Origin of the sequence: Amycolatopsis sp. NBC_01480, from assembly GCF_036227205.1 — a bacterium.
Classification (GTDB): Bacteria; Actinomycetota; Actinomycetes; order Mycobacteriales; family Pseudonocardiaceae; genus Amycolatopsis.
Window position 1 is genome coordinate 1927653 of sequence record NZ_CP109442.1, and the last position, 55690, is coordinate 1983342.

The 55690-nt window shown below is 71.6% G+C and carries 54 protein-coding genes, 1 tRNA gene and 1 riboswitch (2 of these 56 only partly in view); of the genes, 21 read left to right on the top strand and 34 right to left on the bottom strand.

The genetic code is table 11. The features are described from left to right. The 3 genes in view from OG371_RS08970 to OG371_RS08980 are tightly spaced (at most 20 nt apart) and all read right to left on the bottom strand, a layout consistent with a single transcriptional unit that may run on beyond the window. Window positions 1–119, bottom strand: partial view of an ABC transporter ATP-binding protein gene (locus OG371_RS08970; protein WP_329067456.1) — the 5' portion only. 685 nt of this gene lie to the left of the window's left edge; only the first 119 of its 804 coding nucleotides appear in the window; the start codon lies at window positions 117–119; its stop codon lies off the left edge, out of view. A 20-nt stretch (window positions 120–139) separates the two neighbouring features. Then, window positions 140–931 (bottom strand): zf-HC2 domain-containing protein, encoded by a 792-nt coding sequence (locus OG371_RS08975; RefSeq protein ID WP_329067457.1) that lies wholly within the window; start codon window positions 929–931, stop codon window positions 140–142. Next, window positions 928–1506, bottom strand: a complete 579-nt coding sequence (locus OG371_RS08980) for an RNA polymerase sigma factor (RefSeq protein WP_329067459.1) — start codon at window positions 1504–1506, stop codon at window positions 928–930. Before OG371_RS08980 ends, OG371_RS08975 begins: the two co-directional genes overlap by 4 nt. A gap of 356 nt (window positions 1507–1862) precedes the next feature. Here OG371_RS08980 and OG371_RS08985 point away from each other — a divergent pair, with 356 nt between their 5' ends. Beyond that, window positions 1863–2531 carry a response regulator transcription factor gene (locus OG371_RS08985; protein ID WP_329067461.1) on the top strand — a complete coding sequence of 223 codons (669 nt, stop codon included), beginning with the start codon at window positions 1863–1865 and terminating at the stop codon, window positions 2529–2531. 149 nt (window positions 2532–2680) lie between these two features. On the opposite strand, the gene OG371_RS08990 is transcribed toward OG371_RS08985, so the two are convergent. The 16 genes from OG371_RS08990 to OG371_RS09065 all read right to left on the bottom strand — a co-directional run bounded on the left by OG371_RS08990 (window position 2681) and on the right by OG371_RS09065 (window position 21008). Continuing rightward, complete coding sequence (locus OG371_RS08990) at window positions 2681–2827, bottom strand: hypothetical protein (RefSeq protein WP_177231161.1); 147 nt, start codon at window positions 2825–2827, stop codon at window positions 2681–2683. A gap of 41 nt (window positions 2828–2868) precedes the next feature. Beyond that, the gene (locus OG371_RS08995) at window positions 2869–3477 is read right to left on the bottom strand and encodes a response regulator transcription factor (protein WP_329067465.1); all 609 of its coding nucleotides are present in this window, start codon (window positions 3475–3477) and stop codon (window positions 2869–2871) included. Next, complete coding sequence (locus OG371_RS09000) at window positions 3474–4667, bottom strand: sensor histidine kinase (protein ID WP_329067467.1); 1194 nt, start codon at window positions 4665–4667, stop codon at window positions 3474–3476. The genes OG371_RS08995 and OG371_RS09000 overlap by 4 nt, the downstream gene beginning before the upstream one ends. A gap of 28 nt (window positions 4668–4695) precedes the next feature. Further along, window positions 4696–5523: an ABC transporter permease gene (locus tag OG371_RS09005; RefSeq protein ID WP_329067469.1), complete on the bottom strand. Its 828-nt coding sequence runs from the start codon at window positions 5521–5523 to the stop codon at window positions 4696–4698. Beyond that, complete coding sequence (locus OG371_RS09010) at window positions 5520–6437, bottom strand: ABC transporter ATP-binding protein (protein WP_329067471.1); 918 nt, start codon at window positions 6435–6437, stop codon at window positions 5520–5522. Before OG371_RS09010 ends, OG371_RS09005 begins: the two co-directional genes overlap by 4 nt. Before the next feature lie 79 nt (window positions 6438–6516). Next, window positions 6517–7302 carry a thiopeptide-type bacteriocin biosynthesis protein gene (locus OG371_RS09015; RefSeq protein WP_329067472.1) on the bottom strand — a complete coding sequence of 262 codons (786 nt, stop codon included), beginning with the start codon at window positions 7300–7302 and terminating at the stop codon, window positions 6517–6519. Then, window positions 7295–9673, bottom strand: a complete 2379-nt coding sequence (locus OG371_RS09020; protein WP_329067474.1) for a hypothetical protein — start codon at window positions 9671–9673, stop codon at window positions 7295–7297. Before OG371_RS09020 ends, OG371_RS09015 begins: the two co-directional genes overlap by 8 nt. Next, complete coding sequence (locus OG371_RS09025) at window positions 9670–11178, bottom strand: SagB/ThcOx family dehydrogenase (RefSeq protein WP_329067476.1); 1509 nt, start codon at window positions 11176–11178, stop codon at window positions 9670–9672. The genes OG371_RS09020 and OG371_RS09025 overlap by 4 nt, the downstream gene beginning before the upstream one ends. 11 nt (window positions 11179–11189) lie before the next feature. Beyond that, window positions 11190–13448, bottom strand: coding sequence for a TOMM precursor leader peptide-binding protein (locus OG371_RS09030; protein ID WP_329067478.1), 2259 nt, complete (start codon window positions 13446–13448; stop codon window positions 11190–11192). Next, window positions 13445–15127, bottom strand: coding sequence for an ATP-binding cassette domain-containing protein (locus OG371_RS09035; protein WP_329067480.1), 1683 nt, complete (start codon window positions 15125–15127; stop codon window positions 13445–13447). The genes OG371_RS09030 and OG371_RS09035 overlap by 4 nt, the downstream gene beginning before the upstream one ends. Further along, complete coding sequence (locus OG371_RS09040; RefSeq protein ID WP_329067483.1) at window positions 15124–17118, bottom strand: ATP-binding cassette domain-containing protein; 1995 nt, start codon at window positions 17116–17118, stop codon at window positions 15124–15126. The genes OG371_RS09035 and OG371_RS09040 overlap by 4 nt, the downstream gene beginning before the upstream one ends. Next, window positions 17115–18413: a cytochrome P450 gene (locus OG371_RS09045; RefSeq protein ID WP_329067485.1), complete on the bottom strand. Its 1299-nt coding sequence runs from the start codon at window positions 18411–18413 to the stop codon at window positions 17115–17117. Before OG371_RS09045 ends, OG371_RS09040 begins: the two co-directional genes overlap by 4 nt. Before the next feature lie 97 nt (window positions 18414–18510). After that, window positions 18511–18663 carry a thiocillin family RiPP gene (locus OG371_RS09050; protein ID WP_329067487.1) on the bottom strand — a complete coding sequence of 51 codons (153 nt, stop codon included), beginning with the start codon at window positions 18661–18663 and terminating at the stop codon, window positions 18511–18513. A gap of 64 nt (window positions 18664–18727) precedes the next feature. Continuing rightward, window positions 18728–18868: a thiocillin family RiPP gene (locus OG371_RS09055; protein WP_329067489.1), complete on the bottom strand. Its 141-nt coding sequence runs from the start codon at window positions 18866–18868 to the stop codon at window positions 18728–18730. A 209-nt stretch (window positions 18869–19077) separates the two neighbouring features. Continuing rightward, entirely contained in the window at window positions 19078–20004 is a 927-nt protein-coding gene (locus tag OG371_RS09060) for a MazG family protein (protein ID WP_329067491.1), read from the bottom strand. Then, on the bottom strand, window positions 20001–21008 hold the full coding sequence (locus tag OG371_RS09065; RefSeq protein WP_329067494.1) for a hypothetical protein: 1008 nt from the start codon (window positions 21006–21008) through the stop codon (window positions 20001–20003). The genes OG371_RS09060 and OG371_RS09065 overlap by 4 nt, the downstream gene beginning before the upstream one ends. 85 nt (window positions 21009–21093) lie before the next feature. Here OG371_RS09065 and OG371_RS09070 point away from each other — a divergent pair, with 85 nt between their 5' ends. Then, window positions 21094–21498: a hypothetical protein gene (locus tag OG371_RS09070; RefSeq protein ID WP_329067496.1), complete on the top strand. Its 405-nt coding sequence runs from the start codon at window positions 21094–21096 to the stop codon at window positions 21496–21498. A gap of 35 nt (window positions 21499–21533) precedes the next feature. Here OG371_RS09070 and mfd read toward each other — a convergent pair whose 3' ends face one another. Continuing rightward, window positions 21534–25097 carry a transcription-repair coupling factor gene (gene mfd / locus OG371_RS09075; RefSeq protein WP_329072970.1) on the bottom strand — a complete coding sequence of 1188 codons (3564 nt, stop codon included), beginning with the start codon at window positions 25095–25097 and terminating at the stop codon, window positions 21534–21536. A gap of 194 nt (window positions 25098–25291) precedes the next feature. Here mfd and OG371_RS09080 point away from each other — a divergent pair, with 194 nt between their 5' ends. Beyond that, window positions 25292–26284 (top strand): cyclase family protein, encoded by a 993-nt coding sequence (locus OG371_RS09080; RefSeq protein WP_329067498.1) that lies wholly within the window; start codon window positions 25292–25294, stop codon window positions 26282–26284. A gap of 60 nt (window positions 26285–26344) precedes the next feature. Here the strand turns inward: OG371_RS09080 and OG371_RS09085 are convergent, their stop codons facing one another. Together OG371_RS09085 and OG371_RS09090 are read right to left on the bottom strand one after the other, a co-directional pair. After that, complete coding sequence (locus OG371_RS09085) at window positions 26345–26851, bottom strand: DedA family protein (protein WP_329067499.1); 507 nt, start codon at window positions 26849–26851, stop codon at window positions 26345–26347. Then, entirely contained in the window at window positions 26823–27428 is a 606-nt protein-coding gene (locus OG371_RS09090) for a class I SAM-dependent methyltransferase (RefSeq protein ID WP_329067501.1), read from the bottom strand. Before OG371_RS09090 ends, OG371_RS09085 begins: the two co-directional genes overlap by 29 nt. A 129-nt stretch (window positions 27429–27557) precedes the next feature. Between OG371_RS09090 and OG371_RS09095 the strand changes: the two genes are divergently transcribed. Genes OG371_RS09095 through OG371_RS09110 form a run of 4 tightly spaced genes read left to right on the top strand, consistent with a single transcriptional unit; the run spans window position 27558 to window position 30970 of the window. After that, window positions 27558–28703, top strand: a complete 1146-nt coding sequence (locus tag OG371_RS09095; protein WP_329067504.1) for a sensor histidine kinase — start codon at window positions 27558–27560, stop codon at window positions 28701–28703. Then, a complete protein-coding gene (locus OG371_RS09100) occupies window positions 28700–29353 on the top strand; it encodes a response regulator transcription factor (protein ID WP_329067506.1) in 654 nt (217 codons plus the stop codon). Before OG371_RS09095 ends, OG371_RS09100 begins: the two co-directional genes overlap by 4 nt. 38 nt (window positions 29354–29391) lie before the next feature. Continuing rightward, entirely contained in the window at window positions 29392–30570 is a 1179-nt protein-coding gene (locus OG371_RS09105) for a PQQ-dependent sugar dehydrogenase (protein WP_329067508.1), read from the top strand. 49 nt (window positions 30571–30619) lie between these two features. After that, complete coding sequence (locus tag OG371_RS09110) at window positions 30620–30970, top strand: MmcQ/YjbR family DNA-binding protein (RefSeq protein ID WP_329067510.1); 351 nt, start codon at window positions 30620–30622, stop codon at window positions 30968–30970. Here the strand turns inward: OG371_RS09110 and OG371_RS09115 are convergent. Then, window positions 30959–31678 carry an SDR family NAD(P)-dependent oxidoreductase gene (locus OG371_RS09115; RefSeq protein WP_329067512.1) on the bottom strand — a complete coding sequence of 240 codons (720 nt, stop codon included), beginning with the start codon at window positions 31676–31678 and terminating at the stop codon, window positions 30959–30961. The genes OG371_RS09110 and OG371_RS09115 overlap by 12 nt on opposite strands. A gap of 25 nt (window positions 31679–31703) precedes the next feature. On the opposite strand from OG371_RS09115, the gene OG371_RS09120 reads away from it, so the two are divergent. The 3 genes from OG371_RS09120 to OG371_RS09130 all read left to right on the top strand — a co-directional run bounded on the left by OG371_RS09120 (window position 31704) and on the right by OG371_RS09130 (window position 32919). Further along, on the top strand, window positions 31704–32249 hold the full coding sequence (locus OG371_RS09120; protein WP_442876093.1) for a MarR family winged helix-turn-helix transcriptional regulator: 546 nt from the start codon (window positions 31704–31706) through the stop codon (window positions 32247–32249). 109 nt (window positions 32250–32358) lie between these two features. Then, window positions 32359–32511 carry a hypothetical protein gene (locus OG371_RS09125; RefSeq protein WP_442876094.1) on the top strand — a complete coding sequence of 51 codons (153 nt, stop codon included), beginning with the start codon at window positions 32359–32361 and terminating at the stop codon, window positions 32509–32511. Between the two features lie 24 nt (window positions 32512–32535). Then, on the top strand, window positions 32536–32919 hold the full coding sequence (locus tag OG371_RS09130; RefSeq protein WP_329067516.1) for a VOC family protein: 384 nt from the start codon (window positions 32536–32538) through the stop codon (window positions 32917–32919). 6 nt (window positions 32920–32925) lie between these two features. Here OG371_RS09130 and OG371_RS09135 read toward each other — a convergent pair whose 3' ends face one another. Continuing rightward, window positions 32926–33516, bottom strand: a complete 591-nt coding sequence (locus tag OG371_RS09135) for a TetR/AcrR family transcriptional regulator (protein ID WP_329067518.1) — start codon at window positions 33514–33516, stop codon at window positions 32926–32928. Between the two features lie 105 nt (window positions 33517–33621). Further along, a complete protein-coding gene (locus OG371_RS09140; RefSeq protein ID WP_329067520.1) occupies window positions 33622–34587 on the bottom strand; it encodes an acyl-CoA desaturase in 966 nt (321 codons plus the stop codon). A 206-nt stretch (window positions 34588–34793) separates the two neighbouring features. Here OG371_RS09140 and OG371_RS09145 point away from each other — a divergent pair. From OG371_RS09145 to OG371_RS09165, 5 genes are all read left to right on the top strand, one after another. Beyond that, window positions 34794–34865 (top strand) — tRNA-Gln (locus tag OG371_RS09145). Between the two features lie 39 nt (window positions 34866–34904). After that, entirely contained in the window at window positions 34905–36659 is a 1755-nt protein-coding gene (locus OG371_RS09150; RefSeq protein ID WP_329067522.1) for a GGDEF domain-containing protein, read from the top strand. 47 nt (window positions 36660–36706) lie between these two features. Continuing rightward, window positions 36707–38200 carry a bifunctional UDP-N-acetylglucosamine diphosphorylase/glucosamine-1-phosphate N-acetyltransferase GlmU gene (gene glmU, locus OG371_RS09155; protein ID WP_329067524.1) on the top strand — a complete coding sequence of 498 codons (1494 nt, stop codon included), beginning with the start codon at window positions 36707–36709 and terminating at the stop codon, window positions 38198–38200. After that, entirely contained in the window at window positions 38197–39177 is a 981-nt protein-coding gene (locus OG371_RS09160) for a ribose-phosphate diphosphokinase (RefSeq protein ID WP_329067526.1), read from the top strand. The genes glmU and OG371_RS09160 overlap by 4 nt, the downstream gene beginning before the upstream one ends. Before the next feature lie 153 nt (window positions 39178–39330). After that, window positions 39331–40203, top strand: a complete 873-nt coding sequence (locus OG371_RS09165; protein ID WP_329067528.1) for a TIGR03621 family F420-dependent LLM class oxidoreductase — start codon at window positions 39331–39333, stop codon at window positions 40201–40203. Between the two features lie 10 nt (window positions 40204–40213). Here OG371_RS09165 and OG371_RS09170 read toward each other — a convergent pair whose 3' ends face one another. After that, window positions 40214–40864: a TetR/AcrR family transcriptional regulator gene (locus OG371_RS09170; protein WP_329067530.1), complete on the bottom strand. Its 651-nt coding sequence runs from the start codon at window positions 40862–40864 to the stop codon at window positions 40214–40216. Between the two features lie 82 nt (window positions 40865–40946). Here OG371_RS09170 and OG371_RS09175 point away from each other — a divergent pair, with 82 nt between their 5' ends. Beyond that, window positions 40947–42680 (top strand): AMP-dependent synthetase/ligase, encoded by a 1734-nt coding sequence (locus OG371_RS09175; protein WP_329067532.1) that lies wholly within the window; start codon window positions 40947–40949, stop codon window positions 42678–42680. 47 nt (window positions 42681–42727) lie between these two features. Then, on the top strand, window positions 42728–43594 hold the full coding sequence (locus OG371_RS09180) for an esterase/lipase family protein (protein ID WP_329067534.1): 867 nt from the start codon (window positions 42728–42730) through the stop codon (window positions 43592–43594). Between the two features lie 63 nt (window positions 43595–43657). Here OG371_RS09180 and OG371_RS09185 read toward each other — a convergent pair whose 3' ends face one another. Further along, entirely contained in the window at window positions 43658–44302 is a 645-nt protein-coding gene (locus OG371_RS09185; RefSeq protein ID WP_329067536.1) for an NAD(P)-dependent oxidoreductase, read from the bottom strand. A gap of 104 nt (window positions 44303–44406) precedes the next feature. Continuing rightward, entirely contained in the window at window positions 44407–45534 is a 1128-nt protein-coding gene (locus OG371_RS09190; protein ID WP_329067538.1) for a hypothetical protein, read from the bottom strand. Between the two features lie 334 nt (window positions 45535–45868). On the opposite strand from OG371_RS09190, the gene OG371_RS09195 reads away from it, so the two are divergent. From OG371_RS09195 to OG371_RS09205, 3 genes are all read left to right on the top strand, one after another. Beyond that, window positions 45869–46471, top strand: a complete 603-nt coding sequence (locus OG371_RS09195) for a 50S ribosomal protein L25/general stress protein Ctc (RefSeq protein ID WP_329067540.1) — start codon at window positions 45869–45871, stop codon at window positions 46469–46471. 10 nt (window positions 46472–46481) lie between these two features. Next, on the top strand, window positions 46482–47075 hold the full coding sequence (pth, locus tag OG371_RS09200) for an aminoacyl-tRNA hydrolase (RefSeq protein WP_329067541.1): 594 nt from the start codon (window positions 46482–46484) through the stop codon (window positions 47073–47075). A 181-nt stretch (window positions 47076–47256) separates the two neighbouring features. After that, the gene (locus OG371_RS09205) at window positions 47257–47619 is read left to right on the top strand and encodes a DivIVA domain-containing protein (protein ID WP_329067543.1); all 363 of its coding nucleotides are present in this window, start codon (window positions 47257–47259) and stop codon (window positions 47617–47619) included. A gap of 221 nt (window positions 47620–47840) precedes the next feature. On the opposite strand, the gene OG371_RS09210 is transcribed toward OG371_RS09205, so the two are convergent. The 5 genes from OG371_RS09210 to OG371_RS09230 all read right to left on the bottom strand — a co-directional run bounded on the left by OG371_RS09210 (window position 47841) and on the right by OG371_RS09230 (window position 54373). After that, a complete protein-coding gene (locus OG371_RS09210; protein ID WP_329067545.1) occupies window positions 47841–49529 on the bottom strand; it encodes a fatty acyl-AMP ligase in 1689 nt (562 codons plus the stop codon). 89 nt (window positions 49530–49618) lie between these two features. Continuing rightward, complete coding sequence (locus OG371_RS09215) at window positions 49619–51394, bottom strand: ABC-F family ATP-binding cassette domain-containing protein (protein ID WP_329067547.1); 1776 nt, start codon at window positions 51392–51394, stop codon at window positions 49619–49621. Window positions 51395–51429: 35 nt separating this feature from the next. Then, window positions 51430–52386: a 4-(cytidine 5'-diphospho)-2-C-methyl-D-erythritol kinase gene (locus OG371_RS09220; protein WP_329072972.1), complete on the bottom strand. Its 957-nt coding sequence runs from the start codon at window positions 52384–52386 to the stop codon at window positions 51430–51432. Window positions 52387–52623: 237 nt separating this feature from the next. Then, on the bottom strand, window positions 52624–53637 hold the full coding sequence (locus tag OG371_RS09225) for a methionine ABC transporter ATP-binding protein (protein ID WP_329067549.1): 1014 nt from the start codon (window positions 53635–53637) through the stop codon (window positions 52624–52626). A gap of 197 nt (window positions 53638–53834) precedes the next feature. Beyond that, a riboswitch (SAM riboswitch) is annotated at window positions 53835–53941 on the bottom strand. 189 nt (window positions 53942–54130) lie between these two features. Beyond that, on the bottom strand, window positions 54131–54373 hold the full coding sequence (locus OG371_RS09230; RefSeq protein WP_329067552.1) for a hypothetical protein: 243 nt from the start codon (window positions 54371–54373) through the stop codon (window positions 54131–54133). A 60-nt stretch (window positions 54374–54433) separates the two neighbouring features. On the opposite strand from OG371_RS09230, the gene OG371_RS09235 reads away from it, so the two are divergent. Next, window positions 54434–55027, top strand: a complete 594-nt coding sequence (locus tag OG371_RS09235; RefSeq protein ID WP_329067553.1) for a TetR/AcrR family transcriptional regulator — start codon at window positions 54434–54436, stop codon at window positions 55025–55027. Window positions 55028–55039: 12 nt separating this feature from the next. Here OG371_RS09235 and rsmA read toward each other — a convergent pair whose 3' ends face one another. Next, window positions 55040–55690, bottom strand: the 3' portion of a protein-coding gene (gene rsmA / locus OG371_RS09240) for a 16S rRNA (adenine(1518)-N(6)/adenine(1519)-N(6))-dimethyltransferase RsmA (protein ID WP_329067555.1). 192 nt of this gene lie beyond the right edge of the window; 651 of the gene's 843 nt are visible here — the last part of the coding sequence; its start codon lies beyond the right edge, outside the window; it ends in the stop codon at window positions 55040–55042.

Genomic DNA, 55690 nt, shown 5'->3' on the forward strand with positions numbered 1-55690 from the left:
GAGAGATCGAGGCCGTTGACGGCCATCTTCTGCCGTCCGACCCGTACTTTCAGCCCCTCGGCCCGGATTTCCCAGGCGTAGGTCGACGGAGCGACCTCTGCGGCTTCGACTGCCCGCATGTCCATTGTCCCCTCATTCCCTATCGATGAGCGATGAGCCGCGTGAAGGCGCTCCGGCGGAGCACCATCACCACCACGGTCAGCGCGAAGATTCCGGCCCAGACGGGCGTGGCCCCGGCCTGCATGGCGAACGAGGCGCCGGTGGCGAGCGTCGGCGCCGCGAGCACGGCCAGCCACACCACCACCAGTGCGATGGCCGCGCGCTGCACCCCGATCAGCAGCCCGAGCGCGAGCGTCGCCGTCGTGAACGCCAGGCTCGGCAGCAGCCACAGCCCCACCGAAGACCCGGTGAGCCAGCCCGCGAGCAGCAGCACCGGCAGCACCGCCACCAGCACCGCGGTGGTCCGGCGCAACACCAGGTCCAGCCCGGCCCGCGGGCTCGCCGTGACCAGCTCGTGGGCCGGGTCCAGCCCGCCCGACCACGAGGCGGCCACGCCCAGCACCGGCAGCACCGGCGCGAACAGCTGCACGAACGACCCGTGCTGCCAGACCTGCGTCCAGTCCAGCCACACCGAGACGAGCGAGACCAGCAGCACCATCAGGAGCCACGGCAGCATCACCGGCGTCGTCCACTGGTCCAGCAGGGTCCGGAACCGGCTGGTGGCCGGCCGCGGACGCGTGCCGAGCTTCGGCTCGAGGCCCGCCCAGACGCCGTCCAGCAGCGCCGAAACGTCCGGTGTGGACAGTGCGGCGAGCCGGCCCCGGCAGACCGCGCACAGCTCCAGGTGGGCTTCGACCGCCCAGGCCTGGTCGGCGGGCAGGTCTTGCCCGTCGAGGTAGCCGGTGAGCAGCCGATCGGCGACGTGGTTCATGACAGTGCCTCTCGCATGGCGATCCGCGCGCGGCGCGCCCGTGTTTTCACAGTTCCTTCCGGGAGCCCGAGCAGGACGGCCGTCTCCCGGACGGACAGCCCGTCGAGCACCATCGCCTGCAGGATCTGGCGCAGTTCGGGCGCCAAGGCCCGCAGTGCGTCGCCGACGTAGTCGCCGACCGTCGCGGCCAGCGCCTCCTCCTCGGCGGCGGGTGCCACCACCGCGACCTGGACGGCCGGCGGCGGCTGCGCGTGGTGCGCTCGCCGCCGGAACGCGTCGACGAGCCGGCGCGCGGCGATCGTCCACACCCACCCGACGGCCGTCCCGCCGGCCGCGGCGCCCGAGAACGAGCCGGCGGCCCGCCAGACGGCCAGGTAGGTCTCCTGCATGACCTCCGCGACGACCTGTTCGTCGGCGCAACGGCGGCGCAGGCGCACGGCGAGCCAGGGCGACGTGCGGCGGTAGAACTCTTCGAACGCCGCCCGGTCACCCCGCGCCGTCCGGCGGACGAGTTGCTCCTCGTCGGCCTCCGCTGGTGGCTTGTGCTTCACACCAGGCAAGACGCCACCGGCCATCCTCCGGTTCTCGGATCACTGTGTCGTACGTCACACATTACCGGGACGAGAACTACGCCAATAGGATATTTCGGCGACCCGACCCGCCCTGGGCGAATACAAGTTGATGCCCCCTTAAGGTTGCCGCCAGCCATCAGGGTGATCGTCCCACCTGGTGCCATCACGGCCGGTGGACAACTTTCGGGCATTATGAAATTCTCGTCCCCGAAAGCATCACATGAACGCAATGGGGGCGTTGTGATCAGCCACTCGACGGTGAGCAGCATTCACTCTGGTCCAGGTTGAATTCCGCCCGGGAAATTCGCGAAATTCCTTCAGATATGGCGTTGTGCGAAGCAGGGAACCTGGGGGACAGGTTGAAGATCAAGGTATTCATCTCTTGTGCCGACCCACTCACGCGAGCCGGGCTCTCGGCGCTGCTGACCGGTCAGGACGACCTCGAGGTCATCGGCCAGTGCGGCCGGGTGTGCGAAGCGCTCGCCCAGCTGCCGGGCCTGGACGAGGTGGTGGCGGTGGTGCCCGACCCGGGCGACGACTTCACCGCGTTCCGCCGGCTGGGCGCCACGGCCAAGGTGATCACGTTCGCCGAACTCGGGGACGCCTTCCGGCCGGTGGACCTGATCACGCTGAACGCGCGGGCGGTCTTGTCGCCGGCCACGACCCCGGACGAGCTGATGCTCGCGATCCGGGTGGTGGCGGCGGGCGACACCGTGCTGATGCCGGTCGAGGTGCACCGCCAGGTGTCGTCCCTGATGCAGGACTCGGACACCACCCGCCGCGGTGGCGCGGACCTGCAGCTGACCAGCCGGGAACGCGACGTGCTGGAGCTGCTCGCCTATGGACTGTCCAACGCGGACATCGCGCTCCGGCTGTCGGTCTCGGCGGCGACGGTGCGCTCGCACGTCCACCACATCCTGCAGAAGTTCGCCGTGCCCAGCCGGGCCCAGGCGGTGATCGCGGCGTACGGGGCCGGGCTGGTCGCGCTCGCGGCGAGCGAGGACAGGAGGCTGCCGGAACTCGCCTGACGAACCCGGGCCGGGTGAGCGGCGCGAGGGGAAGGACCGGCGCCACCCGCCCGCGACGTCGGCTTCATCAAGACAGGCCGCACGGCCGAAGGGACCTCCCGCACCGGCTGGCGCGGAAAGCCCCTTCGGCGTTGAGCCGTGACGGCAGGTCAGTAGCTGCCGTTGTACTTCTTTTTGTCGTCCTTCTTGTCTTTCTTGTCCTTCTTGCCGAACCAGCCGCCCTTGCCCTTGGAACCGATGACATTCGCCAGCGGCGGTTTGCGGTCGCCGTCGTCCTTTTTGCCGAAACTACCCATTTCCTTACTCCCTTCCCGGAAAAAGCGGGAGCCGGCCGGGATTACAGCCAGCCCATGTTCCTGGCGTGCCGGACCGCGCTCATGCGGTTGTCGACACCCAGCTTGGTGATCGCCGCGGACATGTAGTTGCGCACGGTGCCCTCCTGCAGCGAAAGCGTCTTCGCGATGCCCGACAGCGGACGCCCGTCCTCGGCCAGCCGGAGGATCTCCAGCTCACGCGCGGCGAGCGGGCACTCCCCGGCGAACATCGCGTCGGCGACCAGGTCGGGGTCGAGGTAGCGGCCGCCGGCGTGCACCTCGCGGATGACCTTGGCCAGCTCCGTGCCCGACACGTTCTTGGTCACGAACCCGCGCGCGCCCGCCTGCACGGCCCGCTTCAGGTAGCCGGGACGGCCGTGGCTGGTCAGCATCACCAGCGCCAGGCCGGGATGCCCGGCGGCGAGCTGCTCGGCGGCCGAGAGCCCGTCCAGCACCGGCATGTCGATGTCCAGCACCACCAGGTCGAGCTCGGTGCCGGCGGCGATCGCCACCGCCTCGGCCCCGTCCTCGGCCTGGGCCACGACGTCGATGTCCGGCTCCAGCCCGACCAGGGTGACCAGCGCGGTGCGGATCAGCTCCTGGTCCTCGGCGATCAGTACGCGGATGGTCACTTCTCCTCCAGCGGGGCCGAAGCGGTGAGCCGGAAGCCGCCGCCGGGCTCCGGTCCGCTCTCCAGCGTGCCGCCGACGGCGCCGAGCCGCTCGGCCAGCCCGGCCAGGCCGTTGCCCAGCCCGTCGGCCGGGCTCTCGCGGACGCCGTTGTTGGTCACCACCAGGCTGATCCGCCCGCCCGTCTGCTGGAAGCCGATGTCGCACCGGGTGGCCTCGCTGTGGCGCAGGATGTTCGTGACGGCCTCGCGCACCACCCAGCCGAACACCGGCTCGACCCGGTCCGGCAGGCCCGCGGGCACCTCGTCCACCCGGCACTCGACCCCGGCCGCGGTCAGCACACTCACCCCGCCCTCGACCTCGGCCTTCAGCGACTGCCGGCGGTAACCCCGCACCAGCGTGCGCACCTCGTCCACGGACCGGCGGGCGAGATCGACGACCGCGTCCATCTCAGCCGCGCCGCGCTCCGGATCACGGGCGGTGAGCCGGGCCGCGACCTCGCCCTTCAACGCGATCACGGACAGGCTGTGGCCCAGCAGGTCGTGCACGTCGCGGGCGAAGCGCAGCCGCTCCTCCAGCACCGCGACCCGCGCGAGCTCGCCGCGGCTGCGCTCGACCTCGCCGTTGAGCAGGATCACCGTGCCCACCACGGCGACCACCACCATCACCACGAGCCCGCGGCCGATCAGGTCGACGATCTCCCCGGCCGGCAGCGCCGAGCGCGCGAGCAGCAGCCAGGAGCCGCCGACCACGATCACGACCAGTGCGGCGGCGCGCACCCGGCTGAGCGTGAAGACCGCGGCGCCGCAGAAGATCGCCGGCAGCGCCACCAGGGCCGGACCGAAGCGCAGGTACATGCCCACGGCGAGGATCCCGGCCACGACCAGCGACCAGGGTTTTCCGCCGGCCACCAGCTGGGTGCCGCTCCAGATCACGTGGGCGAGCACAGCGCTGAAGGCGGCCAGGCCCAGCAGCGTGGCCCAGAGAGCGCCGGTCCGCGGTGCGCCGGAGGAGAACAGCGGCTCGACGCCGTACGCGACGCAGAGCACGATCAGCAGGATCGTCGCCGTCCGGGCCACCGCGGTCCGCGAGCGTCGCGCCATGGCCCGTGTTTCCTCCCCGTTCCCCCGGACGAGCGGAGCGCGGAGCGCGACGGCGCCGAAGGTCTCCATCACGACCACCTGTTCGCTCATTGGATCACAGCTCACCGGCGCGGACATCTCAGCGACCGGACCGCTTGGGGTCCCAGCGGAAGAACTTGCGGGCCAGCGACAGCCCGATCACGGCCCAGGCCACGGTCACGCACAGCGGGCCGATGCAGGCCTGGAACTGGCCGAGGAAGCCCAGCGGGGCCCCGGCGCCGGACAGGCCCATGATCGCGTTGTGGCCGGCGAAGTCCGCGCCGAGGTAGGCCGTGCGCACGATGCTGACCACCGGCGCCATCGGCAGGTAGACCGCGGCGTCCGCGAGCGGGCCGGGCAGCGACGAGAGCGGTGCGTAGATCCCGGAGCAGAACATGAACAGCACCATCACCGGCGTGACGATCCACATCGAGGTGTCGGCGCTGGGCAGGATCCCGGAGATCCCGACCGCGAGCAGCGCGAACATCGCCACCCCCAGCACCAGCCCGACGACCAGCAGCAACGGGTTCGCGGGCGCGCCGGCGTCCAGGGCCACCAGGCCGAAGACGATCAGCAGCACCGCCACGATCAGCCCGGGCAGCGAGGCCGCGGCCCCCTCTCCGGCGAAGATCGCGCTGTCCGGCAGCGAGGCCGCGCGCAATCGCTTGTACACCAACGCATCGCGCCGCGAGGTCACCGCGTTCACCAGCGTGTACACCGTGAAGAACAAGGCGAAGGCGAGGAATCCGGTGAGCGCGTACATCCCGGCGGGCGCGCCGTCCACGGCCGGGCCGTGGCGGAGCTGGAACGGCATGAAGCCGCCGAGCACGAGGGGCACCAGGGTGCCGGTGAGCGCGATGCCGATGCGCTTCCAGTACACCTGCTGGGACAACAGGAACTGCGCCCGCGCGTAACCGAGCCAGGTCATCGTGAGCTCCTCTCCCCGGCGGCGGCCGCCAGGAACGCGTCTTCCAGCGAGCCGGCGCTGACGTCCAGCTCGGCCAGCTCGACCCCGCGCCCGGCCGCCCAGCCGAGCAGGGTGGCCAGGGTGCGCTGTGGTTCGTGGGTGTGCACGAGGACCCGGCCTTCGTGCTCGGCCACCTCGGCGCCCTCCAGCGGCGGCAGGTCGGCGGCGCCGAGCGCGGGCGGCAGCCGGAACGAGACGGCGGTGGCCGAGCGCGCGGTGATCTCGGCGAGCGTGCCCTCCCGCACGATCCGGCCGCGGTCCATGATCGCGACCTGGTCGGCGAGCGCCTCGGCCTCTTCCATGTAGTGCGTGGTGAGCAGCACCGTCATGCCGCCGAGGATGAGCTCGCGCAGCAGCTGCCAGACGTTGCGGCGCGCCTCCGGGTCGAGCCCGGTGGTCGGCTCGTCGAGGAACAGCACGTCGGGCCCGCCGAGCAGGCCGAGGGTCAGGTCGAGGCGGCGCTTCTCGCCACCGGAGAGCTTCCCGACCGTGACCCCGGCCCGGCCGCCGAGGTCGACCATCTCCAGCGCCTCGGCCCGCGGCCGGGCGCCCGGGGTGAACCGGCGCCAGGCGTCGACCGTCTCGGCCACCGTGAGGGTCTCGAGGAAACCGGCCTCCTGCAAGACAATGCCGACTCGCGTGGCGATCTTCCGCCGCTCGGTCAACGGGTCGGCGCCGAGCACCCGGACGGTGCCGCTGGTCGGCCGCTGGAAGCCGGTCAGCACGTCGACCGTGCTGGTCTTGCCGGCCCCGTTGGTGCCGAGCAGCGCCAGCACCTGCCCCGGGGGCACGGCCAGCGAAATGCCGTCCACCGCGGTGAAATTCCCGTAGTCCAGGTGGAGGTCGCGTATCTCGATTACCGCTTCGTCACTCACGGATTCGAATTTACCGGCCATGGCCCAGCCTCCGTCAGTGGATGAGAACACGAGTATCGGATGACATTTTCCATCCGGTTCACGTGACAAGTGTCAGGTGGTGAAGCTGCTGGTCAACGGCCGAAAGGAAGAGCAGTCGGGCGATCACCGCCTCCGCCGCGGGGAACACCCCGAGACGATTTCCGGCCAGGTGCAGGTGATGGAAAAGCTGAAAGTAACCCGACCGCAGCGGCATCGAATCGGCCGCCGCCCAGAATTGCCGAGCGAAACCGCGGAGCAGTTCCCCGGACGGTCCGCCGAGCACGGCGTTCGCCTCGGCCAGCAGCCCGCCCGCCTTGGCGCGCACCCGCGGGTCGGCCAGCGAGGTCCACGGCGCCGCCGTCCACGGGCGCCGGGCCGGGCCGCCCGACCAGTACCAGCCGTACTGGTGCAGGAAAGCCGGGCGCTGCCGCTCGGGCAGGCCGGCGGTCATGGCCAGCATCAACGCGGCGGCGAGCCCCGAACGGCTGCCGTCGCGGTGCCGGGCCAGCAGCTCCAGCGCAGTTTCACTGCTCAGCTGGAAGAGTCGTTCGGCGACCGCCATGTCGCCGAATTTTGCGATCTCCGGCTCGTAGACGTGCTTGCTGTACGCGCCGGCCAGCGCTTCGTCGACAACCTGCTCGACGCGGTTCAACGCGGCGGGCCCGGCGCTCAGCCGCCAGCGCACGTGCAGGCCGGTGGCGTCGAGGAACCTCAGGAAGAACCAGCGCAGGTCCGGCACCTCCGCGCGCAACTGCCCGACGACGGGGGCCACCACGGTGCGCAGCAGCGGCTCGCCCGCCCCGGCCGGTTCGACCGGGACGCGGTAGTAGAGCCATTCAGCCATGGCGCACCAGTCCCTGGAACTCAGTCGCGACCGGTTCGCCGCCAGGCCCCGGGACCCAATGGCCACGACGGCCGGGCAGCGCCTCCGTGAAGTCCACTGTGGATACGTCCGGGTCGGGTGCGCCGAGCGCGGCCCACACCGGGAACGGGTGGTCGAAGCCGAGCCACTGCGGCTTGCGCCGGTCGACGCGGCCGCCGGAGCGGACCACCCCGGTCACGAACACCTCGTCCGGCAGGCCGTGGGCCTCGCGCCAGGCCCGCAGCCGGGTGAAGAACTCCACCGGCGCCTCACCGCGGTCCGGCCTCGGCACCGCGTCGGCGGGGAAGCTCCAGCGCGCCCGGGCCCAGACCACCCGGCCCTGCTGCCGCCGGGGCTGGTAGCCGGGGTCCGCGTCGTCGGCCACGCGCCGGTCACGGTCGACCCGGCCGAGCGTCAGCCACGGGTTGGACAGCAGGCCGACGAGTTCGGCGACCCCGCGTTGCAGGTGCTGCGGCACCGCGCCGGTGTAGGCGAACGCCACCGGACCGTCTACATCGGACACCTGGAGGGTGTCACTGGCCGGATCGTGGGCGAGAGTCATCCCGTCCAGCCCGGCGCCGGAATCGGGGTGGCGCAGGTCGCCCGGGAGGTGCAGCACGGGCAGGCCGAGCGCCGGGCGCTGCAGTGAGGCCCAGTCGGCCTGCGGCGTGACCTGGTAGACCCGGCAGCCCGGGTGCAGGCTCCGGGCCCAGCCGGCGAGCGGCTCGTCCAGGCCGCCCGCCACCGGCGTCCACCGGCCGAGCAGGCCGAGCCCGCCGGAGTGCACCGCGTTGACCACGGTGAGGTGCGCCCCGGCGGCCACCTCGTCCGCGGAACCGGCGGCGACCTGGAAGAACACCGCGTTGCTCGCGCTCGCCAGGGTTCCGGTGCCCTGCAGGCGGGCGGCGTCCCGGGCGACGGCGAGGTCGACCTCCGGCAGCAGCGCGGCCAGCGCGACCGGATCGGACCGGCGGAGGAACGCGTAGAGGAAGTCGAGCACCGGCACGTTCGCCGCGCCCCGGCCGTGGCGAAGCACGAAGCAGCGCACCAATTCGGCGTACCGCCCGTCGCGCCAGATGTGCGGGACAAGCGTGCGGCCGATCTCCGCGAGGTCCTCGGTCACCGTCGCCGGCCGGTCCGGGCACCGCGGCGCGGCCACGGCTTCGTGGAACAGCGGCAGCTCACCGGCCCACGACGGCGCGGGCTGGTCCAGCGCCGCGAACGCGTCCACGACGGCCTGGTGCGCCGACCCGATCGCGGCGGCCCGGCGAGCCGGCTCCGATACGGCGGCGACGATCCGCTCCTGTTCGGCCAGCTCCCCCGCCGCCGTCGCGAACGGGCCGCCGATCCGCTCCGCGGCCCACGCCGCCAGCTCGGCGAAGTCCGACCGCGCCCGGATCGACCAGGGCAGCACCGGTTGCAGCAGACCGGTTTCCGCGAGCCGGCGCGCCAGCCCGGGCTCGTCCGGGAAGCACTCGGCGAGCCGCACCGGGCCGTCGGGCAGCTCGTCGAGCAGCCAGTCGTACAGCCCGCAGCCGACCAGCTCGTCGACTCGCAGCGGCGTGCGGCGCACGACCGCGCGGCTGGGCAGGGTGGCCAGCCACCGGTCGTCGACCTTTCGCAGCCCGGATACGGCGGCGACGGTCAGCCGGTCCGCGAGCCGGCGATCCTTCAAGCAGGCCAGCAACAAGGCGAGAGCGTGGGGCCGCGACGAACTGGTGACTCGCGCGGGCTCGCCGTCCGGGATGCCGACCGTCGTCAGCGAGCTGAACGGGCTGGTCTTCAGTGCGATCCGGGTGAGGTAAGCGGTCGCGCTGCGGACCGAGCGGGCCGACGGGGCGTCGTCGAGCGGGGCGGCGAGCAGCCGTCCGGTGAACTCCGGGCTCGCCAGCGCCAGCCCGCTCGCGACTTCCGGCGCGCCGAGGTGGCCACGCATCGCCTTGGCCGCCCGCGCGGTCTCCACCGCGAAGTCCGCACCGGCCGCGGTGCGCCGGGCCTGGGCGCACCGCACCAGCTCGGCCCACCGGGTCACCTCCGCGGCAACCGCGGGCGGCAGTCCGGCGGGCACCGGCACCGGTCGTCCATTGTGGACGTCACGGCGCAGCTTCACCACGGCCCGCCGCAGCGGTTTGTCCAGCTGGGGCACCAGCTCGTAGAGCCGATCCCCGAGCGGCCCGGCCAGCGCGGCCGCCGCCCGCTCGTGCTCCGCGGCCTCACGCAGCGCGGCCACGGTGTCGGGCGCGGCGAGGTCGTCGACCGCCGACACCGGCAGCCCGGCCACCCGGACGACGGTCACCGGGGCGACCACCGGCCGGGACGCCGCGGCGGCCAGCGTTCCGACGTCGGGGATCACGACGAGGTCCAGTGCCGTTCACGCAGCAGCGAGTACGCGCTCGACGCCCACCCGGGGTCGTTCACCGCCTGCCAGCTCTCGGGCAGCGGGCGCGGCGGCGCGTCCGCGGCCGGCACCGGGCGGCTGCCGAGGATGAAGTCGCCGACGCTGGACTCGGTCAGGTAGTCGAGGCCGAACGCGCGGGCCGCGAGGTCGGAGTCGCCGCTGCCGAGGCCGCACGGCGCCAGCCCCATCGCGGTCGCCACCAGGTACATCGTCTGGTACAGCACCCCGGCGTGCTTGAGGCTCACGGAATACGCGATGGCGCGGTACTTCCACGAGAGCCGCTGGAACCTCGACGTCATCGTCACCAGCACGTCCGGGTCGGCCTGCAGCGCGGTCGCGATCGAAGCGGTCTGGAGCAGGGCCTCCCGGTCGGCCGCCCCGTCGTTGACCAGCACCAGCCGGTGGCCCACCGGGTCGTAGTAGTAGATGCCGGGCTCGATGCCGTCGCAGCGCTGCACGGTGAGGTACAGCTCCAGCTCGTACGCCGCGCCACCGCACGGGTACGGCCGGGTGCTCGCCTCGTACGGCGCGTTGGGAGTGGGCCCGTACACCGCCCGAACCCGCGCGGTCCGGTAGAGCCATTCGCCGATCTGCCTTGCTGTCAAAGGCTTTTCCCCGTACTGGCGGACCGAGGTGCGGGCCTCCAGCACGGCGGTGAGCGACGGGTCGGTGGCGAGCACGTCGTCCAGCTCCGGCCGGTACAGCTCGATCGACGGCCCGTCCGGCACCGGCTTGATCGCCGGACGCGGCTCGATTTCGCCCAGGTACGGGAAAATCCCGCCGAACGGCTGGTCGAACCGGCCGCTGCGGGCCCGCGAGTGGCTGAGCAGGTCGTGGAAGTCCCACTGGCGCAGCACCGCTTCGGTGTCGGACGGGAAACCCGCGGCCGTGCCCCGCTCGACAAAACCCGCGCCGACGAGGTGCCCGACCAGTTCCGCCGTGGCGTCCTCGGGCAGCAGGCCGCCCAGGTCCGCGGCCGTGCCCTCGGTGCCGAGCCGCGCGACGACGGCGGTCGCGGCCGGGTCGACGAGCGTCACCCGGTGCTGGACCAAGGGGGACTCCAACACCAGCTCGTTGTCCAGAGTGCGCAGCAGGGCGAACTTCGACAGCCGCAGCCGGGCGTCCGCTGGCACGACCGCCGGCTCGTACGCGCTGACGCGACTGGTCGCCTCGATCCGGACCAGGACCCGGCCGTCGGACTCGACGAAGCGGACGAAGAGCTGCTTCGCGCGCTCCACGATCTGCCGCAGCTGGCGTGGCTCCGTTTCGGGCAGGCCGAGGTCGGCGCGCGGGGTGACCGCCAGCTCGCGCAGCGCCCGCGTCACCTCCGGGGTGGCGCCGTGCAGCGCGAACGAGCCGACCCGGCTGAGCAGCCGGAGGGTGCCGTCGTGCTCGTCGATCCGGACGTCGGAGCGCAGGCCGAGCCGGGTGGCGGGGCGGGGGTGGTCGATCGTGGTCATGGCTGGGCTCCTCACAGGAACATCGCGGTCGGGTTGAGCGCGGCTTCGGCGGTGGGCTCGGCCAGCCAGCCCATCCGCACGGGCACGTCGTAGAGCCGGCCGGGCGCGTACCGCGTCCAGAAGTGGCGCAGGCCGGGCACCAGCACCTTCACCACGGGCAGGCCGATGTCCGGCCGGGTCTGGTCGAGCACCAGCATCTCCAACCCGGCCCGCTCGACGGTCCGCTGCGCGAGCCGGACGTCCTCGGCCAGGTCGTCGGTGCTGTGGTCGGTGTAGTCGGCGGCGGTGCGCGCCGGCCCGTCGAGCGGACGCAGGTACGGCTGGTTCGCCAGCGTCGCCGTGCGCCACCAGCGGTGCTGCTCCGGGTCGGGGAAGGCGTACTCCTCGGCTCCGTCCTTCGCGCCGATCACGGCGGGCAGGAACTGGTTCATCTCCGTCATCGCGCGGGAGATGGCGATCTTGATGTCGAAGTGCGCGCCGAACGCGATCAGCAGGTCCTCCACCGGCTTGTCGATCCGGCGGGAAACCGTGACCACGGTGGGGATGCCGAGGTCGGTGGTGAGGTCGAGCGCCCACGCCTCGCGGTTCGCCGCGCGATAGCTCCGCTGCCAGGTGTCGAAGTACGGGTCGCCGAAACTGGCCAGGTCGATCGCCGGACGGCGGAGCATGTTGTACCACCAGAGCGCGACGCTGTCGCGTTCCACCAGCTCCATGAAGCCCTGGACGATCGCGTCCTCGAGGCAGGTCCCGGCGGCGTTGCCGTTGGAATCCGCGCCGCTGTAACGGTTTCCGGCCCGCAGCGGGTAGCCGAAGAACAGGCTGGCGGTGGGGAAGTACTTGGTGCGCTCGTGCGTCAGCGACCACACCGGCGTCCAGTCGATCTTCTCCGCCGGGTCGAACGGATCGCAGACCCGCTGGAAGTGCGAATCGCGTGCGTTCCACTCGGCCCGGTCGCGGAACTGGGCGTCGCTGAACAAGTGCAGCTCGTTCGGCTGGAACGCCTGCTCCGGGCCGAGCTCTTGGTAGGTGGCGGAAATCCGGCCCTCGTCACCGCGGTAGAGCCCGCTGTACCGCTCGACGGCCTCGCCGATCGCCGACGCCCGGGCCTGCACGTCGGTCATGCCCTTGCCGGACGCGGCGCTGCGCAGGCCGGCCCGCAGGTCCGACACGTGCCCCATCGGCACGGCGAAGTTCTGCCCCGCCTGGTAGGTGTGCAGACCCTCCACATCGGACGGCAGCTTGACGAGCTGCTTCACCGGGCCGGTGATCGGGCTGACCAGCGGCTCGAACTCGGCGAGCAGCTTCTCCGGCGACTTCGCGCGGTGCCCGCCGTCGGTGATCTTCGCCTTGGGCCGGCTGGTCAGCCGCACCGGCGCCTGGTGCAGCCGGCTCTGCAGCTCGCGGTCGCCGCAGGCGGCGCACTGCGGGCGGCGGGTGAGGCGGTGGTGCCGGCTGTCCATGGTCACGGTGTCGAAGGTGACGACCTCGGTGTGGTGCTCATTCGGACGATGCTCGCCCGTGGCCAGCCATGCTGCTGTCTGCACCGCGGTGAGCCTCAGGCCGAGCTGCCGGGTGGTCTCGAGATCGGCGAGCGAGGTCACCGGCGGGGCGATGAGACCGTTGCGCTGCTTGACGTAGTTCAGCACCATCTGGTTCGAAGACAGCCGCGCGGCCAGGCACCACCAGCAGGCCGTGGTGCCCGGTTCGAACACCGGTCCGGTCCACAGCAGACCGCCGGTGGGCTTGGCGAGCAGCCAGGGGCGGCCGTCGGCGAGTCGGTCGAGGTTGAAGTCCGCGATGCCGGGGTTGAGGTAGTCGTCGACGAGCACGACGGTGAGGGCGGACGGGCCGGAACCGAGGGTGAGCCCGGCCTGCTCGGCCGCCTCGGCGAACCCCTCGTCGGAGACATCGCCGAACCGCACCACGTCGATCGGCGTCGCCGCGACCCGGGCCAGCGCCGCGTCACCGTCGAGGGAATGCAGCTCCCAGAACCCGCCGGCGCGCTGGTCGGCCCCGGCGTCGACCTCCGCGACGTGCCCCGCGGCGACGAGCTTGTCCAGCACCGCCTCGACCCGCGCGGCCGGGAACTCCCCCGCCAGCGCGTCGACGACCTCGGCGCGCGTGTGCTTGCCCGCGAGCAACGGCGTCGCCCGCTCCATCAGCCCGCCCGCCAGCCGAACATGCCCGAACCGCTCGGCGATCAGGTACACCCCATCGCCCTCGACGACCTCGGCACGCAGGTACCGCTTGAACCGGATGACTTTGTTCATGAACTCCCCCAGCGGGTTTCGGTGTTCGTTGGCACGTCGTTGGGTGGCGCGCTGTTTGGTGGCGCGCTGTGGCCGAGCACGAGCACCCGGTCGGCGACGTCGAGGAACAGGGAGGACCGGCTGACGACGACCCTGGTCACGCCCTCCAGCCTGCGCAGTGCGTCGGCGACCACGTCCGGTGGCTCGTCGAGCAGCAGCACCCGCGGCCGGCGCGCGAACGCCCGGGCGAGTTGCAGGAGCTTGAGCTGGCTCGCGGAGAACCCGCCGGCGCCGCCACTGACCACAGTGGACAGACCCATGGGAAGGTCGCGGAGCACGTCGGCCAGGCCGGCTTTCCGGAGCGCGTCCCAGGCTTGCTCGTCGGTGGCTGCGGAACGGCCGAGCACCACGGTGCGGACGGTGCCGCGCGGGAGGTCGGCGTCCTGCCGGAGGTAACCGGTCCCGTCGCGGTCGGCTGCGCTGAGCCGGTCGAGGAGAGTGGTCTTGCCGGAACCGGAGGGGCCGGTGATGACGACGAACTCACCCGGGACCAGCTCCGCGGCGGGTGTATTGGTCGCTGTGCCGGACCCGAGCGGGACCAAATCGGGTTCCTCAGTGGTCTTCGCCGCGGTCAGCAAGGCGCGGATGCCCCGGACGGCTTCCCCGCCGACGGCGAACACCGAGCGGACCGTGTTGTCCGAGCGGCCCAGCACCAGCACGAGCTGGGCCAGGACCGCGCACGCGGCCAGGAGGTCATCCGCGTGCGCGGTCCCGAGAACGGTGGCGAGCAAGAGCAAGGGGATCGCCGCCGCGAGCGCGGCCGACCGCGGTTCGGGCCTGGCGGCGGTGCGTTCCGGGAGGAGCCGGGCGAGCATCCGGCGTTCGGCGGCGTAGAGGTGGATCTCGTCGATTCCGGTGAGGAGCCGGTCGAGCCCGTCCCCGGTCAGGTCCGCGGCCGGGCCCCGAGCCGACCGGGCCAGCACCACAAGCCCGGCGACGGCGACCGCGAGCACCGCCCAAGCCGTCCCGGCACCGATGGTCAGCAACGCGAAGAAGGCCGCTGCGACCATGGCCGTCACGAGCAGCGCGTCGAGCGCCGCGGCGGCTACGAGCGTGCGCAGCCGGGAAACCACGGTGGTCCCGGCCGCGCGCAGTTCTGGCTCCGTGGCACGCAATCCGGTCCGGGCCGGGTCGAGCAGCAGACCCCAGAGCGAGGGTTCCAGCGTCGCCTGCAGCCGATGCTGGGCGTCGGTGGCGAGCCGGTCACGCAGGCCCAGCAGCAGAATGATCGGCACCACGGCCAACGCGGGCGCCAGCCAGCCGTACCGCACCGCCAGCACCGAGGAGCCACAGCTGATCAGCGCGGCCAGCAACCCGGTAACCACCACCGCGACCGGAACGCGGGGCCTGCCGACATCCTTCGCGGACAGGTGCCAGACCGCCCGGACGTCCGCCGGCTCCGGATGCCGGCCGGACCGCAGCAGGACGGCCCGGCCGGCAGCATCGAGCACCAACGCGGTCCCGGCCACGGTGCTGCCGGGCGCAACCCGCACCGCCCGCCAGCCGACCGCCTCGGCCGCCACCTTCACCGGATCGGGACCGCTCGGCACGTCTGCCACCTCGCCGAACAACGGCCGCAGCGCCTCACGGCAAGCGGGCCACGAGTCCGTGGCAGTCGGTTCACGGTCCACGGTGGTCATGACGTGACCGGTCCCAGCTCCAGAACCTGCCACCGAGTGTCCAAAGCAGACGGCACAGAACCACAGGCGATCACCAAGGTCGCGCCGCGGCGAGCCAGGGAGCGCTCCAGGCGGGGGTCCCCAATGAGGTCCGGCTCGTCGAGCAGCAGGATCGACGGATCGCGGAGCAAGGCCCTTGCCAGGGCGAGACGACGGCGTTCACCGCCGCTGAAATTCCGGCCGCCCGCGGCGATCCACGCGGTGCGGGCGCCACCACGACCGGTGATCAGGTCAGCGAGACCCGCGTCGTCGAGGGCGCGGCTGACCTGGGCGTCGGTGATGTCGTCGTCGGACAGCGTGAGGTTTTCGTGCACTGTGCCGGGGAATAGCCACGGGACCTGCGGCAAGTACCCGACCCCGTCACGCAGTGTGGCCCGCGGGATCTCGCCATGCGTACGGCCGCCGAGGCGGATCTCGCCCTCAGTGGGCTCGAGCGCGCCGGCCAGCAGCCGCAACAGGGTCGACTTGCCGGCACCGGTCACCATCAGCCGTCCGCCGGCGGGGACGCTCACCGTGACCCCGCGCAGCACCGGGCGGCGGGGCGAGTAGCCGAAACCGACGTCGACCAGGTCGACTTGTCCGTCCATTGTGGATCCACAAGAACCGGCTTCAGCGGCGAAACGCGGATGCGGGGCGGCTTCGTCCAGGTCGTCCAGCACGTTCGTCCGGGCGATCAGTTCGGGCAGGCCGCCGAGGTGTTCCAGCACCGCACGGGCGTTGATGAGGAACGGGGCAAGCGCGACCAGAGCCGCAGCCTGACCGACCGCACCGGCGACCGCCGCGAGTTCCACGCCCGTCGCCACCGAGGTCCAGGCCCGCGCGCGGTCCGCGGCGCGGCGGCGCGCGGCCAGCTCTTCGCCCTGGATCTCGGCGAATTCCGCGAACAGGTCCGGTTCCGACTGCTCGGCGTGCACCGCGTCGAGCCGGGCGAACGCGGCGCGCGCGATCCCGTTGCGGCGGGTCAGCTCCCCGACGAACAGCCGCCGCGACACCGCCGAACGACGCTGTCCGATCGCCCGCAGCACCGCCGCGAGGCCCGCTCCGACGACGCCGATCAGCAGGGCCGGCCAGGAAAGCCACCCGAGCACCACGGCCACCGGCACCAGGAACGCCGCACTGGCCAGCAGCGGCACCACCCGGTGCGCGAGCAGGACCGCCGAGGTCTCGGCGAACCGCACCTGCGCCCCCAGCGCCGCGTTCGAACGACGGCCGAGGAACGACGCGGGCACCGTCAGCAGCTTGCCCAGCACCGCCCGCTTCCGCCGTCCGGCCACCACGTCGTGGACCTCGCCGGCCAGCCACCGCTGCCCGTACGCCAGCGCGGCGGCCGCGAGCGCCGCGACGATCAGCGCGGCCACGGCGACGCCGGAACTCAGCCGTCCGGCGACAACACCGTCGACGAGCAGGGCCGCAACACTGGTCACCAGGCCGAGGCCGAGACCGGCGGCGGCCGCCGCGGTTACGCGACCCCGGACCTCGGCGAGCCACCGCGCGCAGGTCCGCAGGGTCGACCGGCGCGGTGACGCGGCCGTCGCAGCGGGCGCGGCAGAGGTGAAAGTCAGCACGATGCCACTGAACTCGGCCCGGAACTGGGCACTGGTGCGCCGATCCCGGCCGCGGGCAGGATCGTTGACCAGGGCGCCGGCGTCAACCGTTTCGAGAACCGCAAAGTGGTTGCCGTGCAACAGAACGATGGCCGGCAGTGGCAGCGCCCGTAACGCGGGAAACGGGTCGCCCTCACGAATTCGCAGGCCGCGTCCGGTGAGCCCGTGGCCGGCCCCGACCCGGAGCAGGTCGGCCGCCGTGGTGCCGTCGCGCGAGACGCCGCATTCCGCCCGCAGCTGCGCGGCGGGGACCGGCGTGCCGCGGTGCGCGAGCAGGATGCCCAGGCAGGCGGGACCGCAGTCGGCCTCCTCCACCTGCCCGATGACGGGCGTCGCGCCGGACCTCACGAGTGGCCACCCGCCCCGAACGGGCAGGACCCGGCCGAAGCCGCGACAGCCGGAACCCTAGGCGCCGCAACGGTCTCGGGCAGCAGCAGCCGCAGCGACGCCGGGCTGTGGAACGCCATCTCGTCACGACGGCGGATGTCCTGGTCGGCCAGCCGGAAGTCCGGCGCGTAGGCGGCCAGCGCCGCCAGCACGGTTTCACCCTGCAGCACGGCCAGGCTGGCGCCGAGGCAGTAGTGCGGACCGTGGCCGAACGCGAGGTGCCGCGACTCCGTGCGGTCCAGGTCGAACTCCAGCGGGCGCGTGAACACCGCCGGGTCGAGGTTCGCCGCGCCGTACATCAGCAACACCGTGCTGCCGCGCGGGATGGTCACGCCGTCGAGGTCGAGGTCGTCCTCCGCGATGCGGCTCATCAGTGGCAACGGCGGGTGCAGGCGGATGCCCTCCACATATGCGGCGGCCGCCAGCGTGGGATCGGCGACCACGCGCCGCCAGGCGTCCGGGTGCTTGCGCAGCGCGAGCACGACGTTCGCGAGCGCGCTGCCCACGGTGTCGATGCCCGTCATGAAGAGCATCAGGACCATCGAGACCAGCTCGTCGTGCGTGAGCCGTCCGTCCTCTTCGGACGAAGCGCGCGCGAGCCGGGAGATCAGGTCGGTGCCGTCGCCGCGACGGGCGGCGAGGTCGTTGATGTAGCCCACCACTTCGGCGAGGCCGGTCGCGGCGGCCGAGCCCGGCTCGCCGTAGCGTCCGCCGAGCCGTCCGGTCACCTCGTTCACCACCGCGCTGTTGATCGCGCTCGCCCAGCCCAGCACCTGGTGCCGGTCGGCGGGCGGCAGCCCCAGCAACGCGGCCGTGGTGTACACCGGCAACGGGCCGCACACGTCACCGACGAACTCGCATTCGCCGTGACGCAAGGGTTCCGTGAGCAGCTCGGCGACGATCTCCTGGACCGCTCCCCGCAACCCGGCCACGGACTTGGCGCTGAACTGCCCGGCCACGAGCCGCCGCAGCCGCTGGTGGTCGGCGGGCGGCTGGATCGGCAGCAGGCCGTCGAGCACCCGGCTGGTCGCCTCGTCCAGGTGCCGCGTCGCGGACCACTCGTCCGGCATCCGCAGCGCGCCCGCGGGGTGCCGGGCGATCCGGCTCACCAGGTCGTGCCGCGAAACGATCCACACGCTGCCCGCGTGGATCACCGGCTTCTCCTGCGCCAGCCGCGCGAACAACCCGTTGTCCCCCACCGGCTGCGACTTCGGATCGCCGATGAACCGCAGCGTCGCCTTCGTCAGCTCGTCCATGTCCATTCCCCCAGCTCTCGGGCGATACCGGTGTGTGCCGGCCGGCCGGCACACACCGGTAGCTACCTCAGTTCTCGCGGTGCGAAGACCGTGAAAATCAGCCGCCCAGGCAGGCCGCGGTGCCGACCGTGGCCGGGGTGCTGATGGTGCCGGCGGTGCTGGCGGTGGCCGCGCCACCCACCTCCGAGAGCTCTTCCACCGTCAGGTCCTCGATCGGCAGATCGGTCGTGTTCAGGTTTTCCGGAGTCATGTCTTTCCCCTCAGAAATGTGTTTACCCGAATTACTGCGGAAAGGTAATGCAGAAAAAGCCGGATCAGACGCTGGCGCAGCCGATGCAGGCCGCGGTGCTGACCGGCGTGCTCGCGGTCGAGGCGGTGCCGGCACAGTCGGCCGCCGCCACGTCGTTGAGCTCCTCGATGGACAGGTCTTCCACGATCGGAGCGTTCTGCTCCATGGTGATCACACCCAATTCGATTCTTTTCGGACAGGACATTTACCGCTCGGCGCGAATACTTCCGAGCGCCATCAGCGAGTCTGCCAGCCGGGCAGAACGAATTCGTCGGTGTTTTGATCGATTGTCACGGACGACGGAAAGCGCAGCAGATCGCGTTTCTCGATCATCCGTTGAGACGGGTGGTGGACACACCCGCGCGGACGCTCAGGTCAGGCCGACGGCCAGAACTTGCGCCAGCCATCGGCTTCGAGCGTGGCGGGCTCGACGCCCTCGGCGCGAGCGGCGTCCTCGGCGGCGCGGATGTCGCGCGCGAACTGCTTCGCGACCGCCCGCAGATCACCCTCGGGGTCGATGCCCGCGCGGCGCGCCGTGGCCGCCGTGCGGAAGAGCTGGGACGCGGCGTCGGCGCCGCCGGGGAACAGGTCCAGCGGGACGCCGGCGCGGCCGCTGCGCTGGCCGAGCTTCCCGGCGAGCGCGGCCGCGGGCTGGCCGAGCGCCACGCCGTCCACAATGGACTTACGCTGTTTCTCGGCCTGCTTGAGCTCTTCCCACTTCAGCTCCTGGTGCTCGGCCGTGGCCACCTGGCCGGCGTCGCCGAAGACGTTGGGGTGACGGCCGACGAGCTTGGCGACGAGCTCGCCCGCCACGTCGTCGATCGTGAACGGGTCATGCGGGTCTTCGGCGGCCACCCGCGCGTGGAAGAGCACCTGCAACAGCACGTCGCCGAGTTCTTCGCGCAGGGCCGCGCGGTCGTTCTCCTCGATGGCCTCGAGCAGCTCGTAGGTCTCCTCGACCAGGTACTTGCGCATCGAATCGTGCGTCTGCACCCCGTCCCACGGGCAGCCACCGGGCGAGCGCAGCCGGTCCATCACCAGCACGGCCTCGACAAGCGGATCGGCCGGTGCCTGGAGCACTCGCGCTCCGGACTTGGTCAAAGCGACGGCCGTCGGCTCGGCGAGGGAGCCGACCACGAGCACGATGTCGCGCAGGGACGGCGCTTCGGTGACCGGCGGCAGGCCGAACGCGGCGGCGTCCACGTCCGACCCCGCGTACACCGCCGCCGCGGTGCGCAAGAGCGGAACCGCGGCGGCCGGGAGCGTCGCCCCTCGGGCGACTACGACAACAGAGCCGGTCACTGCTTGGCCGGAGCGGCACCCTGCACCGGCAGCACGAGCCCCTTGGTGGCGTTGGCGTTCGGCGCGAGGCCCATGCCCACCGAGTCCCACACGCCGTAGCGCGGGTTGATGCGGTAGTCGACGTCGCCGACGTACGGCTGGAGCAGCCGGATGCCGATGCCGCCGAGCTGGTCCGGCGTCGGCTGCTGAGCCTGGTCGGTGGCGACGGGCTTGTCGGTGGCGCGCTGGCGCACGACCGCGACGACCCAGGTCGGGTTGCTCGCCGCGTTGGGCTGGAACGCGATCACGGTGTTGGCGGGCACGCCGAACAGCACCGTCGTGGCGTCCTGCGGCGAGGACAGCGCGGGCACCTGCGTGCCGACGTTGCCCTCGACCCCGGCCTGCGCGCCGCTCTGGATCTCGCCCTGGACGGCCTTCGGGTCGGCAGCGAACTGCCGCGCCTTGGCGATGGCGTCGGTGCGCGCGGTGGCCGGGTCGGTCGAGGACGCCGAGCCGTCGGCGCTCGGCGCGCCGACGGTGGTGTAGTCGAAGCCGACCGTGAGCGTCGGCAGGTACTTGATCGCCAGCTTCTGCTCGAGGTACTGGTCGGTCAGCGCCTCGCGATGGTCGCGCACGCGCCAGACCAGCTGAGTGACGGCGGAGTCCTGGTTCTGCGTGGCGGCCTGCGGCAGCGGCCCGGCCAGCGGGTCCTGGAGCATGGCCGCGCCGATCGCGTCCTGGTCGGCGGTGAGCTTCTCCTTCGCCGCGGCCTTGAGGACCACCGCGTGCAGCAGCTGCTGGCGCACGATCTCCCGGCCGACGAGGTCGAGCTTGTGCTGCGCCGCGAGCTGCTTGGCGTACGGCTGCTCCTGGACCGCCTTGTCCAGCAGGCCCTGCACCTGGTCGATGGAGGTGACCTGGCCGTCGATGATCGCGGCGGCCCCCACCTGACTGGGCCCGGCACCACATCCCGACAGCAGGAACGCACCGGCCACAACGGCGATCAGCGCGCGAGGGCGCCCCATGATCCGCATCACAGGCCATACCCTCTCATACGCCCGCCCCCGAAACGCAACACCGTGTTTGTTGCCCGCGCGGTATTGTCGATAAATGGACTCTTGGTTGTCGATTGAGGTCCTCGACGGCACGTTCCCGGCCCGGGCCTGGCAACGCGCACACGGCGACGACTTGACCGAAGCGGCGCTGACCAACGGCGCCGGGCAGTGGACGTGGCACGTGCACGGCTGGGGCGTGACGCTGGAGATCGAGTTCGACAGCGAGGATCGGCGCGACCGCTTCCGAGCCCTCCCGGCGGTGACGGCCGCGCTGGACGCGGTCCCCGACCCGGACCGCGGCCTGCTCGTCTACCCGGGCCGCGGCGGCGGCTCGGGCGCCCAGGTTCCGCGCGTCCCCCGCCCGAAGCCGTTGGCCGACGCGGGCGCGCTGCCGACCCCGGAGGTGGAGCACCTCATGCGGTTGGCCACCACCGAGCTCGTGAGTGTTCATGACGGTTAGAACCGTCATGAACACTCACGAGCATTCCGCGCCCGTCAAACGGCGGCCGGGGTTTTGGTCAGGTGGGTCAGGAGTTTGGCGCACCACTCCAGTAGTTGTTCATCGCGCAGTGTCGGGGCGCCCATGCGGCCGCCCGCGGGGCCCTCGGTCGGCTTCGGGACCGAGACGGTGTTCGTGATCGCCTTGTACGTCGCCTTGGGGTAGAGGCGCTTGAGGCGGACCAGTTGTGAGTCGGCCAGCGGCAGCGGGGCGAAGCGGATCGTGTTGCCCTGCACCGCGACCTCCGTGACACCGGCCGCGCGGCAGGTGTGGCGGAAGGCGGCCACGGCGAGCAGGCGGGTGACCGGCGCGGGCGGCTGGCCGTAGCGGTCGACGAGTTCCTCGCGGACCGCGTCGAGGCCCGCGGTGTCCGGCGCCGCCGCGATCTTGCGGTAGGCCTCCAGGCGCAGGCGCTCCCCCGGCACGTAGTCGTGCGGGATGTGGGCGTCCACCGGGAGGTCGACGCGGACCTCGGCCAGTTCGTCGTCCTCCGCGGGCTCGGCGCCGGCGTGCCGGCGGAACGCGTCCACGGCCTCGCCGACCAGCCGCACGTACAGGTCGAACCCGACGCCCGCGATGTGGCCGGACTGCTCCGCGCCCAGGATGTTCCCTGCGCCGCGGATCTCCAGGTCCTTCATCGCCACGGCCATGCCCGCGCCCAGCTCGGTGTTCTGCGCGATGGTGGCGAGCCGGTCGTGCGCCGTCTCGGTGAGCGGCGCTTCCGGCGGGTACAGGAAGTACGCGTACCCGCGCTCGCGGCCACGCCCGACGCGGCCGCGAAGCTGGTGCAGCTGCGCGAGCCCGAGCAGGTCTCCGCGCTCGACGATCAGCGTGTTGGCGTTGGAGATGTCCAGCCCGGTCTCGACGATGGTGGTGCACACCAGCACGTCGTACTCGTTCTCCCAGAAGCCCTGGATGATCTTCTCGAGCTTGTCCTCGTTCATCTGCCCGTGGGCGGTCACCACCCGCGCCTCGGGCACCAGCTCGCGGATCCGCCGCGCGGCCTTCTCGATCGACGAAACCCGGTTGTGCACGTAGAACACCTGGCCGTCGCGCAGCAGCTCGCGGCGGACGGCGGCGCCGACCTGCTTGTCGTCGTACGAGCCGACGTACGTGAGGATCGGGTGCCGGTCCTCCGGCGGGGTCAGGATGGTGGACATCTCGCGGATGCCGGCCAGCGACATCTCCAGCGTGCGCGGGATCGGCGTGGCGGACATCGTGAGCACGTCGACGTGCGTGCGCAGCGCCTTGATGTGCTCCTTGTGCTCGACGCCGAACCGCTGCTCCTCGTCGACGATCACCAGGCCGAGGTCCTTGTACCGGATCCCGGTCTGCAGCAGCCGGTGCGTGCCGATCACGATGTCGACCTCACCCTCGGCCAGCTGTTCCAGCACCAGGTCGGACTCGGTCTTGTTGGTGAACCGCGAGAGCCCCTTGATGGTCACCGGGAACGACTGCATGCGCTCGGCGAAGGTGTTCAGGTGCTGCTGCGCGAGCAGCGTGGTGGGCACCAGCACGGCGACCTGCTTGCCGTCCTGCACCGCCTTGAACGCCGCGCGCACGGCGATCTCGGTCTTGCCGTAGCCGACGTCGCCGCAGATCACCCGGTCCATCGGGACGCCGCGCTCCATGTCGGACTTGACCTCGTCGATGGCGGCCAGCTGGTCGTTGGTCTCGGTGAACGGGAACGCGTCCTCCAGCTCGTGCTGCCAGGGCGTGTCCGGGCCGAACGGGTGGCCGGGCGCGGCCTGGCGAGCGGCGTACAGCTGGACCAGCTCGGCCGCGATCTCCTTGACCGCCTTCTTGGCCCTGGCCTTGGTGTTCTTCCAGTCGGAGCCGCCCAGCTTGTTCAGCGTGGGCAGCTCGCCGCCGACGTAGCGCGAGACCTCGTCGAGCTGGTCGGTGGGCACGAAGAGCCGGTCGCCCGGCTGGCCGCGCTTCGACGAGGCGTACTCCAGCAGCAGGTACTCGCGGGTGGCCCCCGCGACGGTGCGCTGCACCATCTCGACGAACCGACCGATGCCGTGTTGTTCGTGCACCACGTAATCGCCCGCCCGCAGCGCCAGCGGGTCCACCGCGTTGCGCCGCCGCGAGGGCATCTTCGCGTTGAGGTCCTTTGTGGACGTTCCGGCGTTCGCGCCGCGGCCGGTGAGGTCGGCCTCCGACAGCACGACGAGCGCCCGCTCCGGCGACACGAAGCCGTCGGACAGGCCGCCGCAGGTGACCGTGACGACGCCGGCCCGCGGGACCGCCGTGAGGCCATCTCCGGCCAGCGTGGCCGGGACCTCGGCGCCGGTCAGCTGCTCGACGGCGCGGCTCGCGGTGCCCTGCCCGGCGACCACGAGCACACCGGTGCCGCCCGCCGCGACGTGCGCGCGCAGGTCGGTCATCGCGCGCTCCAGCTCGCCCCGGTACGCGGGCGCGGGCTCGACGGCGACGCGCAGCACGTCCGCGTCCTCGGTGGTCAGCTGGGTGATCGTCCACCAGGAGCGCCGGGTCTCCTGCGCGTGCTTGGCGACCCCGGTCAGCTCGCGGTAGGCCGACGCGCCGAGGTCGATCGGCGCCTGGCCGCCCGCCGCGGCGGTGGTCCAGGAGGCCTCCAGGAACTCCTGGCCGGTGCGCACCAGGTCGGCGGCGCGGGCGCGGATCTTCTCCGGGTCGGCCAGCAGCACGTGGCTGCCCACGGGCATCGCGTCGGTGAGCAGTTCCAGCTCGTCCTCGCAGAGCACCGGGATGAGCGCCTCCATGCCCTCCACCGGGATGCCGTCGGCGAGCTTGGTGAGCATCTCGGCCAGGTGCGCGTCGGCCTCGTACGTGCCCGCCAGCTCGGCGGCCTTCGCCTTGACCGCTTCGGTGAGCAGCAGCTCGCGGCACGGCGGCGCGGTGACGTGCTGGATCTCGCCGGGCAGCGAGCGCTGGTCGGACACCGCGAACGCGCGGATCTCGCTGACCTCGTCGCCCCAGAACTCGATCCGGACCGGGTGCTGCGCGGTGGGCCCGAACAGGTCGAGGATGCCGCCGCGCACCGCGAACTCGCCGCGCTTCTCGACCATGTCGACCCGGGTGTACGCCAGCTCGACCAGGCGCTCCAGCAGGTCTTCGAAGCTCTGCTCCTCGCCGACCACGAGGTCGACCGGCGCCAGCGAGCCGAGCCCGGGCGCCATCGGCTGGATCAGGCTGCGCACGGTCGAGACGACGACCCGCAGCTCGTCTTCGCCCGTGTGCAGGCGGTGCAGCACCTCCAGCCGGCGCCCGACGGTGTCGGCGCGCGGCGAGAGGCGTTCGTGGGGCAGCGTTTCCCACGACGGGAAGTCGGCGACCCGCTCGCGGCCGAGCAGCGCCGACAGCGCGGTGGTCAGCTCGTCGGCCTCCCGCCCGGTGGCGGTGACCACGAGCACAGGACGGCCGCCGCCGCCCGCTTCGGGTTCTTCGGCGAGGGCCGCGGCGACCAGCTGGCGCGCGGCGACGGGGCCCTGCAGTTCGAGCAACGGGGCGCCCGCCCGCTCGACGACCCCGCGAAGGGCCGGGTCGGGAAGGATGGCTTGGAGGAGTCCGGACAGTGGAGCGTCGGTCACGGTCCCAGACTACGTGCCGGCACCGACAAGATGCCGCTCCCCGCACGAGTGGGCCGCTCGCGACGCCGGCGCCCGGCCGCGTTCACGCAGCGGAACTGTCAGTGGCACGAACGCGCGACGGTATACAAGAGAGATCAACAACTGAAAACTATTCGCGTGTCGGAATCCGGAGGAACACGATGAAGCGCTGGAAGAACCGTCCCGCCGGCTCGAACTGGGGCGATTTCGGCGAAGACGACCAGATCGGCCGGCTCAACCTGATCACGCCCGAGCGCCGCCGGGCCGCGGTGGCCGAAGTCCGCGAGGGCATCGCCTTCCCGCTGAGCCTGCCGCTCGACTTCCCCAAGGGCGAGTACGCGCACGGCCCCCGCAAGCCGCCGACCCTGGCCAGCACCGCGCTCGGGCACAACAACCGCTTCCTGCCGCAGGTCACCGACGTGGTCAACGACGACTACGCGGTCATCCACCTGCAGTACTCGACGCAGTGGGATTCGCTGGCGCACGCGGGCGCCGTGTTCGACCTCGACGGCACCGGCGAGCCGGTCATCTCCTATTACAACGGCTATCGCGCCGGAACGGACATCATCGGCGATCCGGCCGGCTCGGTGGTGCCCCGCGCCGGCGCGCTCGGCATCGAGACCATGGCCCAGACCGCAGTGCAGGGCCGCGGCGTCATGGTCGACCTGGAGCGCGCGATCGGCCGCGAGCGCGTCCTCGTCGGGTACGAAATGCTCGCGGAGATCATGGACGAGCAGGACGTCACCGTCGAGACCGGCGACATCCTGTGCCTGCACACCGGCCTGGCCGAGGTCATCCTGGAGCTCGGCGAGAACCTGACCCAGCAGGCGATGAGCACCAGCTGCGCCGCGCTCGACGGCGGCGACGAGCGGCTGCTGCAGTGGATCACCGACAGCGGCGTGGCGGCGATCGTGGCCGACAACGTCGCCGTCGAGTCGTTCAGCCTCGAACCGGCGGCCGGTGCGGAGCACGCCCTCCCGCTGCACCAGCACTGCCTGTTCAAACAAGGCATCCCGCTCGGGGAGATGTGGTACCTGAGCGGCCTGAACAGCTGGCTGCGGGAGCACGGGCGGTCCCGGTTCCTGATGACCGCGCCCCCGTTGCGGCTGCCCGGCGCCGTCGGCTCGCCGGCCACCGGCGTGGCGACCGTCTGAGCGGAAGCCGCGGCTTCACCGTCCGAATGCGACTGTCCACTTCGGCCGGTGAAGCCCGGCTCACGGCGCGGCCCAGCCGGTGAGCCGGCCGACCGCCAGCTCGGTCCCGGCCCAGAGCACCGCGGCGCACAGGCTGCCGGCGAAGAACCGGCCGTACGGCAACCCCGCCGAGCCGGCCACCCGCGGCACCAGCGTCCGCACCCCGGCCAGGCACCGGCCCGCCACCACAGCCGGCACGCCGTAGCGCGCGACGACGGCCTCGGCCCGGTCCCACCGGGCCGCGCCGATCCGGCGGCCGAACCGGGAGGCGCGCAGCCGCGGCCCCCACAGCCGTCCCTCCAGGTAGGCGAGCTGGTCGCCGGCCACCGCGGCGGTCACCGCGACGGGCAGCGCCAGCCACCACGAGAGCGAGCCGCGCTGCACGAGGAAACCCATGAGCAGCAAGGTGGACAGCGTCGGCAGCACGATCCCCGGCAGCAGCGCCGTCTCGGCCGTGATCAGCAGCGCGCAGACCAGGTAGACCAGCGGCGCCGGCGCGTCAAGAAGCAGCCGCAGCAGGTTCGTCACGGCTGATCCTTCCCGAGAACACCGGCAAGGCCACGCGGTAGACGTACGCGGGTGGCAGGTTGCGCCACACCACGGGCGTCCGCTCGACAACGGCGAAGCGATTTCGCAGCAAGCGGGCGAAGTGGCGGGCCGGGGGCGTCCACGCGGTGTGCGCGTACGCGAAGGTGGTGAAGCGACCGTGCGGCGAAAGCGCGCCGTGCACCGCGCTCAGCACCGAAAGCCGGCGGGCGGCGGACATCGCCGTCCAGGGCAGGCCCGAGACGATGACGTCGACCGGCGGCACGGCGAACGAGGCGAGGTGCTCGGCCGAACCCTCCACCACGTCCAGCGAGGGGAAGCGCGCCCGAAGCGAAGACACGAGACGCGGGTTGATCTCGACAGCCGTGAAGCGCGCGTCGGGGCGAAGCAGAGCGAGGACGGCTTCGGTGAACACGCCCGTGCCCGGCCCGAGTTCGACGACGTTCGCCGCGCGCTCGAGGCCGAGGCCGGCCGTCATGACCTCGGCCAGCCGCGGCGAGCTGGCGGCGACCGCGCCGGTGACCATCGGACGGCGGAGGAACTCCCTGGTGATCGACATCCCCGAAGCTAGGAACCGCTCCCGTCGCCGCGAATCGGCCGAGCGGCCCGGCCGGATCGTCCTGTCGGACGACCCCGGCGGTACCGCGGGAGGACGCGCCGGAGGACCCCCGCGCGTTAGGTTCGGACCGTGGAACGGCTGGTGGTGTGGGCGCGCAAGCAGCGATGGATGGTGGATCTGCCGCTGTACGGCGTCTTCGTGCTCCTGGCGCCCAACGCCGCCTCGCACGAAAGCTGGTCGTTCCGGGCGATCCCGCTGCTGTTCCTGCTCCCGCTGCTGGCCCGCCGCCGCTTCCCGCGGACGGCGGCCGTGCTCGTCATCGCAGGCGTGGTCGCGGTCTACACGAACGAAGTGTGGGCCTACGACCGCGGGCGCAGCGAGCTGGCCATGGCCGTCGTGCTGTTCACGCTGGTGAAGAACGGCGACCGCCGGTTCGCCGTGGTGATCGCGGCCGGCATGGCCGGGCTCGACTGGATGTGGGGCTTCACCTGGGGCGTCGACACGCAGAACCCGACGCTGTCCATCATCGGCGTGATCCCGCTGTACATCGCGGCCTGGGCGCTCGGCGAGTTCTTCCGCGCGCGGGACCAGCTGACCCGCGAGGAGTCGCTGCGCGCCGGGCTGGCCGCTTCGGAGCAGGAGGCCCAGGCGCGCGCCGCCGTCGCCGAAGAGCGCACGCGGATCGCGCGCGAGCTGCACGACGTGCTGGCCCACAGCATGAGCGTGATCGTGCTGAACGCCGAAGGCGCGAAACTGGCCCGGCACCAGGATCCCGACGCCGTCGACCGGACGCTCGACACGATCGGGCGCACCGGCCGGGGCGCGCTCGCGGAACTGCGGCGGCTGCTGGAGGTCATGCACGCCGGCGAGCCCGTGCGCAGTCCCCAGCCGACCGTCGCGGAGCTGCAGGCCCTCGTCGACCAGTGCGGCCGCGAAGTCACGCTCGAGGTGACCGGCGAGGCCGCCGAACTCCCCGCGAGCGCCGCGCTGCAGGCGTACCGCATCGTCCAGGAGGCATTGACCAACATGCTCAAACACGCCCCGCCCGACGCCACCGGCCACGTCCGCGTCGCGTTCACCCGCGCCGAGATCCACGTCGAGGTCACCAACACCGGCGGCCGGGAGCCGGTGGCCGCCGGGCTGCCCTCGGCCGGGCGCGGGCTGGCCGGCATGGCGCAGCGCGTGGAGCTGTACCACGGGCGGCTGGAAACCGGCCCGCTCGCCGGCGGCGGCTACCGCGTGGGCGCGACGCTGCGGATCGGGGACGCGTCGTGACCGCCGTGCTGATCTGCGACGACCAGGAGCTGGTGCGGGTCGGGCTGCGGATGATCGTCGACAGCCAGCCGGACCTGCACGTCGCCGGCGAGGCCGCGGACGGGGCCGAAGCCGTGGCGCTGGCACGGGAGCTGCGGCCGGACCTGGTGCTGATGGACGTGCGGATGCCGGTGCTCGACGGCGTCGCGGCCACCGAGCGGATCTGCGCGGAGCTGCCCGAGGTCCGGGTGCTGGTGATCACCACGTTCGACCTCGACGAGTACGCCTATTCCGCGCTGCGCGCCGGGGCGAGCGGGTTCCTGGTGAAGGACGCGCCCGCCGAGGAGATGCTGGTGGCCGTGCGCGGGGTCCTGCGCGGCGACGCGATGGTGTCGCCGTCCGTCACGCGCCGGCTGCTCGACCGCTATCTCGCTCACGACCACGCGCACGACGGCGCCGGGAAGCTCGCCGCGCTGACCGAGCGGGAGAAGGACGTGCTCGGCCTGGTCGCGCGCGGGCTGTCGAACGGCGAGATCGCCGGCCAGCTCTTCATCGGCGAGACGACCGTGAAAACGCATGTCGGACGGGTGCTGGCCAAGCTCGGCCTGCGCGACCGGGTGCACGCCGTGGTCTTCGCCTACGAGTCCGGGCTGGTCCGTCCGGGCGGCTGATCCGGCGATCTTTCCGGTTTGTCCGGCATGCTGGGCCCATGCGCCTCTCCGTGCCAGCCCTGTTCGCGACGTTGGTGGTGCTCACCGCGGCCTGCTCCAGCCCGCCGGGCAACGCCCAGACGCCGCCGGCCACCACCACCACGCCGGCGGCCGGCGGCTTCCACGTCGAAGAGATCGCGAGCGGGCTGGAGCACGGCTGGGACATCGGCTTCCTGCCCGGCGGCGCCATGCTCGTCACGCAACGCCCGGGCCGGCTCGCGCTGGTGCGCGACGGCCGGACGACCGAGGTGCGCGCCGACTTCTCCGACGTCCTCGTCCAGGGTGAGGGCGGGCTGATGGGCCTGGTGCTGGCGGCGGACTTCGCGTCGTCGCGCGAGTTCACCACCTGCCAGACGCACCAGGAGAACGGCAAGGCCGTCGACATCCGGCTGGTCACCTGGCGGCTGGCCGAGGACGACGCCAGCGCGGTGAAGGCGCGCGACCTGCTCACCGGCCTGCCGGTGAACCCGAGCGGGCGCCACTCCGGCTGCCGCCCGACGCTGGCCCCGGACGGCGCGCTGCTCGTCGGCACCGGCGACACCGCGACCGCGGCGGTCTCGCAGGACCGGCACCGGCTCGGCGGCAAGGTGCTGCGGATCGACGCCAAGACCGGGGAACCGTTGCCGGACAACCCGTTCTTCGCCTCGGCCGATCCGAACGAGCGGCGGATCTGGACGTACGGGCACCGCAACATCCAGGGCGTCGCCATCCGCCCCGGCACCAGGCAGGTGATCACCTCGGAGCACGGGCCGGCGTTCGACGACGAGGTCAACCTGATCCAGCGCGGCGGCAACTACGGCTGGGACCCGTCCAAGGGCGGCACCGACACCTCGTATGACGAGAGCGTGCCGATGACGGACAAGAAGCGGTTCCCGGACGCCATCAGTCCACTGTGGACCACCGGCTCGATCACCGAGGCGACCAGCGGCGACGCGTTCCTCACCGGCGAGCAGTGGGGCGCGAACAACGGCGCGCTGGCCGTCGCGGCGCTCAAGGGCCAGAAGCTCCTGCTACTGCACCTCGACGCCGCCGCGAACGTCACGAGCGTGACCCTGCCCAAGGAGTTCGACGACAAGTTCGGCCGCCTCCGCGGCGTCCGCAGCGGCCCGGACGGCGCGCTCTACGTGACAACCTCCAACGGCGACAACGACAAACTGCTGCGCGTGACACCGTCATGAGCGGCTTCACTGACAGCAGATGTCAGGGAAGCCGCGCTAGCGTCTGCCGATGGTGACCATCGACGACGTACGCCAGCTCGCACGGACCCTGCCGCGCAGCACCGAAGCGCTGGTCCGGGACCGGGTGAAGTTCCGCATCGGCCAGATCGTCTACCTGGCCTTCTCCCGCGACGAGACGACCATGGGCTTCGCCTTCCCGCGAGAGCAGCGGGACGCGCTGGTCGCGGGCGAGCCGGAGAAGTTCCTGCCGCCCGAGCCCTCCGACGAGCGCTTCCAGTGGGTCCGCGTGCGGCTCGCCGCGCTGGAGGCCGACGAGATGGCCGAGCTGGTCCTCGACGCGTGGCGGATGTGTGTGCCGAAACGCGTCGCCTCCGCGTATCTGGATGGTTCAGCGACCTGAGTGCGCGCCCCCGTTGACGTGCACCACCTGCCCGGTCACGTGCCCGGCGGCGGGGCTCGCGAGGAACGCCACGACGTCCGCGACATCCTCCGGGACGCCGGCGCGCTTGGTCATCGTGTTGCCGACCAGGCGGGCGCGGCGCTCGTCGGTGAGCTTGCCGTGGAAGAACTCCGTGTCGACGATCAGGCCGGGGGCCACCACGTTCGCGGTGATGCCGCGCGGGCCGAGCATGCGGCCGACGTCGGTGTTCCACGCCTCGACGGCCGCTTTCGCCCAGCCGTACGAGCCGCCGCCGGTGTGCGCGGCGATGGAGCCGATGGTGATCACGCGGCCGTGGTCGGCGAGCCGGTCGCGCAGGCCCGAGGTGATCAGCGCGGCGGTGAACACGTTGGCCCGGAAGTTCGCGGTCCAGGCGAGGTCGAGCGAGGCCAGGTCGGCGTCGTCCTCACGGAGGAAATCGGTGTTCCCGCCCGCATTGTTGACCAGTACGTCGACGGTTTCGGGCAGCTCGCCCAGCGCGTTCGCGACCGCGGTGGAATCGGCCGCGTCGAAGACCACCGCCCGGGCGCCCAGCAGGGCCGCGGCCTCGGTGAGCACGCCCTCCCGGCGGCCGGTGATCGTCACGCGGTCGCCGTCCCGGGCGAACCGGGAAGCCACCGCGTACCCGATTCCCGTGCCCCCGCCGGTCACCACGACGTCGCGACTCATCAAATACATCCTTTACTGTTAAAGTATGTCCATGGACGACCGTACCCGCGAGCCGGAAAACGCGTCAAGCGACGAGGTCGACGAGATCCAGCGGGCGTGGCGGCGCGAGCAGCCGGGCGCGCCCGTGGCGTCGATCGGCGTCATCACGCGGATCTGGCACATCGCGAAGCTGCTGGAGGATGATCGGCGCGCGACCATGCTGCGGCTGGGCGTGGACGCGTCGACGCGGACGCTCCTGAGCACGCTGCGCCGCGCGGGGGCGCCGTACCGGCTGACGGCGGGCGAGCTGGCGAAGCGCTGCCGCGTCAGCCCCGGCGCCATTTCCCAGCAGACGGCCCGCGCCGAGCGCGAGGGGCACGTCCGCCGCGTCAAGTCCACAGAGGACCGTCGCACGGTGCACGTCGAGCTGACCGCGGCCGGGCACGAGCTGATCGAGCGCACCGTGACCGACCTGCTCGAACACGAGGAGACGCTGGTCTCGGCCCTCACCCCGGCCCAGCGCGACCAGCTGGCCGACCTGTTGCGCCTCCTGCTCGCCGACCTCGATCGCCGGGCCGACAAGGACTCGTGAGTGTTTATGACGGTTAGAACCGTCATAAACACTCACGAGTCCTGGTACTTCCCCGGCCGGCGCCTGGGAAGCGCAGGCGCACGGCCGCGCGTCCGGCGTGGTGGTGCGGATGACCTGCTACACCGCCGAATCCACCGGCACCCTCACGCCGAGCAGTGAGATCGCGGAACTCGCGTGGCTCGGGTACGCCGACCGCCCACGCGTCTCCGCCGTGGACCAGCTGATCTTCGACGACCTGCACTCGCAAGGGCTGCTGCGCTGACCGGCCTCGCCTAGGCTGTTTCCCATGCTGCGACTCGGTTTCCCCGTCATCGGGGTGGAAGACGTCAAGCGGGCGGCTGATTTCTGGACGGCTGCGCTGAACCTCGTCGAGACGGCGGAGTGGGAGAGCCAGACCTGGCGCACGCTCGGCCACGCCGACGGTTCCGGGCACGCGCTGGCCCTCATGCGCAGCGAGTCGCCCGCCGAGGAAAAGCCCCGCCTGCACCTCGATCTGCTGGTGGACACCGCGGCCGAACAGGAAGCCGAAATCGAGCGACTGCTGGCCCTCGGCGCGAGCCACGTCGACTGGGCGGACTACCCGCCGAAGCCGGACTTCGTGGTGCTGGCAGATCCGGACGGCAACCGGTTCTGCGTCGTCGACCTCAGCAGCGCGCCGTCCGGCGGCTGAGACCGCTCAACCGAGCAGTTTGGGCTTGTGCTCCAAGTGGGACAACCCGTTCCACGCCAGGTTCACCAGGTGCGCCGCCACTTCGTCGCGCTTCGGCTTGCGGGCGTCGAGCCACCACTGACCGGTCAGCGCGACCATGCCGACCAGAGCCTGGGCGTACACCGCGGAAAGCTTCTCCTCGTACCCGCGCGCGGCGAACTGCTGCGCGAGGATGTGCTCCACCTGGCTGGCGATGTCGTTCAGCACAGTGGAAAACGTGCCGGTGGAGCTGGCCACCGGGGAATCGCGGACCAGGATGCGGAAGCCGTCGTGGGAGTCCTCGACGTAGCCGAGCAACGCGCCGGCCGCCTGTTCCAGCATCACCCGCGGGTGGCCGCCGTGCAGGGTCGAGACCATGCGGTCGAGCAGGACGCGCGTCTCGCGGTCCACGACCACCGCGTAGATGCCTTCCTTGCCACCGAAATGCTCGTACACCACCGGCTTGGAGACGTTGGCGCGAGCCGCGATCTCCTCCACCGAGGTGCCGTCGAAACCCTTCTCCGCGAACAGGGCCCGCGCCACGTTCAGCAATTGCTGCCTGCGCTCGCTGCCCGTCATGCGGACCCGGGTCACCGGAGCGGTCGGTCGCGCTCCGGTGACGGCCGCCTCTCGCTTGGCCCGTCGTCTCCCCGCCACCGGGGCAGACTACGCCGAACCGGAGACCTACTTCGCTTCGGCGGCGATCCGCGCCAGCCGCTGCGGGGTCGGCCAGCGCACGTCGTGCACCCAGCCGAACTTCTCGAAGATCCAGATCAGCCGGGCGGACATGTCGATCTGGCCGCGCTGCACGCCGTGCCGCGCGGACGTCGGGTCGGCGTGGTGCAGGTTGTGCCAGGACTCGCCGAAGGAGAAGATCGCCAGCGGCCAGAAGTTGGCCGACTTGTCCCGCGCGGCGAACGGGCGCTCGCCGATCATGTGGCAGATCGAGTTGACCGACCAGGTCACGTGGTGCAGCACGCAGATGCGCACCAGCCCGGCCCAGAAGAACGCGGTCACCGCGCCCCAGAACGACCACGAGATCAGCCCGCCCAGCAGCGCCGGCAGCAGCAGGCTGACCAGTGCCCAGAGCCAGAACAGGTCGTCGACCTTGCGGATGGCGCTGTCCTTGACCAGATCGGGCGCGAACCGCCCCTGGTTGCTGGTGTCGCGCTCGAACAGCCAGCCCATGTGCGCGTGCCAGAAGCCCTTGGCGATGGCCATCGGCGAGGTGCCGAACGCCCACGGGGAGTGCGGGTCGCCGTCGCGGTCGGAGAACGCGTGGTGCCGGCGGTGGTCCGCCACCCAGGTGATCACCGGGCCCTGCAAGGCGATGCTGCCGGCGATGGCCAGCACCACGCGCAGCCACGTCTTGGCCTTGAACGAGCCGTGCGTGAAGTAACGGTGGTAGGCCACGGTGATGCCGAGCCCGCTGATCCCGTAGAAGACCACGAACAGCCCGACGTCGACCCAGCTCAGGCCCCAGCCCCAGGCGAACGGGACGGCGACCAGGAGCGCCACCAGCGGCGCGATCACGCCGAAGTACACGGAGAACTGGACCCCGATCGACCGGTGCCCCTCGATGATCGGTTTGGGCCCCTTCGGGGCCGGTGGCTCTCCAGCGGGCTGGGAACGGTCAAGGGTGGCCGTCATACAGTTCACTTCTTCCTACGAGCCCTTACGAAGGGTCACCTTACCTACGATGCCGTAAGTTACGGTACAGGAGGTTTCACGCCCTGGGGAGGCCCGATTTGCCCGTTCCCCGGGTAGTCAACTGCTTTTACCGGGTACCCACCGCGCGCGGGCGTCACCCTCCCGCGACCGGGGTCCTCGATCATCGCTATCCTGACCAGGATCGATCCGCCGTAGTGTAATCGGCAGCACTTCAGATTTTGGTTCTGACGGTTCAGGTTCGAATCCTGGCGGCGGAGCAGCGGAACGTTCCTGGCGGCCTTGGCGATGGGGGGTGGGTGCGCCTGACCGACGAAGCGACCGACGACACGGGGGCCAGGCGCCCGACCCTCGCGGAGATGTCCGACGCCTGGCTGGTTGGCCGGGGCCGTGAGCTGATCGCGGCGGTCCAGCGGCAGCCGCACGAGCAGCAGCTCGAGATCGTCGCGATCATGGACGAGCTGCTCGAAGAGACCCTGCGCCGCGGCGAGCCCACACTGGTCGCGCAGCTGTTGCGCGCGTCCGCCTTCGCCCGCCTGGTCACGCGCGGCCTGGCCGCCGAGGCCGAGCCGCGGCTCGACGAGATGCTCGCGCACACCCGGCGCCACGGCCTTTCCCTGTTGCGCGCCGACGCGCACGCCCTGCGCGGGCGCCGGCTGGTGCTGGCCGCGCAGGAGGACGCCGCGCTCACCGAGATCGCCAGGGCGCTGGCGATCCTGGACGACTCCACCATCCCGGACCGCCAGATCGGCATCCGCAACTGGAACCGGATGCTGTCCAACGCCTTGCTCGACTGCTGGATCGTGCTCAACCAGCTCGGCGTGTACGAGGCCGCCGAGGAGGTGCTCGGCCGCGCGCACCAGGCGATCCGCGACAGCGCGAGCCCGCACGAGATCACCCTGCAGCTGATGAACCGGGTGCGGCTGATGCTCGGCTGGGGCCTGCGGCTGGAGCGCGTCGAGCAGTACGACGAGGCCAGGGAGAAGTTCCGCACGGCCGCGTCGATGGCGGTCGCGGCCGAGGGCCCGTTCGCCGAGTCACTGTTCCCGCGCAAGGCCGGCGTCGCGGCCGTCGACCAGGTCGGTGTGCTCGCGTCCGCGCTCGCGCTGCACAACCCGAGTGAAGACCAGGTGGCGCGCCTGCACGAGCTGAACAGCGGCCAGCAGTTCCCGCACGAGCAGGAGATCGTCGCCATCGCGCTGGCCCGCTGCCTGGACCGGTCCGACCGCCGCGAGGAAGCGCTGCAGGTGCTGCTCGACGTCCGCGCGGCGATGAACAGGGACCTCTCGCAGCCGTCGATGCGGCTCAACGTGGCCCGCGAGCTCGCCCGCCTGGACACCTCGAAGGACTTCCAGACCGGCGCCAGCCCTTCGATGATCGACTACGCCACCACACTCGAGGCCGAGATGTGGACGCTGCGCGAGTCGCAGATCGCCACGCTGAACGCCCGCCGCGAGCACGAGCGCCTCTCCGCCGAACACGGCGCGATCACCCAGCAGGCCCTGCAGGACCCGCTCACCGGGCTGCCGAACCGCCGCGCGCTGGACGAGCGCCTGCGCACGCTGGCTTCGTCGGCCGACGCGCAGCCGCTGGCCGTCGGGCTGGTCGACCTCGACGGCTTCAAGGGCGTCAACGACCGGCAGTCGCACGCCGAGGGCGACAACGTGCTCCGTGTCGTCGCGAGCACGCTTCGTGACGCCTTGCGCGGCGACGACGTCGTCGCGCGGTACGGCGGCGACGAGTTCATCGTGCTGCTCCCGGGCGCGCCCGCGTCGGCGGCGAAGATGGCGCTGGGGCGCGCAGTGAAATCCGTCGCAGACCTGCCACACCACCTTTCGCACGGCGTCACGCTCTCGATCGGCCTGGTTTCACTGCGCCCGCAGGAACGGGCCGAGCAGGTGCTCGCACGCGCGGATGCCGCTATGTACCAGGCAAAACGCGGTGGCGGCAACCAGGTGGCGTCGGCCAACTCGATGGCCACCGACGCGGGCGCCGGCTGGCCCGACGGGAGCAGCCCGACCGACCCCGCGTGGGACTCCGAAGACCCCACGTAGGATCGTTGGCCGACGGAGACCACACCGGTGAATCATTGGGAGTGTCGTTGAGCGGCCCGCTGAGCACGCTGATCCTCGCCGCGGGTGAGGGCACCCGCATGCGTTCGTCCACCCCCAAGGTGCTGCACCCGATCGCCGGGCGCGCCTTGGTGGAGCACGCTGTCCGCGCCGCGGCCGGACTGGACCCGGAGCACCTCGTCGTGGTGATCGGCCACGGCCGTGACGCCGTCGGCGCCGAGCTGGCGCGCGTCGGCGGGGTGCTGGGCCGCGAAGTCACCACCGCCGTGCAGGCCGAGCAGAAGGGCACCGGGCACGCCGTTTCCTGCGCGCTGCGCGAGCTGCCGGACGGCCTGACCGGCACCGTGCTCGTCAGCTACGGCGACGTGCCGCTGCTGGACACCGAGACGCTGTCCGCGCTGCTGGCCGAGCACACCGGCTCGGGCAACGCGGTCACCGTGCTCACCGCTGTGGTCGCCGATCCGTCCGGCTACGGCCGGATCGTGCGCGACGACGCGGGCGGGGTGAGCGCCATCGTCGAGCACAAGGACGCGACGCCGGCGCAGCATGAGATCCAGGAGATCAACTCCGGCGTCTACGCGTTCGACGCCGCGGTGCTGACCGACGGCCTCTCGCGCTTGTCGACCGACAACGCGCAGGGCGAGCTGTACCTCACCGACGTGCTCGGCATCGCCCGAGAGGACGGCAAGGGCGTCGGCGCGCTGGTGGTCGACGACCCGTGGGTCACCGAGGGCGTGAACGACCGCGTGCAGCTCTCGGTGCTGGGCGCTGAGTACAACCGCCGGATCGTGCGCCGCTGGCAGCGCGAGGGCGTGACCGTGACCGACCCGGCCACCACCTGGATCGGCGCGGACGTGACGCTCGCCCGCGACGTCCTGCTGGAGCCGAACACCCAGCTCAAGGGCGCCACCTCGGTCGGCGAGGGCTCGGTGGTCGGCCCGGACACCACGCTCACCGACGTGGTCATCGGCGCGCACGCCTCGGTCGTGCGCGTGCACGGCTCCGGCTCCGAGCTGGGCGACGGCGTGAACGTCGGCCCGTACACCTACCTGCGGCCGGGCACGAAGCTCGGCGCCAAGGGCAAGCTGGGCGCGTTCGTCGAGACCAAGAACGCCGAAATCGGCACCGGCACCAAGGTGCCGCACCTGACCTACGTCGGCGACGCGAAGATCGGCGAGCACAGCAACATCGGCTGCTCCAGCGTGTTCGTGAACTACGACGGGGTGGGCAAGCACCACACCGTCGTCGGCTCGCACGTGCGCCTCGGCGCGGACAACACGCTGGTGGCGCCGGTGCGGATCGGCGACGGCGCTTACAGTGGGGCGGGTGCGGTGATCCGCGACGACGTCCCGCCGGGTGCGCTGGCGGTGTCGGCGGGCCCGCAGCGCACCATCGAAGGCTGGGCGGGCCGGCGCAGGCCGGGCACGCCCGCGGCGGAGGCGGCTGAAGCCGCGCTCGCCGCGCAGCAGGACACCGCCGTGTCCGTGGCAGAAGCAGGAACCGACGGGGAGTCGCCAGCATGAGTCCGAAGTCAGGCACACCGAAGAAGAACCTGATGCTCTTCTCCGGTCGCGCGCACCGTGAGCTCGCGGAAGAGGTGGCCGAGCACCTCAATGTGACGATCACCCCGCAGACCGCGCACACGTTCGCCAACGGCGAGCTGTTCGTGCGGTTCGAGGAGTCGGTGCGCGGCACCGACGCCTTCGTGATCCAGGCGCACACCACGCCCATCAACGAGTACGTGATGGAGCAGCTGATCATGGTGGACGCGCTCAAGCGGGCGAGCGCGAAGCGGATCACCGTGGTGATGCCGTTCTACCCGTACGCGCGGCAGGACAAGAAGCACAAGGGCCGCGAGCCGATCTCGGCCCGGCTGATCGCGGACCTGTTCAAGACCGCGGGCGCCGACCGGATCATGACGGTCGACCTGCACACTGCGCAGATCCAGGGCTTCTTCGACGGCCCGGTCGACCACCTGATGGCCCAGTCGGTCCTCGCCGACCACATCAAGGCCACCTACGGCGACGCGGACATCACCGTCGTCTCGCCGGACTCGGGCCGCGTGCGGCTGGCCGAGAAGTGGGCGCAGCAGCTGGGCGACCGGCCGATCGCGTTCATCCACAAGACGCGCGACCCGGACAAGCCCAACCAGGCCGTGGCCAATCGCGTGGTCGGCAAGGTGCAGGGCAAGCTCTGCGTGCTGATCGACGACATGATCGACACCGGCGGCACGATCGTGAAGGCCACCGAGGCGCTGATCCAGGAGGGCGCGGCGGACGTGGTCATCGCGACCACGCACGGCATCCTCTCCGACCCCGCGACCGAGCGGCTCTCGCAGTGCAAGGCCCGCGAGGTCATCGTCACCAACACGCTGCCGATCCCGGAGGAGAAGCGCTTCCCGGGGCTGACGGTGCTGTCCATCGCGCCGATGCTCGCCGAGGCCATCCAGCAGGTCTTCGAGGACGGCTCGGTCACCTCGCTGTTCGACGGCGCCGCCTGACCGCTTTCCGAAGTCCGTCAAGGCCTCCTTACCCGCGTCGGACGCGGGTAAGGAGGCCTTGACGGCGTCTGACCCGTTTCGCCGCAGGTGAACCTCGGTCCGCCGGCGGCGAAATCGTCTCCGCCCCCGCTGCCGAGGGGTTAGTTTCGCCGCATGGGGAAATTCAAATTCGGCGTCAGCCTCCGCGGTGTGACGGACCGGGCCGAGTGGGTCGCCAAGTGCCGCCGGGCCGAAGAGCTGGGCTACGACGTCATCACGGTGCCCGACCATCTCGGCCCCGGCCGTCCCGCGCCGTTCCCGGCGCTGGTGGCCGCGGCCGCCGTCACCGAGCGGCCGCGAGTGGGCACGCTGGTGTCCAACGTGCCGTTCTACAACCTGGCGCTCTTCGCGCGTGACGTCGCGACCACCGACGCGCTCACCGGCGGCCGGCTCGACCTCGGGCTCGGGTCCGGCCATATGAAGTCCGAGTTCGACGACGCCGGGCTGCCGTGGCGCAAGGCGTCCGAGCGGATCGACTACCTGGTCGAAGGCCTCGACGAGCTGAAGACCCGTCTCGCCGAGGAGGGCGGCCTGCCGCGCCTGCTGATCGCGGGCAACAGCGACGGGGTGCTGCGCCTCGCCGCGAAGCACGCCGACATCGCGGGCTTCGCTGGGCTTCGGCAGGACCGCGGGAAACCGCCGGGCACCTTCGTGCTCGACAACGCCGAGGCGATGGACGAACGCGTCCGCTACTTCCGCTCGCTCGCCGGCGACCGCGAGGTCGAGTACAACATGCTGGTCCAGCGCGTGGTCGTGACCGAAGACCGCCGCGCCGCGGCAGCCGAGTGGCACACGGACACCGACGAACGCTCGGCGGCGGACGTCGACGAGCTGCTGACCGCGCCACAACTGCTCCTCGGCACGGTCGACGAGATCGTCCAGCAACTCCTCGACCGACGTGAGCGCTACGGCTTCTCCTACATCACCGTCTTCGAGGCGATGCTGGAAACCTTCGCCCCGGTGCTCGCCGAGCTCCGCGGTCAGTAGCGAGTTCTCCTTACTCCGCAACACTTTCCGCCGCTGACCGAACCTTCGCCACCGCCTCACCGGCAATCAGCGTCAGCACCCGGCCGAGCAGGTCGTCCGGGACGGCCTCGTCGTCGATGTCCGATTCGACGGCGAGGCCGTTGCTGAGCGCCAGCAGGATCACGGCGAACTCCTGCGGCGGCAGCGGCAGGTCCAGGTCCAGCCCCTCGGACAGCCGTTCCAGCGCCCGCGCGATGGTCGTGCGGACCTCGCGGCGGCGCAGCTTCAACGCGTCGCGCCGGTGCTCGTCGTGATGGGCCAGGGCGAAGAACTCCGCGAGCAGCCGGTGCCAGACAGCGTCCGTGCGCATCTCGTGCATCAGCACCGCCGCGACGTTCGCCAGGCCCACGCCACCGTCGCCGGCCTCCGCGAAACCGGCCAGGCTCGCCTCGAGCCGGTGCGCGGCGTGCTCCTCCATCAGCGCAAGCACCAGCTCGTCCTTCGATGCGAAGCTCGAATACACCGCGCCCTTGGTCAGTCCCGCGGCCGCGGCGACCTCGGTCAGCTTCGACGCCGCGATCCCGCGCTCGCCGAAGACGGTGAACGCCGCGTCGAGGATGCGACGGCGGGTTTCGGCCCGCGTCGGCCGCGTCCGGCCGGGTCCGGGTTCCAGCGCGGCCATCGGCCGGTCCTCCCTGATCTGGGTCTTGACTTCTGCGAGCCCAACTCCATACCTTCAAGTATCCAATACCCGGAGGTATCCAATGTCAACCGAACGTGGCCTCTACGGTCTCGCCGCCGAGGCGGCGGCCGCGTTCGGCACGGCCGTCGCCCAGCGTTACTCCGACGGCGGCGGCTGGCGGGAGCGCACCTTCACCGAGCTGGACCACGCGTCGAGCCGGGTGGCCGGGCTGCTGCGCGAACGCGGCGTGCGGCCGGGCGACCGGGTGGCGCTGCTCTGCCGGACCCGTCCTGAGTGGACAGTCTGCGACCTCGCGATCGCCCGCCTCGGCGCGATCTGCGTGCCGGTGTACCCCACCAGCTCACGCGGCCAGATCCGCTGGATCCTGCACGACTCCGGCGCCGTGGCCGCGCTCGTGGAAACCGCCGGGCACCTGGCCGACGTCGAAGCGCTGCGCGACCAGCTGCCCGCGCTGGACCTGGTGCTGGGCATCGAAACCACCGATCATCCGCTCGCCGACGTGATCAACTCCGGCACCGGGCCGGCCGACCTCGGCCGGGCGCCCGAGCCCGCGCCGGACGACCCGTTCACCATCGTCTACACCTCCGGCACCACCGGCGAGCCCAAGGGCTGCGTGCTCACCCACCACAACGTCGCCTCGGTGATCGAGAGCCTGCGCGAAATCAGCGAGGCCAAACCCGGCGACGTGCTGTTCGCCTACCTCCCGCTGGCCCACCTGCTGACCCGGATGCTGCAGGTCTACTGCCTGCGCACCGGTGCCACGATCGCCTACTCCGGCGGCGACATCCGCGCCGTGGTCGGCGAATTGGCCGAGGTCGCGCCGACCTACCTGCCGTCGGCGCCGATGCTGTTCGAGAAGGTCTACTCGGTGGTCAGCGGCCTGGCCCCGGACCTCGGGCCGACGGTCGAGCTGGGTCTGCGCGCGCGTCGCGGCGAGCAGCTGGACGAGGCGGAGGCCCGCCGGTTCGCCGCCGCGGAAGAGCAGTTGTTCGGCCGCGTCCGCGCCGCGTTCGGCGGACGGCTCGGCTACGCGATCACCGGGTCGGCCCCGATCGCCCCGGAGATCCTCGAATTCTTCTTCGCCTGCGGCGTGCCGGTGTACGAGGCGTACGGGATGACCGAGTCGACCGCCGTGCTCACCTCGAACACGCCCGGGGCCTGGCGCGTCGGCACCGTCGGACGCGCAGCCCCCGGCGTAGAGCTGGCGATCGCCGAAGACGGCGAGGTGCTCGGCCGCTCGGCGGGCGTCTTCGCGGGCTACTGGAACAATCCCGCGGCGACCGCGGAGTCCGTTGTGGACGGTTGGCTGCACACCGGCGACCTCGGCTCGCTCGACGCGGACGGGTTCCTCACCATCACCGGGCGCAAGAAGGACATCGTGATCACCTCGGCGGGCAAGAACCTGTCCCCCGCCGCGATCGAGACCGACCTGCGCCGGACGCCGTGGATCGCCGAGGCCGTGCTGCTCGGCGACCGCCGCCCGTACCCGGTCGCGCTGCTCGCCCTCGACCAGGACCGGCTGCCCGAGCTGAGCTCCGAGACCGGCGTCGACCCCGGCGCCGAGGGCTGGCACGGCGACGAGCGCCTGCGCGCGCTCATCGCCCGGGAGGTCGAAGTCGTCAACGCCCGCTATTCTCCGCCCGAACGGATCCGGGACTTCGCGATCGTGCCGGCCCCGTTCTCGGTGGCGGCCGGCGAGCTGACCCCGACGCTCAAGATCCGGCGCGACGTCGTCGCCCGCCGCCACGCCGAACTGGTCGAAACGCTCTACCCCGCCCCGCGACGGGCCACCTGATCCACCGGCAACGCCGCCGGTGAGCCCCTGAGGAAGGAAGCTTCTCGATGAGGATGCGATTGCGGACCAAAGCGGCTGTGCTGGCCGCCGCGGCGCTCGTGACGGCGGCGTTCACCGCCGCCCCGGCGCAGGCGGCGACCGGCGGCAACAACGACCCGTCCTGCCGGCCCGGCGCCGCGCACCCCCACCCCGTGGTCTTCCTCCACGGGCTGGGCGCCACCTACTACGAGGACCTGAACTTCATGCAGGCGGCCGTCGCGGCCAAGGGCTACTGCACGTTCAGCCAGACCTACGGCGCCTACCCCGGCTTCCCGGTGGTCGGCGGGCTGCGCCCGATCGCCGACTCCGCGGCCGAGATCAAGACGTTCATCGGCCAGGTGCTGGCCGAGACCGGTGCGTCCAAAGTGGACATCGTCGGGCACTCCGAGGGCGGCCTCCAGTCCCTCTACGTGACCAAGACCCAGGGCATCGCCGACAAGATCGGCACCGTGGTCGCCATCGCGCCGCCCGCGCACGGCACCACCTTCGCCGGGCTGACCAAGCTCGCCTACCTGCTGGGCCAGGGCGAGCGCGACGCCGTCGGCCAGGCGCTGTCCACCCTCGGCTGCCCGGCCTGCGACAACCTGATCACCGGCGGCTCGGCCATCACCACGCTCAACAACGGCCCGATCGCCCAGCCCGGCGTGCGCTACACGATCATCACCTCGCGCGCCGACGAGCTGGTCACGCCCACCGACACCGCGTTCGTCCGCGAGCCGGGCGTGGACAACCAGTACGTCCAGGACACCTGCCCGTTCGACCCGGTGGGCCACATCGGCGAGGCCTACGACCTCAACGTCTGGAACCTGGTCACCAACGCGCTCGACCCGGCGCACGCCACGAAGTTCCTCTGCGTGGTGGGCTCCCCGGGCTGACCGGCTACAGGGCTCGTGAGTGTTCATGACGGTTCTAACCGGCATGAACACTCACGAGTCTGGTCAGTAGGCGACGGTGAATCGTGCGCGGGAGTGCTTCGGCTCGTCGATCTCGTCGACGAAGGCGATCGCGTAGTCCGCGCCGCTGATCCTCGAGTGGCCGTCCTCGGCCGACAGCAGGACGTCGCCGCCGAGGCGGAACTCGCCGGTGCGCTCGCCGGCGTTCCAGGCGCCGAACTCGGCGGCCGGGCTGACGTAGAACCAGTCGTCGGTCTCGGGCAGCGCGTGCAGGGCCGCGAGGACGTCGGCGTGGCTGCCCGCCTCCGCTTTGTACTCCTCCGGGAATTCCGGGGTGTCGATCAGCCGCGGGCCGCCCTCGGCGACGTGCAGCGAGCCCGCCCCGCCGACGAACGACAGGCGCGCGCCGGCCGCGCGAGCCGCGTCCACCAGCGTCGGCACGGCGTCCAGCAGGCGACGGCCCTCGTCGTCCGCGCGGCCCGGCGTCGCGACCACGATCACGTCGGCGCCGCGGGTCACGTCCGCGACGAAACCGGCGTCGTGCATCGAGCCCGCTCGCTCCTCGACACCCTCGGGCAGGCCCTCGGCCTTACGCGCGACGCCGACCACCGAATGGCCGCGCCGCAGCGCTTCCTCCGTGATCCGGCCCCCGGCGTACCCCGTCGCGCCGAACACCACCAGCTTGCTCATGACCCGCTCCTCTGCCAACGAATTCCGTCTCAACGGCGCCGATGGTAAGGACGGGTGATCGGCTACTTCAACGAAACCAACACACCCGCGGGTAGGTGTGCAGGTCAGCCGCCGAGCGCGGCGAAGGACGTCGCCAGCTTCTGCTTCACCGCGTTCGCGTCGAACGGCACCCGCACCTCGGCGACGGCCGTCGGCTTGGCCAGCACCTGGTAGCTGGCGGTGCGGTTCGGCAGCGAGAACTTGACCGAGCAGGACATCGTGATCGTCGCGTCCGCCGTCGCGTCGCCCTGCGTGGTGCAGGTCTGCGAGCCGAGCGTGTCGGCGCTCATCTCGACGGTCAGCGTCACGTGCACCACGGGCTTCGGGTCCGAATCGCCGCCCACCACGCTGGTCGAGACGTCCACCGAAGTCGTGCAGGAGCCGACGAAGTCCTTGCAGTCGAGCTTGTCGTTCAGCACCGCGACACTCGCCTGCGCGAGCCCTTCGAACGGCTGGCCCAGCCCGACCACGGCGTTGTCGAAATCGTTGTGGAACTTCTTCAGCTCGTCACCGGTGATCGGGCGCACCTGGAACCCGGCGCCGAGTTTCGCCCCGCCCTGCGGGTCGATCAGCGCCGGCGCGAAGCCCACCACGCGGTTCGGCTGGGCGGTGGTCACCTGAAGCGTGCCCAGGCCACCGCCGAGCTGGTACGCCTCGGTGCCGTCGGGCTGCTTCTGGCGCACCGGCTCGGCCGTCTGGTTCAGCGTGGCCAGCGACTTGCCCAGCTCGTCCGCGAGCTTGCCCGGCGCGAGCTTGCCGCCCGGGTCCACCGGCAGCTCGGTGCCGACGGTGTGCACCCAGCCGGTGCCGAACCGGGCGCTGCTGTCCTCCAGCCCGTGCGCCTTCCAGTAGTCCGCGTTCGCGGAGACGTACAGCTCGCCGCCGACCTGCACGATCTGCACAGCCTGGCCCTCGAACGGCAGCGTGCCGATCCCGTCGCCGTCGCGCGTGACCCGGAAGGTCAGGTTCGCGGGGTTGCCGGAGGCGTCCTTCACGGTGGTGTCGTACTGCAGCGCCGGCGCCTGGCGCAGTGCGTCCAGCGCCGCGCCGACGGCCGTCTTCTGCGCCGCGAGCCGGTCGGCCTTCTGCTGGTCGGCGGCCGAAACCCCGGCCGAACCGGACACCGCGACCTGGCAGCCCGCGAGCAGCCCGCCCACCAGCACGACCGCCACGGCAGTCCATCGAGCCCGCATTCCCGCCCCTCTTTCCGCCGGGATCATCTCACCCCGCGACCGGCGCCGGGAGCGGTGTTTATTGTGGCCTCACCCACCGCCCCGGCCCAAGGTCGGCGCGCTCGGGCGCCCCCGTCGTCACCGCACCGGCCCAGGCTGGTCTACACTTCTCGAGTTGTCTCGGCGAGGCGGGTGCACCATTCGGTGCCCAGCGTGATCGACGCGGCGGTTTGAGAAACCCCCGTGGGCTGATCACGCCCGGATACTCGCCGCCGTACGCAACCGCCCCGAGCAGAGATCGACGATCCCCGCCGCCACTGCTGCACCGCATCGTGATTTGAAGGAGTGCTACACCGTGTCCGAGGTACGTCTTTCCGTCGAGCCGCGCACCGAGTTCGGCAAGGGTGCCGCGCGGCGCACCCGTCGTGCCGGCAAGATCCCCGCGGTCCTGTACGGGCACGGCTCGGACCCGCGGCACTTCGCGCTGCCGGCCCTCGAGTTCGCCCGCGTGGTCCGCGAGAACGGCAGCAACGCCGTCATCACCCTCGACCTCGAGGGCTCCGACGAGCTGGCGCTGACCAAGACCATCGTCGTGCACCCGCTGAAGAACTACATCGAGCACGTCGACCTGCTGGTCGTCAAGCGCGGCGAGAAGATCACCGTGGACGTGCCCGTGGTCGTCACCGGCACCGCCGCCCCGGGCACCCTGATCGCCCAGGACCTCGACACCATCCAGGTCGAGGTCGAGGCGCTGCACATCCCGGAGCAGGTCGAGGTCTCCGTCGAGGGGCTCGAGCCGGGCGTCCAGATCAGCGCCGGCCAGGTCACCCTGCCCGCGGGCGCGGAGCTGGTCACCGACCCCGAGGCGCTGGTCGTGGCCGTCAACGAGCAGCGTGAGTCGACCGAGGACGAGGACGCCGCCGAAGGCGAAGCCGCCACCACCGAGGCCGCCGAATAAGCTCCCTTCCGTGAGTGAAGACCTGCCCGGGGCCGGCGAGCTGATCCTGCTCGCCGGCCTCGGCAATCCCGGGCCCCAGTACGCCGGCAACCGGCACAACGTCGGCTTCATGGTGCTCGATGAGCTGGCCGCGCGCATCGGCGGCAAGTTCAAGGCGCACAAGAGCGGCGCCGAGGTGCTCGAGGGACGGCTGTCGGACCGTCGCGTGGTGCTGGTGAAGCCCCGCTCGTTCATGAACCTCTCCGGCGGGCCCGTGGTCGGCGCCGCCCGGTTCTTCAAGGTCCCGCCGTCCGGCGTCGTCGTGGTGCACGACGAGCTGGACGTGCCGTTCGGCGCGCTGAAGCTCAAGCTCGGCGGCGGCGACAACGGCCACAACGGCCTGCGCTCCATCACGAAGTCGCTCGGCACGCGTGAGTACTACCGCGTGCGGTTCGGCATCGGCCGCCCGCCGGGCCGCCAGGACCCGGCCGACTTCGTGCTCAAGGACTTCTCGACGGTGGAGCGCAAGGAGCTCCCGTTCGAGGTCGACCGCTGCGCGGACGCCACCGAGGCGCTGATCGCCAAGGGCCTCGCGGACGCCCAGAACGAGTTCCACGCGGGCTGACCACCCCGTTGCTCTCAGTGAGTGATGAGTGGTGACGTAACGCGATATCTCCTCACTCGATGGGCGGCTTCTCGTTCCCTGATCGAGTCGACCCGGGGTGCTTTCCCTTCCCGGTGCCCCGATGACCGGTTAGGACGGAGCACGGGAGTTCGCACACCGACCTTGAATCGGAGAATCTTTCATGTCGTTCACCGCCGAGGACCTCGCCGAGGTCGCTTTCGGTAACGCCCCGATCGGCCGCCGCGGATACGCGAAGAACGAGGTCGACGAGTACGTGCGGCGCATCGCCAAGACGATCGCCGACGAGGACGACCTGACCGCCGCGGAAGTCCACCACGTGATGTTCAACAAGCCGCTGATCGGCAAGCGCGGCTACGACGAGCATGAGGTGGACCAGTTCCTCGACGAGGTCGAGGACCAGCTGGCCGACCTCTCCGGACGGCGCGCCCCGAGCGTCCCGGGCGCCCGTGACGAGCACGAGGCCACCGCCCAGCGCGCCCCACGCCCGGCCGGGGAAGCGGCCGAACACCTCCAGGACCGGTAACCCGAGGCGGTGCCGGGGGACGCCGTCCCCCGCGGTAACCCGTGCCCGTCGCGGTCCGTGAAAGCGGGCCCAGGGCGCGAGAGTCCCCTCCGGCACCCGAATCCGGCGCCGTTCCCCCGCGGCGCAGTTGTTCCCCCGCCCTCCGGACTCCCAGCCCCGACAGCGAAAAGCCCCCGCCCGCGACTCCATCCTCGTCGCGGGCGGGGGCTTTTCTTTATGTTTCAGGAACTCGCGTTGTGCGAGATCTTCTCGGCGTACTGCACGGCCGTCGCGGCGCGCTTGACCTTGCCCGACGGCGTCTTCGGCAGGCTGCCGGCCGGCAGCACGACCACGGAGAACGGCCGCATGTCGACCGCGTCGCGCACCCGGGCCGCGACCTCTTTGGACAGTGCCCGCTCGGCTTCCGCGTCACCGGCCAGCTTGGACTCGACCACCACGGCGAAGCGCTCGCGACGGCTGCCGGCGTCGATGCGCACGGCCACGGCGTTGCCCGCGCGCACGCCCTCCACCGAGGTGGCCGCGCGCTCGATGTCGGTCGGGTACAGGTTGCGGCCGCCCATGATGATGACGTCCTTGCGCCGTCCGCAGATGACGATCTGGCCGTCCACCAGGTACCCGAGGTCGCCGGTGTCGAGCCAGCCCTCGGCGTCCTGGGTGCCGACCGGCCCGTCGACGGTCAGGTAGCCCGGCGTCACGGCCTCGCCGCGCAGCCGGATCTCGCCGACCTCCCGGTCGCCGAGCCGGTGGCCCTGGTCGTCGACGATCTCCGCCTCGAGGCCGTCGAGCGGGCGGCCGAGCATGGCGAACGAGCGCACCGAGTCGGTCCCGCGCCGCGGGTCGCCCTCGGGCACCGGAACCGCGCGGTTGCCGGACTCCAGCGCTTCGGCTTCCACCACGTCGAGCGTGAGCCCGGTGAACAGCGGCGCGAACGAGACGGCCAGCGTCGCCTCAGCCATGCCGTACGCCGGGAACACGCACTCGGCCGGCATCTTGAAGCGGGCGCCCGCCTCGACGAACGTCTGCACGGCGGTCTCGTCGATCGGCTCCGCGCCGTTGAGCGCGATGCGCAGGGTGGACAGGTCGTAGGCGCTCTCGTCGTCCACCCGCGCCATGCGGCGGCCGACGATGGCGTACGCGAAGTTCGGCGCCGCCGTGGTGGTGCCGCGGTACTTGGTGATCAGCTCCGGCCAGATCAGCGGCCCGGACAGGAACTCCACCGGCGTGATCTTGACCAGCTCGACGCCGAACGTCATCGGCACGGTCAGGAAGCCGACCATGCCCATGTCGTGGAAGGTCGGCAGCCAGGACACCATCACGTCGGTGTCGAAGTCGAACTCCGCGCGCTCCACCATCGCCTTGACGTTGGTGTAGAGGTTCCCGTACGTGATCCGCACGGCCTTCGGCTCGGCGGTCGACCCGCTGGTGAGCTGCAGCAGCGCGGTGTCGCCCTCGGCGGTGGGCACGACCTCGGCCAGCGGCTCGCCGTCGCGCAGCTCGGTGATCAGCCGGTAGTTGATGCCCTTCTCCGCGAGCACCGGCGCGAGCGCGTCGAACGGCTCGCCGAGCACGACCAGCTCCGCGCCGATCATGCCCAGCACCTTGACCGTGTCGTCCGCCCATTCGGCCAGGTCCGTGCGCTGGGTGGGCTGGTGCAGCATCGTCACGCTGCCCCCGGCGAGCCAGACGGCCTGCACGGTGGGCGCGATCAGCGACGGCGCGGCGGCCAGCACGGCGACCGCGCTGCCCGGCGCCAGCCCGCCCGCCACCAACGCCCCGGCGACCCGCAACGCCTCGTCGTGGACCTCGCCCCACGTCTTGCGCACCGGCTCCTTGGGCTCCCCGGTGACCATGCCCCGCTGCTGACCCCGCCCCGCCGCCGTGCCGACGAGGGTGTCCACGAACCGACTCATGGGCGTCAGATTACTGTCTGGTTGTCAACGCCCGTCGCCCGTGGCCTGAACAGCGCTGTTCGGCTCGGTGCACCCGGCTCGACGGGCCGCTATTCGGCCGCTTCCGAGGTCTCCAGCCAGCGCGCCTCGACGTCGTCCTTCTCCGCCTGCAGCGTCTTCAGCTCGGTGTTCAGCTCGATCAGCTTCGCCGGGTCCGTGGCCGCTTCGGCCAGCGCCACATGGATCTTCTCCTCGCGCGAGGCGAGCTGGTCGAGCTTGCGCTCCAGCCGGCCCAGCTCCTTGCGCGCGGCCCGCACCTCCGCGGCATCGCGCTTGGCCTCGGCCTTCGCAGGGGCGGCCTCGACGGAATCACGGCGCGGGGCGGCGTCCCGGATCTTCAGGCGGCGCTTGAGGTACTCCTCGATGCCGCCGGGCAGGTCGGTCACCCCGCCGTCGCCGAACAGCGCGACCGTGGTGTCGCAGACGCGCTCGACCAGGTACCGGTCGTGCGAGACGACGACCATCGTGCCGGGCCAGCCGTCGAGCAGGTCTTCCAGCTGCTGCAGGGTGTCGATGTCCAGGTCGTTCGTCGGCTCGTCGAGCAGCAGCACGTTCGGCTCGGCCATCAGCAGCCGGCACAGCTGGAGCCGGCGCCGCTCGCCGCCGGACAGGTCGCCGACCGGCGTCCACTGGCGGGCCTGCGGGAAGCCCAGCTTCTCGCCGAGCTGGGACGCGGTCATCTCCTGCTTGCCGAACACCACACGCCCGGCGACCTGCTCGATCGCCTGCAGCACCCGCAGGTCCTTCGGCAGGTCGTCCAGCTCCTGGCGCAGGTGCGCGAGCGCGACGGTCTTGCCCTGCTTGCGGAACCCGGTCGAGGGTTCGATCTCCCCGCCGAGCAGTTTGAGCAGCGTGGTCTTGCCGGAGCCGTTCACGCCGACCAGGCCGATCCGGTCGCCGGGGCCGATCCGCCAGGTGACGTGGTCGAGCAGCGTGCGGCCGCCGACGCTGACCGTCACGTCTTCCAGCTCCAGCACCGTCTTGCCGAGCCGCCGCTTCGCGAACGCGTGCAGCTCGACGGTGTCGCGCAGTGGCGGCACATCGGCGATCAGCGCCTCCGCGGCCTCCACGCGGTAGCGCGGCTTCGACGAGCGCGCCTGCGGGCCGCGGCGCAGCCACGCCAGCTCCTTGCGCGCCAGGTTCTGCCGCTTCTCCTCCGCGGTCGCGGACAGCCGCGCCCGCTCGGCGCGCGCGAAGATCCAGTCCGCGTAACCGCCTTCGTACTGCTCGACGCGGCCGTTCGCGACCTCCCAGGTCACGCCCGCGACCGTGTCCAGGAACCACCGGTCGTGGGTCACGACCACCACGGCGGTGCGGCGCGCGAGCAGGTGGTCGGCCAGCCAGCGGACGCCTTCGACGTCCAGGTGGTTGGTCGGCTCGTCGAGCACCACCAGGTCCAGTTCGCCGGTCAGCGCGGCCGCGAGCGCGACGCGACGGCGCTCACCGCCGGAAAGCGTGGCGGTCGCCTTGTCCAGCCCGATCGCGGTGATCCCGAGGCCGTCCACAATGGACCGGACGCGGGCGTCGGCGGCCCACTCGTGCTCGGCGCCGTAGCGGGCCAGCACGACATCGCCGACCGTGCTGCCCTCGGGCAGCTCGGTGCGCTGCGTGACCACGGCCATCCGCAGCCCGCGCACGTGGCTGACGCGCCCGTCGTCCGGCTCGCTCAGTCCTGAGAGGACCTCCAGCAAGGTGGTCTTGCCACCGCCGTTGAGGCCGACCACGCCGATGCGCTGTCCTTCGGCGACGCCGAGGGAAACCTTGTCCAGCAGCGGCTTCACCCCGTAGGACTTGCTCACCGACTCCAGGTTGACCAGGTTGGCCATCCGATCCCTTCCACAGTGGACAGTTCAGTAAAAGCTCAGGCGTGCACGCGCGGCGGCGTGCTGCGCGGCGCGTCGTCGCCGCCGACCACCCGCGCGCCGGGCACCGGCCCGTGCGCGACCCGCACCGTGCGGCACACCCCGGCGCCGGACAGCTCGGCGGCCACTTCCACGGCCGCCTGCGCGTCGACGCAGAGGAAGGCGCACGTCGGGCCCGAGCCGGAAACGCAGCCGGCCAGCGCGCCCGCGTTCACGCCCGCGCGCAGCGTGCGCCGCAGGCCCGGCCGCAGCGAGACGGCCGCGGCCTGGAGGTCGTTGCCCAGCAGCAACGCGAGCTGCCGCGGGTCGCCGGAAGCGAGCGCCTCGACCACGGGCGTGTGCGAGCCGATGCGCGGCGGTTTGCCCTCCGTGCGCAGCCGGTCGAGTTCGCCGAACACCTTCGGCGTGGAGAGGCCCTTGTGGTCGAACGCGAGCACCCAGTGGAACGTGTGCCGCGAGAGCACCGGCACGAGCTGCTCGCCGCGTCCGGTCCCGAGCGCAGTGCCGCCGTACAGCGCGAAAGGCACGTCGCTGCCCAGCTTGCCCGCGATCGCGGCCAGCTCGTCGCGGGTGATGTCGAGCTTCCACAGCGAAGCCAGGCCCACCAGGGTCGCCGCCGCGTCCGCGCTGCCGCCCGCCATCCCGCCCGCGACCGGGATCCCCTTGCGCAGCACGATGCGCACCTTCGGATCTTCGTCCGGACGGCCGGCGTACGCGGCCAGCTCCTGCGCCGCGCGCCAGGCGAGGTTCGTGGCGTCGGTGGGCACCGTGCCCTCCCCCTCGCCGTAGACCTCGAGCCCGGGCTCGTCGGTGGCCGCGACGGTGACCTCGTCCGTCAGCGAAAGCGCCTGGAACACGGTGACCAGCTCATGGAAACCGTCCGCACGCGGGTCGCCGACCGCCAGGTGCAGATTGACCTTGGCCGGGACCCGGACGGTGACTGGGGGAGGAACCACTGCGAGCACCCATCCAGCCTACGTGGCCGGGCCGTTCGGCTGGCCACCAGGAGAAAAGCCGGGCGGCCGCCGGACCTTCCGTACCCGGGCCGTCGCGTTCGGCAACCCGACCGGCCGGACAGCCGTCCCAAATCTCCGGACGCGTGGCCGTGTTCCCCGGACAGAAGTGGCGTCAAGGCCTCCTTACCCGCGTCCGACGCGGGTAAGGAGGCCTTGACGGAGACTGCCGGAAGAGGGTCAGGCGGCGACGACGCTCTGCGGGCCGCGCGCGGTGTGGGTCACGTGGGCGCCGCGGTCGGCGATCCACGCCAGCGCGGCGTCGGCCCGCTCGCCGCGGACGCCGAGGCGGAAGCGGCCGATCGGGGTGTCGCCGATGCGGGTCAGGCCGCCGCCGATGGTGGCGAGCTCGACGTCGAACCGGCCGGCCGCCTCGGGCAGCAACGCGCCCACCGACGCGAAGCCGATCAGCACCACGTCGGCCGAGCGGTCGTACTTCGCGGCCTGCGCCCGGGTCGTCTCGATCGCCGGCAGCACCGCCTGCGCGGTCCAGCTGCCCGGCGACGCGATCAGGTCGAGCACCGTGCCGCGCTCGACGATGGCGCCTTCCTCCAGCACCGCGACGTCGTCGCAGACCCGGCGGACGACGCCCGCGTCCTGCGTGGTCACCAGCACCGTGACGCCCAGCTCGGCGCGCGCCCGGTCGAGCACGGCCAGCACGGCGCCGGCCTCCTCCGGGGCGATGCCCGCGGTCGGGTCGTCGGCGAGCAGCACGGCCGGTCCGGCCGCGAGCGCCTTGGCCACGGCGACCCGGCGCAGCTGGCCGTCGGTCAGCTCACCCGGGTGCTGGGCGGCCCGCGCGGTCAGCCCGGCCAGGTCGAGCAGCGAGCCGACGCGGCTGCGGCGCTGCGGGCCGTCGACGCCCAGCTGCTCCAGCGGGGTCGCGATGTTGCCGGCCACGGTGCGCTCGGCCAGCAGCTCCGGCTTGGTGCCGACGACACCGAGCTGGCGGCGGACCTCACGCAGCCGGCGGCCGTCGAGGGTGCCGGTGTTCAGGCCGTCGAGCCGCACGACGCCGCGGTCGGGGCGCTCCTGCAGCGCGATGCAGCGGGCGAGGGTCGACTTGCCGGAGCCGGCCGGGCCGACCACGCCGAAGAGGGAGCCGGCCTGCACGTCGACGCTCACGTCACGCAGCGCGGCGACCGGATTTCCGTTGAGGGGAAAGGATTTGGACACGTTTTCGACAGTGATCACAAAGGGCTCCAAGCAGGGGGCGCAGCACCGTTGAGGGCGCGCCGGGCGTCACCGATTTACCGTCCGAAAGGGACGGTGCTCAAGAAGAAAGCGGAAGAGAGATCAGGCGATGACCATGGAGCGTCGACACGCACATACCGTGCGGCGACCTTCGTCGACTACGCGCCGCTTGGTGAGCAGGAGCGGGCGGGCTACCCTCTTCATCGGAAACAGCCTCCATCGGTCCTGGCGGTAGCACCTGCCCTGCGGAGGGTGGTTGCTGCGACTTCGGCGAGCCAGGTCTCTCAGTCGCTCGGGATGGACATACCGAGTAAAGCCGATCCCATTGGGTGAACGCAAGCGCGTTGGTGCAGATCACACGAGTGGTGGCGCCCGGATACCGGAACACTCCGTCCTGCATCGCGGAACGTGAGGACGGTTCACCGGTCGGGCCGCTTGACACGACCGGCCGGGTCCCGATACCCGAGCTGCCGGGCGATTCCCCTGTGGACGGTCAGGAATCCTTCATCGGCGGCGCTTTTTTACGCCGCTCGTCGAGCACCGCCAGCACCGCGAACGCCACGACGATCACGCCGGCGGCCACCACGTAGCACCAGGGCGTGTCCAGATAGTTCGAAAACGCCAGCCAGCTCGGCTTCCCCTCGCCGAACGCCTTCGACAGGATCGGCACGACGCCCGCGCGGACGCCCACCACGCCGACGACCACCTCCCACAGCCGGTACCAGCCCTCGTTCATGTCCCCTCCTGATGATACAGACGTATCAGATACACTCGTACCATACAACCGAGGAGCACGATGGCCAAGCGGGTGGACCACGACCAGCGCCGGCGTCAGATCGCCGAAGCGGTCTGGCGGATCGCCGCCGCCCGCGGCCTCGAGTCGGTGAGCATGCGCGAGGTCGCCGCCGAGGCCGGCGTCTCGCTGCGGCTGGTGCAGTACTACTTCGAGACGAAGCACAACCTGCTCGTCCTGGCCCTGCGCTACCTCCACGAGCAGGGCGAGCAACGGGCGCAGGCCCGCATCGCGGAGCTGCCGCAGGAGAGCCCGCGCGCGGTACTGCGCTCGGTGCTCACGGAACTGCTGCCACTGGACGAGGAACGCGCGCAGTCGCTGCGCGTGCACATCGCGTATTTCAGCCGCACGCACAGCGATCCTGAGCTGGCGAAGGTTTTCCTCGGCGAGGGGACACCGATCGAGGACCTGGTGACCGGTCTGCTGCCGGCGGCTTCACTCGTGCCCGGCGCGGACCCCCGGCACGAGGCGAACCTGCTCGTCTCCGGCATCACCGGGCTGGGCCTGGACGTCCTGCACGACCGCTACCGGCCCGACGAGGTCATCGCCACCCTCGACTACCACCTCGACCGGTTGTTCGGCACCGCCGGAGCCTGACGGCGCCGTGGTTCAGACCTGTGCCGCGAGCCGTGCGAAGTCCTGCACGCCCAACTGCTCACCGCGGGTACGCGGGTCGATCCCCGCCGCCGTCAGCAGCTCACCCGCACGGTCCGCCGACCCGGCCCAACCCGCCAACGCCGCACGCAAAGTCTTGCGGCGCTGCGAAAACGCGGCGTCCACGAGATCGAACAACGTCTTGCGATCGACGTCGGTCACCGGCGTCTCGGCCCGTTCGAAGGAGACCAGCGCCGAGTCGACGTTCGGGACCGGCCAGAAGACGTTGCGGGGCACGGCGGCGACCTTGCGGGCCGGGCCGTACCAGGCGAGCTTCACGCTCGGCACGCCGTAGATGCGGCTGCCGGGGCCCGCGGCCATCCGGTCGGCCACCTCGGTCTGGACCATCACCAGCCCCCGCCGCAGCGAGGGCAGCTCGGCCAGCAGGTGCAGCACCACGGGCACCGCGACGTTGTACGGCAGGTTCGCGACCAGCGACACGGGCGCGGCCGGCAGATCCTCGGCCCGCACGCGCAACGCGTCCGCGCCGAGCACGGAAAGGCGCTCGGCCGCCTCGGGGGCCCGCTCGGCCGCGGTCTGCGGCAGGCGCTCGGCCAGCACCGGATCGATCTCGACGGCGACGACGTCCGCGCCCGAGGCCAGCAG

Excerpts from the sequence above, each read along its gene's own strand:
- OG371_RS08975 (WP_329067457.1), bottom strand. The coding sequence starts at position 931 with ATGAACCACGTCGCCGATCGGCTGCTCACCGGCTACCTCGACGGGCAA.
- OG371_RS08980 (WP_329067459.1), bottom strand. The coding sequence starts at position 1,506 with ATGGCCGGTGGCGTCTTGCCTGGTGTGAAGCACAAGCCACCAGCGGAG.
- OG371_RS08990 (WP_177231161.1), bottom strand. The coding sequence starts at position 2,827 with ATGGGTAGTTTCGGCAAAAAGGACGACGGCGACCGCAAACCGCCGCTG.
- OG371_RS09000 (WP_329067467.1), bottom strand. The coding sequence starts at position 4,667 with ATGAGCGAACAGGTGGTCGTGATGGAGACCTTCGGCGCCGTCGCGCTC.
- OG371_RS09005 (WP_329067469.1), bottom strand. The coding sequence starts at position 5,523 with ATGACCTGGCTCGGTTACGCGCGGGCGCAGTTCCTGTTGTCCCAGCAG.
- OG371_RS09015 (WP_329067472.1), bottom strand. The coding sequence starts at position 7,302 with ATGGCTGAATGGCTCTACTACCGCGTCCCGGTCGAACCGGCCGGGGCG.
- OG371_RS09025 (WP_329067476.1), bottom strand. The coding sequence starts at position 11,178 with ATGACCACGATCGACCACCCCCGCCCCGCCACCCGGCTCGGCCTGCGC.
- OG371_RS09030 (WP_329067478.1), bottom strand. The coding sequence starts at position 13,448 with ATGAACAAAGTCATCCGGTTCAAGCGGTACCTGCGTGCCGAGGTCGTC.
- OG371_RS09035 (WP_329067480.1), bottom strand. The coding sequence starts at position 15,127 with ATGACCACCGTGGACCGTGAACCGACTGCCACGGACTCGTGGCCCGCT.
- OG371_RS09045 (WP_329067485.1), bottom strand. The coding sequence starts at position 18,413 with ATGGACGAGCTGACGAAGGCGACGCTGCGGTTCATCGGCGATCCGAAG.
- OG371_RS09050 (WP_329067487.1), bottom strand. The coding sequence starts at position 18,663 with ATGACTCCGGAAAACCTGAACACGACCGATCTGCCGATCGAGGACCTG.
- OG371_RS09055 (WP_329067489.1), bottom strand. The coding sequence starts at position 18,868 with ATGGAGCAGAACGCTCCGATCGTGGAAGACCTGTCCATCGAGGAGCTC.
- OG371_RS09065 (WP_329067494.1), bottom strand. The coding sequence starts at position 21,008 with ATGGGGCGCCCTCGCGCGCTGATCGCCGTTGTGGCCGGTGCGTTCCTG.
- OG371_RS09070 (WP_329067496.1), top strand. The coding sequence starts at position 21,094 with ATGGACTCTTGGTTGTCGATTGAGGTCCTCGACGGCACGTTCCCGGCC.
- OG371_RS09080 (WP_329067498.1), top strand. The coding sequence starts at position 25,292 with ATGAAGCGCTGGAAGAACCGTCCCGCCGGCTCGAACTGGGGCGATTTC.
- OG371_RS09090 (WP_329067501.1), bottom strand. The coding sequence starts at position 27,428 with ATGTCGATCACCAGGGAGTTCCTCCGCCGTCCGATGGTCACCGGCGCG.
- OG371_RS09105 (WP_329067508.1), top strand. The coding sequence starts at position 29,392 with ATGCGCCTCTCCGTGCCAGCCCTGTTCGCGACGTTGGTGGTGCTCACC.
- OG371_RS09110 (WP_329067510.1), top strand. The coding sequence starts at position 30,620 with ATGGTGACCATCGACGACGTACGCCAGCTCGCACGGACCCTGCCGCGC.
- OG371_RS09115 (WP_329067512.1), bottom strand. The coding sequence starts at position 31,678 with ATGAGTCGCGACGTCGTGGTGACCGGCGGGGGCACGGGAATCGGGTAC.
- OG371_RS09120 (WP_442876093.1), top strand. The coding sequence starts at position 31,704 with ATGTCCATGGACGACCGTACCCGCGAGCCGGAAAACGCGTCAAGCGAC.
- OG371_RS09125 (WP_442876094.1), top strand. The coding sequence starts at position 32,359 with ATGACCTGCTACACCGCCGAATCCACCGGCACCCTCACGCCGAGCAGT.
- OG371_RS09130 (WP_329067516.1), top strand. The coding sequence starts at position 32,536 with ATGCTGCGACTCGGTTTCCCCGTCATCGGGGTGGAAGACGTCAAGCGG.
- OG371_RS09135 (WP_329067518.1), bottom strand. The coding sequence starts at position 33,516 with ATGACGGGCAGCGAGCGCAGGCAGCAATTGCTGAACGTGGCGCGGGCC.
- OG371_RS09140 (WP_329067520.1), bottom strand. The coding sequence starts at position 34,587 with ATGACGGCCACCCTTGACCGTTCCCAGCCCGCTGGAGAGCCACCGGCC.
- OG371_RS09160 (WP_329067526.1), top strand. The coding sequence starts at position 38,197 with ATGAGTCCGAAGTCAGGCACACCGAAGAAGAACCTGATGCTCTTCTCC.
- OG371_RS09165 (WP_329067528.1), top strand. The coding sequence starts at position 39,331 with ATGGGGAAATTCAAATTCGGCGTCAGCCTCCGCGGTGTGACGGACCGG.
- OG371_RS09170 (WP_329067530.1), bottom strand. The coding sequence starts at position 40,864 with ATGGCCGCGCTGGAACCCGGACCCGGCCGGACGCGGCCGACGCGGGCC.
- OG371_RS09175 (WP_329067532.1), top strand. The coding sequence starts at position 40,947 with ATGTCAACCGAACGTGGCCTCTACGGTCTCGCCGCCGAGGCGGCGGCC.
- OG371_RS09180 (WP_329067534.1), top strand. The coding sequence starts at position 42,728 with ATGAGGATGCGATTGCGGACCAAAGCGGCTGTGCTGGCCGCCGCGGCG.
- OG371_RS09185 (WP_329067536.1), bottom strand. The coding sequence starts at position 44,302 with ATGAGCAAGCTGGTGGTGTTCGGCGCGACGGGGTACGCCGGGGGCCGG.
- OG371_RS09190 (WP_329067538.1), bottom strand. The coding sequence starts at position 45,534 with ATGCGGGCTCGATGGACTGCCGTGGCGGTCGTGCTGGTGGGCGGGCTG.
- OG371_RS09205 (WP_329067543.1), top strand. The coding sequence starts at position 47,257 with ATGTCGTTCACCGCCGAGGACCTCGCCGAGGTCGCTTTCGGTAACGCC.
- OG371_RS09210 (WP_329067545.1), bottom strand. The coding sequence starts at position 49,529 with ATGAGTCGGTTCGTGGACACCCTCGTCGGCACGGCGGCGGGGCGGGGT.
- OG371_RS09215 (WP_329067547.1), bottom strand. The coding sequence starts at position 51,394 with ATGGCCAACCTGGTCAACCTGGAGTCGGTGAGCAAGTCCTACGGGGTG.
- OG371_RS09230 (WP_329067552.1), bottom strand. The coding sequence starts at position 54,373 with ATGAACGAGGGCTGGTACCGGCTGTGGGAGGTGGTCGTCGGCGTGGTG.
- OG371_RS09235 (WP_329067553.1), top strand. The coding sequence starts at position 54,434 with ATGGCCAAGCGGGTGGACCACGACCAGCGCCGGCGTCAGATCGCCGAA.